General features: G+C 72.1%; 67 protein-coding genes (1 of these 67 only partly in view). 22 read left to right on the top strand and 45 right to left on the bottom strand.

From position 1 onward, the window contains the following. The 3 genes in view from ACFZAT_RS32720 to ACFZAT_RS32710 are tightly spaced (each overlapping or abutting the next) and all read left to right on the top strand, a layout consistent with a single transcriptional unit that may run on beyond the window. Positions 1-2,399, top strand: partial view of a Helicase associated domain protein gene (locus ACFZAT_RS32720; RefSeq protein ID WP_391269455.1) — the 3' portion only. It extends 127 nt beyond the left edge of the window; 2,399 of the gene's 2,526 nt are visible here — the last part of the coding sequence; its start codon lies beyond the left edge, outside the window; its stop codon occupies positions 2,397-2,399. Then, positions 2,399-2,698, top strand: a complete 300-nt coding sequence (locus tag ACFZAT_RS32715) for a hypothetical protein (protein ID WP_391269453.1) — start codon at positions 2,399-2,401, stop codon at positions 2,696-2,698. The genes ACFZAT_RS32720 and ACFZAT_RS32715 overlap by 1 nt, the downstream gene beginning before the upstream one ends. Further along, entirely contained in the window at positions 2,695-3,513 is an 819-nt protein-coding gene (locus tag ACFZAT_RS32710) for a hypothetical protein (RefSeq protein ID WP_391269451.1), read from the top strand. Before ACFZAT_RS32715 ends, ACFZAT_RS32710 begins: the two co-directional genes overlap by 4 nt. A gap of 127 nt (positions 3,514-3,640) precedes the next feature. Here ACFZAT_RS32710 and ACFZAT_RS32705 read toward each other — a convergent pair whose 3' ends face one another. Next, a complete protein-coding gene (locus ACFZAT_RS32705) occupies positions 3,641-5,275 on the bottom strand; it encodes a replication-relaxation family protein (protein ID WP_391269450.1) in 1,635 nt (544 codons plus the stop codon). Positions 5,276-5,961: 686 nt separating this feature from the next. Between ACFZAT_RS32705 and ACFZAT_RS32700 the strand changes: the two genes are divergently transcribed. Next, positions 5,962-6,405, top strand: a complete 444-nt coding sequence (locus ACFZAT_RS32700; RefSeq protein ID WP_391269448.1) for a hypothetical protein — start codon at positions 5,962-5,964, stop codon at positions 6,403-6,405. A gap of 353 nt (positions 6,406-6,758) precedes the next feature. Here ACFZAT_RS32700 and mobF read toward each other — a convergent pair whose 3' ends face one another. After that, the gene (gene mobF, locus ACFZAT_RS32695) at positions 6,759-8,708 is read right to left on the bottom strand and encodes a MobF family relaxase (RefSeq protein ID WP_391269446.1); all 1,950 of its coding nucleotides are present in this window, start codon (positions 8,706-8,708) and stop codon (positions 6,759-6,761) included. 293 nt (positions 8,709-9,001) lie between these two features. Between mobF and ACFZAT_RS32690 the strand changes: the two genes are divergently transcribed. The 3 genes from ACFZAT_RS32690 (at position 9,002) to ACFZAT_RS32680 (ending at position 11,114) form a co-directional block, all read left to right on the top strand. Then, positions 9,002-9,406, top strand: coding sequence for a hypothetical protein (locus ACFZAT_RS32690; RefSeq protein ID WP_391269444.1), 405 nt, complete (start codon positions 9,002-9,004; stop codon positions 9,404-9,406). Between the two features lie 170 nt (positions 9,407-9,576). Then, complete coding sequence (locus ACFZAT_RS32685) at positions 9,577-10,296, top strand: ParA family protein (RefSeq protein WP_391269441.1); 720 nt, start codon at positions 9,577-9,579, stop codon at positions 10,294-10,296. Continuing rightward, positions 10,296-11,114: a hypothetical protein gene (locus tag ACFZAT_RS32680; protein WP_391269438.1), complete on the top strand. Its 819-nt coding sequence runs from the start codon at positions 10,296-10,298 to the stop codon at positions 11,112-11,114. Before ACFZAT_RS32685 ends, ACFZAT_RS32680 begins: the two co-directional genes overlap by 1 nt. A 76-nt stretch (positions 11,115-11,190) precedes the next feature. On the opposite strand, the gene ACFZAT_RS32675 is transcribed toward ACFZAT_RS32680, so the two are convergent. From ACFZAT_RS32675 to ACFZAT_RS32535, 29 genes are all read right to left on the bottom strand, one after another. Further along, on the bottom strand, positions 11,191-11,559 hold the full coding sequence (locus ACFZAT_RS32675) for a hypothetical protein (protein WP_391269436.1): 369 nt from the start codon (positions 11,557-11,559) through the stop codon (positions 11,191-11,193). Further along, positions 11,556-11,963: a ParB N-terminal domain-containing protein gene (locus ACFZAT_RS32670; RefSeq protein ID WP_391269433.1), complete on the bottom strand. Its 408-nt coding sequence runs from the start codon at positions 11,961-11,963 to the stop codon at positions 11,556-11,558. The genes ACFZAT_RS32675 and ACFZAT_RS32670 overlap by 4 nt, the downstream gene beginning before the upstream one ends. Then, on the bottom strand, positions 11,960-12,556 hold the full coding sequence (locus tag ACFZAT_RS32665; RefSeq protein ID WP_391269431.1) for a hypothetical protein: 597 nt from the start codon (positions 12,554-12,556) through the stop codon (positions 11,960-11,962). Before ACFZAT_RS32665 ends, ACFZAT_RS32670 begins: the two co-directional genes overlap by 4 nt. A gap of 61 nt (positions 12,557-12,617) precedes the next feature. Continuing rightward, complete coding sequence (locus tag ACFZAT_RS32660) at positions 12,618-13,334, bottom strand: hypothetical protein (RefSeq protein ID WP_391269429.1); 717 nt, start codon at positions 13,332-13,334, stop codon at positions 12,618-12,620. Positions 13,335-13,344: 10 nt separating this feature from the next. Continuing rightward, positions 13,345-13,833, bottom strand: coding sequence for a hypothetical protein (locus tag ACFZAT_RS32655; RefSeq protein WP_391269427.1), 489 nt, complete (start codon positions 13,831-13,833; stop codon positions 13,345-13,347). A gap of 2 nt (positions 13,834-13,835) precedes the next feature. Beyond that, positions 13,836-14,681, bottom strand: coding sequence for a histone-like nucleoid-structuring protein Lsr2 (locus ACFZAT_RS32650; RefSeq protein WP_391269425.1), 846 nt, complete (start codon positions 14,679-14,681; stop codon positions 13,836-13,838). Beyond that, the gene (locus ACFZAT_RS32645) at positions 14,681-15,238 is read right to left on the bottom strand and encodes a WhiB family transcriptional regulator (protein WP_391269423.1); all 558 of its coding nucleotides are present in this window, start codon (positions 15,236-15,238) and stop codon (positions 14,681-14,683) included. The genes ACFZAT_RS32650 and ACFZAT_RS32645 overlap by 1 nt, the downstream gene beginning before the upstream one ends. After that, positions 15,235-15,693 (bottom strand): hypothetical protein, encoded by a 459-nt coding sequence (locus tag ACFZAT_RS32640; protein WP_391269421.1) that lies wholly within the window; start codon positions 15,691-15,693, stop codon positions 15,235-15,237. The genes ACFZAT_RS32645 and ACFZAT_RS32640 overlap by 4 nt, the downstream gene beginning before the upstream one ends. Beyond that, positions 15,690-16,370 (bottom strand): diguanylate cyclase, encoded by a 681-nt coding sequence (locus tag ACFZAT_RS32635; protein ID WP_391269418.1) that lies wholly within the window; start codon positions 16,368-16,370, stop codon positions 15,690-15,692. The genes ACFZAT_RS32640 and ACFZAT_RS32635 overlap by 4 nt, the downstream gene beginning before the upstream one ends. A 90-nt stretch (positions 16,371-16,460) precedes the next feature. Next, positions 16,461-16,757, bottom strand: coding sequence for a hypothetical protein (locus ACFZAT_RS32630; protein ID WP_391269416.1), 297 nt, complete (start codon positions 16,755-16,757; stop codon positions 16,461-16,463). Between the two features lie 103 nt (positions 16,758-16,860). Then, complete coding sequence (locus ACFZAT_RS32625) at positions 16,861-17,277, bottom strand: NUDIX domain-containing protein (RefSeq protein WP_391269415.1); 417 nt, start codon at positions 17,275-17,277, stop codon at positions 16,861-16,863. Between the two features lie 71 nt (positions 17,278-17,348). Further along, positions 17,349-18,146, bottom strand: coding sequence for a hypothetical protein (locus ACFZAT_RS32620; RefSeq protein WP_391269414.1), 798 nt, complete (start codon positions 18,144-18,146; stop codon positions 17,349-17,351). Positions 18,147-18,234: 88 nt separating this feature from the next. Then, positions 18,235-18,804, bottom strand: a complete 570-nt coding sequence (locus tag ACFZAT_RS32615) for a hypothetical protein (protein WP_391269412.1) — start codon at positions 18,802-18,804, stop codon at positions 18,235-18,237. A 94-nt stretch (positions 18,805-18,898) separates the two neighbouring features. Beyond that, entirely contained in the window at positions 18,899-19,597 is a 699-nt protein-coding gene (locus ACFZAT_RS32610; protein ID WP_391269410.1) for a hypothetical protein, read from the bottom strand. A gap of 95 nt (positions 19,598-19,692) precedes the next feature. After that, on the bottom strand, positions 19,693-20,073 hold the full coding sequence (locus ACFZAT_RS32605; RefSeq protein ID WP_391269408.1) for a hypothetical protein: 381 nt from the start codon (positions 20,071-20,073) through the stop codon (positions 19,693-19,695). Between the two features lie 107 nt (positions 20,074-20,180). Continuing rightward, positions 20,181-20,756, bottom strand: a complete 576-nt coding sequence (locus ACFZAT_RS32600; protein ID WP_391269407.1) for a hypothetical protein — start codon at positions 20,754-20,756, stop codon at positions 20,181-20,183. A 3-nt stretch (positions 20,757-20,759) separates the two neighbouring features. Further along, positions 20,760-20,891, bottom strand: coding sequence for a hypothetical protein (locus ACFZAT_RS32595; RefSeq protein ID WP_272924171.1), 132 nt, complete (start codon positions 20,889-20,891; stop codon positions 20,760-20,762). Further along, positions 20,888-21,358, bottom strand: a complete 471-nt coding sequence (locus ACFZAT_RS32590) for a Pycsar system effector family protein (RefSeq protein WP_161330359.1) — start codon at positions 21,356-21,358, stop codon at positions 20,888-20,890. Before ACFZAT_RS32590 ends, ACFZAT_RS32595 begins: the two co-directional genes overlap by 4 nt. An 88-nt stretch (positions 21,359-21,446) precedes the next feature. Continuing rightward, positions 21,447-22,052, bottom strand: coding sequence for a hypothetical protein (locus ACFZAT_RS32585; RefSeq protein ID WP_391269404.1), 606 nt, complete (start codon positions 22,050-22,052; stop codon positions 21,447-21,449). Further along, positions 22,049-22,282 carry a hypothetical protein gene (locus tag ACFZAT_RS32580; protein ID WP_391269402.1) on the bottom strand — a complete coding sequence of 78 codons (234 nt, stop codon included), beginning with the start codon at positions 22,280-22,282 and terminating at the stop codon, positions 22,049-22,051. Before ACFZAT_RS32580 ends, ACFZAT_RS32585 begins: the two co-directional genes overlap by 4 nt. Positions 22,283-22,409: 127 nt before the next feature. Beyond that, positions 22,410-22,847, bottom strand: a complete 438-nt coding sequence (locus ACFZAT_RS32575; RefSeq protein WP_391269399.1) for an RRQRL motif-containing zinc-binding protein — start codon at positions 22,845-22,847, stop codon at positions 22,410-22,412. Further along, the gene (locus ACFZAT_RS32570; RefSeq protein ID WP_391269396.1) at positions 22,834-23,331 is read right to left on the bottom strand and encodes a hypothetical protein; all 498 of its coding nucleotides are present in this window, start codon (positions 23,329-23,331) and stop codon (positions 22,834-22,836) included. The genes ACFZAT_RS32575 and ACFZAT_RS32570 overlap by 14 nt, the downstream gene beginning before the upstream one ends. Positions 23,332-23,472: 141 nt before the next feature. Then, positions 23,473-23,655 (bottom strand): hypothetical protein, encoded by a 183-nt coding sequence (locus tag ACFZAT_RS32565; RefSeq protein WP_391269389.1) that lies wholly within the window; start codon positions 23,653-23,655, stop codon positions 23,473-23,475. Continuing rightward, on the bottom strand, positions 23,652-25,160 hold the full coding sequence (locus ACFZAT_RS32560; protein ID WP_391269387.1) for a hypothetical protein: 1,509 nt from the start codon (positions 25,158-25,160) through the stop codon (positions 23,652-23,654). Before ACFZAT_RS32560 ends, ACFZAT_RS32565 begins: the two co-directional genes overlap by 4 nt. A 170-nt stretch (positions 25,161-25,330) precedes the next feature. After that, positions 25,331-27,475, bottom strand: a complete 2,145-nt coding sequence (locus ACFZAT_RS32555) for a hypothetical protein (RefSeq protein WP_391269386.1) — start codon at positions 27,473-27,475, stop codon at positions 25,331-25,333. Next, the gene (locus tag ACFZAT_RS32550) at positions 27,475-27,939 is read right to left on the bottom strand and encodes a hypothetical protein (protein ID WP_358832341.1); all 465 of its coding nucleotides are present in this window, start codon (positions 27,937-27,939) and stop codon (positions 27,475-27,477) included. Before ACFZAT_RS32550 ends, ACFZAT_RS32555 begins: the two co-directional genes overlap by 1 nt. A gap of 107 nt (positions 27,940-28,046) precedes the next feature. Next, positions 28,047-28,253, bottom strand: coding sequence for a hypothetical protein (locus tag ACFZAT_RS32545; protein WP_161266716.1), 207 nt, complete (start codon positions 28,251-28,253; stop codon positions 28,047-28,049). A gap of 253 nt (positions 28,254-28,506) precedes the next feature. After that, a complete protein-coding gene (locus tag ACFZAT_RS32540; protein WP_391269383.1) occupies positions 28,507-28,761 on the bottom strand; it encodes a WhiB family transcriptional regulator in 255 nt (84 codons plus the stop codon). A gap of 758 nt (positions 28,762-29,519) precedes the next feature. After that, complete coding sequence (locus ACFZAT_RS32535) at positions 29,520-29,900, bottom strand: hypothetical protein (protein ID WP_391269382.1); 381 nt, start codon at positions 29,898-29,900, stop codon at positions 29,520-29,522. 264 nt (positions 29,901-30,164) lie between these two features. Here ACFZAT_RS32535 and ACFZAT_RS32530 point away from each other — a divergent pair, with 264 nt between their 5' ends. The 3 genes from ACFZAT_RS32530 to ACFZAT_RS32520 all read left to right on the top strand — a co-directional run bounded on the left by ACFZAT_RS32530 (position 30,165) and on the right by ACFZAT_RS32520 (position 32,703). Then, positions 30,165-30,917, top strand: coding sequence for a GntR family transcriptional regulator (locus ACFZAT_RS32530; RefSeq protein ID WP_361388379.1), 753 nt, complete (start codon positions 30,165-30,167; stop codon positions 30,915-30,917). 182 nt (positions 30,918-31,099) lie between these two features. Then, a complete protein-coding gene (locus ACFZAT_RS32525) occupies positions 31,100-32,137 on the top strand; it encodes an AAA family ATPase (RefSeq protein ID WP_361388376.1) in 1,038 nt (345 codons plus the stop codon). Continuing rightward, positions 32,134-32,703, top strand: coding sequence for a guanylate kinase (locus ACFZAT_RS32520; RefSeq protein ID WP_391269379.1), 570 nt, complete (start codon positions 32,134-32,136; stop codon positions 32,701-32,703). Before ACFZAT_RS32525 ends, ACFZAT_RS32520 begins: the two co-directional genes overlap by 4 nt. A 7-nt stretch (positions 32,704-32,710) precedes the next feature. Here ACFZAT_RS32520 and ACFZAT_RS32515 read toward each other — a convergent pair whose 3' ends face one another. Beyond that, entirely contained in the window at positions 32,711-33,550 is an 840-nt protein-coding gene (locus ACFZAT_RS32515) for a DUF1932 domain-containing protein (protein WP_391269377.1), read from the bottom strand. 4 nt (positions 33,551-33,554) lie between these two features. Further along, on the bottom strand, positions 33,555-34,202 hold the full coding sequence (locus ACFZAT_RS32510) for an HAD family hydrolase (protein WP_391269375.1): 648 nt from the start codon (positions 34,200-34,202) through the stop codon (positions 33,555-33,557). Between the two features lie 111 nt (positions 34,203-34,313). Here ACFZAT_RS32510 and ACFZAT_RS32505 point away from each other — a divergent pair, with 111 nt between their 5' ends. The 5 genes from ACFZAT_RS32505 (at position 34,314) to ACFZAT_RS32485 (ending at position 39,469) form a co-directional block, all read left to right on the top strand. Then, entirely contained in the window at positions 34,314-34,622 is a 309-nt protein-coding gene (locus ACFZAT_RS32505; RefSeq protein ID WP_391269458.1) for a helix-turn-helix domain-containing protein, read from the top strand. 1,007 nt (positions 34,623-35,629) lie between these two features. Then, positions 35,630-37,069, top strand: a complete 1,440-nt coding sequence (locus tag ACFZAT_RS32500; RefSeq protein ID WP_391269372.1) for a winged helix-turn-helix domain-containing protein — start codon at positions 35,630-35,632, stop codon at positions 37,067-37,069. A gap of 9 nt (positions 37,070-37,078) precedes the next feature. After that, positions 37,079-37,951: a DciA family protein gene (locus tag ACFZAT_RS32495; RefSeq protein ID WP_391269371.1), complete on the top strand. Its 873-nt coding sequence runs from the start codon at positions 37,079-37,081 to the stop codon at positions 37,949-37,951. 59 nt (positions 37,952-38,010) lie between these two features. Then, positions 38,011-38,658 carry a hypothetical protein gene (locus tag ACFZAT_RS32490; RefSeq protein WP_391269369.1) on the top strand — a complete coding sequence of 216 codons (648 nt, stop codon included), beginning with the start codon at positions 38,011-38,013 and terminating at the stop codon, positions 38,656-38,658. Between the two features lie 70 nt (positions 38,659-38,728). After that, positions 38,729-39,469: a hypothetical protein gene (locus tag ACFZAT_RS32485; protein ID WP_391269368.1), complete on the top strand. Its 741-nt coding sequence runs from the start codon at positions 38,729-38,731 to the stop codon at positions 39,467-39,469. 11 nt (positions 39,470-39,480) lie between these two features. Here the strand turns inward: ACFZAT_RS32485 and ACFZAT_RS32480 are convergent, their stop codons facing one another. The 3 genes from ACFZAT_RS32480 to ACFZAT_RS32470 all read right to left on the bottom strand — a co-directional run bounded on the left by ACFZAT_RS32480 (position 39,481) and on the right by ACFZAT_RS32470 (position 41,509). Further along, positions 39,481-40,386: a DUF4231 domain-containing protein gene (locus ACFZAT_RS32480; RefSeq protein WP_362823076.1), complete on the bottom strand. Its 906-nt coding sequence runs from the start codon at positions 40,384-40,386 to the stop codon at positions 39,481-39,483. Between the two features lie 4 nt (positions 40,387-40,390). Continuing rightward, the gene (locus ACFZAT_RS32475; protein ID WP_362823163.1) at positions 40,391-40,951 is read right to left on the bottom strand and encodes a hypothetical protein; all 561 of its coding nucleotides are present in this window, start codon (positions 40,949-40,951) and stop codon (positions 40,391-40,393) included. Positions 40,952-41,068: 117 nt separating this feature from the next. Further along, the gene (locus ACFZAT_RS32470) at positions 41,069-41,509 is read right to left on the bottom strand and encodes a hypothetical protein (protein ID WP_391269365.1); all 441 of its coding nucleotides are present in this window, start codon (positions 41,507-41,509) and stop codon (positions 41,069-41,071) included. A 238-nt stretch (positions 41,510-41,747) separates the two neighbouring features. Here ACFZAT_RS32470 and tap point away from each other — a divergent pair, with 238 nt between their 5' ends. Together tap and tpg (ACFZAT_RS32460) are read left to right on the top strand one after the other, a co-directional pair. Then, the gene (tap, locus tag ACFZAT_RS32465) at positions 41,748-43,997 is read left to right on the top strand and encodes a telomere-associated protein Tap (RefSeq protein ID WP_391269363.1); all 2,250 of its coding nucleotides are present in this window, start codon (positions 41,748-41,750) and stop codon (positions 43,995-43,997) included. A 3-nt stretch (positions 43,998-44,000) separates the two neighbouring features. Continuing rightward, positions 44,001-44,558 (top strand): telomere-protecting terminal protein Tpg, encoded by a 558-nt coding sequence (tpg, locus tag ACFZAT_RS32460; protein ID WP_323379237.1) that lies wholly within the window; start codon positions 44,001-44,003, stop codon positions 44,556-44,558. A gap of 67 nt (positions 44,559-44,625) precedes the next feature. Here the strand turns inward: tpg (ACFZAT_RS32460) and ACFZAT_RS32455 are convergent, their stop codons facing one another. The 3 genes from ACFZAT_RS32455 to ACFZAT_RS32445 form a co-directional block, all read right to left on the bottom strand. Then, positions 44,626-45,120 (bottom strand): hypothetical protein, encoded by a 495-nt coding sequence (locus ACFZAT_RS32455; protein WP_391269359.1) that lies wholly within the window; start codon positions 45,118-45,120, stop codon positions 44,626-44,628. 71 nt (positions 45,121-45,191) lie between these two features. Then, complete coding sequence (locus ACFZAT_RS32450) at positions 45,192-45,677, bottom strand: hypothetical protein (protein WP_391269357.1); 486 nt, start codon at positions 45,675-45,677, stop codon at positions 45,192-45,194. Between the two features lie 92 nt (positions 45,678-45,769). Further along, entirely contained in the window at positions 45,770-46,294 is a 525-nt protein-coding gene (locus ACFZAT_RS32445; protein WP_391269355.1) for a DUF6233 domain-containing protein, read from the bottom strand. 89 nt (positions 46,295-46,383) lie between these two features. Here ACFZAT_RS32445 and tpg (ACFZAT_RS32440) point away from each other — a divergent pair, with 89 nt between their 5' ends. From tpg (ACFZAT_RS32440) to ACFZAT_RS32420, 5 genes are all read left to right on the top strand, one after another. Next, positions 46,384-46,986, top strand: coding sequence for a telomere-protecting terminal protein Tpg (gene tpg / locus ACFZAT_RS32440; RefSeq protein WP_391269354.1), 603 nt, complete (start codon positions 46,384-46,386; stop codon positions 46,984-46,986). Between the two features lie 102 nt (positions 46,987-47,088). Beyond that, positions 47,089-47,859, top strand: coding sequence for a hypothetical protein (locus ACFZAT_RS32435; RefSeq protein ID WP_391269353.1), 771 nt, complete (start codon positions 47,089-47,091; stop codon positions 47,857-47,859). After that, on the top strand, positions 47,856-48,122 hold the full coding sequence (locus ACFZAT_RS32430) for a hypothetical protein (RefSeq protein ID WP_391269351.1): 267 nt from the start codon (positions 47,856-47,858) through the stop codon (positions 48,120-48,122). Before ACFZAT_RS32435 ends, ACFZAT_RS32430 begins: the two co-directional genes overlap by 4 nt. Positions 48,123-48,479: 357 nt before the next feature. Next, positions 48,480-48,710 carry a hypothetical protein gene (locus ACFZAT_RS32425; protein WP_037664301.1) on the top strand — a complete coding sequence of 77 codons (231 nt, stop codon included), beginning with the start codon at positions 48,480-48,482 and terminating at the stop codon, positions 48,708-48,710. Then, entirely contained in the window at positions 48,700-48,957 is a 258-nt protein-coding gene (locus ACFZAT_RS32420; RefSeq protein WP_037664303.1) for a hypothetical protein, read from the top strand. The genes ACFZAT_RS32425 and ACFZAT_RS32420 overlap by 11 nt, the downstream gene beginning before the upstream one ends. Before the next feature lie 191 nt (positions 48,958-49,148). On the opposite strand, the gene ACFZAT_RS32415 is transcribed toward ACFZAT_RS32420, so the two are convergent. The 6 genes from ACFZAT_RS32415 to ACFZAT_RS32390 all read right to left on the bottom strand — a co-directional run bounded on the left by ACFZAT_RS32415 (position 49,149) and on the right by ACFZAT_RS32390 (position 52,259). Then, positions 49,149-49,535: a hypothetical protein gene (locus ACFZAT_RS32415; protein ID WP_391269348.1), complete on the bottom strand. Its 387-nt coding sequence runs from the start codon at positions 49,533-49,535 to the stop codon at positions 49,149-49,151. Positions 49,536-49,573: 38 nt separating this feature from the next. Next, positions 49,574-50,014 (bottom strand): ATPase, encoded by a 441-nt coding sequence (locus ACFZAT_RS32410; RefSeq protein ID WP_391269345.1) that lies wholly within the window; start codon positions 50,012-50,014, stop codon positions 49,574-49,576. Positions 50,015-50,060: 46 nt separating this feature from the next. Then, positions 50,061-50,411, bottom strand: a complete 351-nt coding sequence (locus ACFZAT_RS32405) for a hypothetical protein (protein ID WP_391269343.1) — start codon at positions 50,409-50,411, stop codon at positions 50,061-50,063. A gap of 115 nt (positions 50,412-50,526) precedes the next feature. Beyond that, entirely contained in the window at positions 50,527-51,009 is a 483-nt protein-coding gene (locus ACFZAT_RS32400) for a hypothetical protein (RefSeq protein WP_391269342.1), read from the bottom strand. 243 nt (positions 51,010-51,252) lie between these two features. Further along, a complete protein-coding gene (locus tag ACFZAT_RS32395; RefSeq protein ID WP_161268789.1) occupies positions 51,253-51,648 on the bottom strand; it encodes a hypothetical protein in 396 nt (131 codons plus the stop codon). Then, positions 51,642-52,259, bottom strand: a complete 618-nt coding sequence (locus tag ACFZAT_RS32390) for a replication/maintenance protein RepL (RefSeq protein ID WP_391269341.1) — start codon at positions 52,257-52,259, stop codon at positions 51,642-51,644. Before ACFZAT_RS32390 ends, ACFZAT_RS32395 begins: the two co-directional genes overlap by 7 nt. Positions 52,260-53,025 lie beyond the last annotated feature (766 nt).

The raw sequence follows: 53,025 nt of genomic DNA, 5'->3' as shown, positions 1-53,025 counted from the left end.
TCATGGCGACCGGGTCCGGGAAGACCCGGGTGGCGGTCCGCAGCGCGGAGGAGCTCCACGCGGGCCGTGTGCTGGTGCTCGTGCCCTCGCTGGACCTGCTCGCCCAGACCGAGGCCGCGTGGCGCGAGGGGGGCCGCCGGGGGCCGATGATCGGGGTGTCCTCGCTGCGGGGTGAGGAGGTGTCCTTCCCCAACACCACGGACGTGGACGAGCTGGTGGAGTGGACGCGGGGCCTGGAGAAGGTGACCGTGTACGCCACGTACGCGAGCCTCGGGCTGGGCACGCTGGAGCGGGCGCACGCCGGGGGCCTCGCAGCCTGGGACCTGATCGTGGTGGACGAGGCCCACCGCGTTTCGGGCCGGATCGGGAAGCCGTGGGCGGTCGTCCACGACAACCAGAAGATCCCGTCCCTGCGCCGCCTCTACATGACTGCCACGCCGCGGCTGTGGCAGCTCGGGGACGAGGACGAGGCCGGCGCCCCGGGCGAGCTGGTGGCGAGCATGGAAGATGACCCCGAGGGCCCCTTCGGCAGTCGCTGCTTCACCCTGACGCTCTCGGAGGCCATCGACCGGGGAATCTGTGCCCCCTACCAGGTCGTATGCGTGGACGTCACCGACACCGCCCTCCAGGCCGCGCAGCTCCTGGGCGCCGAAGGCCGCTCGGCAGAGGTCCGCGGGGCCCGGCTCGCCGCGCTCCAGACCGCGCTGGTGAAGGCGTCCGCCGAAGAGGGCTTCCGGCGCACGCTCGTCTTCCACCACGTCGTCAAGGAAGCCGAAGCGTTCGCGGCCGGCCTTCCGGACGTCGCCGCGCAGCTGCACGCCTCCGACCCCGCGCTGTACCCGAAGACGATCTGGGCGGACTGGCTGTGCGGCGACCACAAGCCGCTCCACCGCCGCCGGCTCCTCGGGGAGTTCGCGGCCGGGATCGCCACGGACGGCACCGTCGTGGAGAAGTGCTTCCTGTGCTCGGTGAAGGTCCTGGGCGAGGGCGTCGACACCAAGAACTGCGACTCCGTCTACTGGGCCGACGTCCGCGGCTCGATGCCCGACCTCGTCCAGGCCGTCGGCCGGGCGCTGCGGATGCAGCCGGGCGAGGGCAAGATGGCCAGCCTGGTCGTTCCGGTCCTGCTCGGGCCCGGGGAGACGGCCGACAACATGCTCACGAGCCGGGCGTTCGGCGGCCTCGCCAAGCTCTTGGAGGCGCTGCGAGCCCACGACGCCAGGATCGTGGAGACCCTCGCGGAGCAGCAGGCCCCGAGCCGCTACAAGCCCGTCAGCAAGGACACCAGCGCGAAGAGCACGGGCGGGAGCGGCGACGGCTCCGGAGGCGTCAGCGCCCCTGCCAAGGCCCTGCTGAAGTTCAGTACGCCCCGCGACCCGGCCGCCCTCGCCGCGTTCATCAACCTGCGCGTCCTCAACCCGGAACACGAGCACTGGCGGCGCGGCGTGGAAGCGGCCGTGATCTACGCCCGCGTGCACGGCGACCTGCGGGTGCCGTTCACGTTCCGCGTGCCCGCCGCCGTCGACGGCCAGGAGGCCGAAGGCGAGGGGTGGCCGGCCTCGCTCGCGGGCTTCCCGCTGGGGCAGTGGACCGCCGATGCGCGCCGGTTCTACGCCCGCGACGAGATGGACGAGGACCGCGTCGCCCAGCTGGAGAAGCTCGGCATGATCTGGTCGCACTTCGACGTCGCCTGGGAGGAGGGCCTCACGGCCGCGCGCGGGTGGGCTGCCGAGAACGGGCACCTCCTGGCGCCGCTGGACGCCACCTTCCAGGGCGCGGCGGTGGGCATCTGGCTCAAGAACGCGCGGGCCGCCGCCCGGAAGGCCGCGGAGAACGAGCGTCGGCGTGCCGAGGGGCTGCCGGTTCAGTCGTCGGCCGGGGCGCTGTCGACCGAGCGGCGCGAGCAGCTGGAGGAGATCGACGCCTCCTGGTGCCCGGCCTGGCCGGTGACCTGGCAGCGTGCCTTCCACCTGGTGCGGATGCACCTGGACGCGGGCGGGACGCTGCCCACCGAGGCGGGCGACGTCGTACGCCAGGGCGAGGACCTGGGGCGGTGGGTGCAGTCCGTGCGGTACGGGTGGGACCAGCTCACGACCGTGCAGCAGTGGATGTGCGAGCAGGTCCTCGGGATCGAGCCCGCGCCCGAAGAGGAGAAGCCGCAGCGGCCCCGTACGCAGGCCGACAAGTGGAACGCCCACCTCGGTGCCGCCCGGCAGTTCTTCGAGCGCGAGGGGCACCTCAAGGTGCCGCGCAAGCACGTGGAGACCGTGCTCTCCGAGGACGGCCAGGAGGACCAGTACCGGCTGGGGGCGTGGGTGAACAACCAGCGGAGTCGGGCCGCCGGGCTGTCGCCGGAGCGGGTGGAGCAGCTGTCCAAGGTCGGGATGCGGTGGTCCTGATGGTGGACGTCGTCGTCATCGCGGCCGCCGCGCTCGCGGCTGGCTATCTGCTCGGACGGCTGCGCCCGTGGCGGCGGGCGGGTGACTGGGCAGCCGATCAGGTCCGCCACGCCGGGGCGTGGGTCCGGGGCGGCGTCGTGCGGCAGGCCGTCGTCGTCCTGGTCCACGTCGTCTCCGCGCCGCTCACCAGCTGGCGCATCATGCGCACCCCCGCCGCCGACACCACGGTGCCGGTGCCCGTACGCGATCCGGACTGGGTCGCCCACCGCACCCGAGCAGACAAGGGAGGCACCCCGTGAGCACCGAGCAGCACGACGCCGACGCGTACGGCCAGGAGCTGGCCGCCATCGGCCACCACCAGCACGAGGCCACGGCGGCGCGGCTGACGGTCTTCCAGGCCCTGGCCGCCGTCGGGATCGGACACGAGCAGGCCGACGACATCGTGGCGAAGCTGGAGGCCGGGGCGGTGGCCGGCGCCCATACCTGGATCTCCGAGAGCAGTCCCCCGCACAAGTCGGAGCCGCGGTTCGAGGACGGCTGGTTCGCCGGGGTCCGCGACGTCGCCAGCTACCTGCTGCGCATCGCCGACACCACCGCCCACGCGGGGCGCGGGCGCGCCGCCTCCAGCGCCATGCTGCTCGCCCACGTCCAGCAGGCGGCCTCCCCCGCCCCGCAGGCGACGACGGCGGACGAACCCGTCCCGGCCCCGGTGCCGCCGCTGGAGGCGACGGACGTCCTGGCGGCGGCGGAACGCTTCCCGTGGGCGGTGGCCGCGCCGGGGACACGCCACTGGCCGGACGGGTCGGACTTCCTGGACGCCGCGCTGAGCGCGGTGGCCAACGACGAACGCGCGGGGTACATCGAGCGCCTGGAGGCGTTCGTGGAGGACCACCGCGCCCGCCTGGAGGAGCTGCTGCGCGCGTACGGGCCGGGCAGCAGGCCCGCCTCGCACGGCCGGTACGCGCTGGTCGGTCAGCCCGAGACCCTGGTCATCCTGGAGCGGATGGAGGCCGCGCCGTTCCTGCTGCGCGGTCGGTGGGAGGAGGAGCTGGAGACCGTCTTCCTGGACGACCTCGAGTTCGCGTGGGGGCCGCGCATCCGACTCAGCCGGTGAGCAGCCGGGAACGAGCAGCGGGGCCGGGCAGGGTGATCCTGTCCGGCCCCGCTGTCGTCGGGTCAGCCGAACCGGCAGCCGGGCGGCAGACCGGTACGTGTACCCGGCCGCCGGCGGCGTCCCCGGCTCAGCGGCGCAGGCGCGAGAGCCAGCCGGTGGCCTTCTGCTCGGGCACAGCCGGCTGCTGCTCCGGCTCCGGCTCGGGCGGCGTCAGGCCCCAGGCGTCGTACCCGTCGGTCTCGTGTCGCTGGTTGCAGGTCCCGCACAGCGTCGGGTGGGGGTCCTTCTCGCCCCAGCCGGTGATGCGGTCCGCCTCCTTCCACCGTTCGTCAGTGAAGGCCGCACCGCACTGAGAGCAGCGAGGGCGCTCGGTCCTCCACCGGAATTCGTGAGGGTCCACGTCCGTGTGCGGCTGCTCCTGGCGCCCCCGCGTCCCGGCCGCCGGACTGGCGGCGGCCGCGGTGGCCGTCTGCTTGCAGCCGTCGCACAGGCTCGGGTGGGAGTCCTTCGGGGTGCCCCAGTCCTTCGGCTGTACCGCGTCCCAGCGGGCGTCGGTGAACTTCGTCCCGCAGCCGGTGCACACGGGGCGACGGGCCTCGCGCTCAGCGGCCTGCTTCGCCGCCTGCTCCTGTGCTGCCCGCCGTCGGTCTGCCTGGTACGCCGCCGCCCGGGTCCTGGCCTCCTCTGCCTCACGGGCCTGGGCAGCCTCGAAGCGGGGGTTGCCGATCGCCTCCAGGAGCGGCTGCGGGTGAGCACGACCGAAGCGTGCGAACACGGCGCCGGACGGGCCGTGCTCGCGGAGGTTCTTCAACCCGACCGCGATGATCGGGATCTTCCGGTCGTAGAGATGGTGGCCGCCCCGCTGCCGCTCCCCCTGCCACAGGTGACGGGTCAGCTCTTGCAGGCGCGGGACGGTGCGGTTGGGGTTCCGCTCCCCGATGTGGTTGAACACCAGCAGCACCGGCGGGTGCGGCGCCTCCCCGTACGGAGCCTCGGGTGCGGTCCAGCGTGTGCGCCACATCGGGCGCTCCTTGCCGTCGGTGTCCTTCGCCTTCCGCTTGAAGAAGCGTGCGTACTTCTCCAGCTTCGCAGCGAGCTCCTCCGCGGTCTCGTGGCAGTTGTCGACCTCGATGAACAGCAGCGGCACCCCGTCCTGCGGGGCGGTGAGCACGAGGTCGGCCTGGGCGCCGCCCTTGCCGGGCGCGTTCCAGGTGCCGGTCGCCGGCAGCGGGACCTCGGTCCAGTACGAGGCGATGGTGCCGATGCCGTCCGGTCCGTCGACGGCGGCCTGGGCGGCGGCCTGGACGTGCGGCGGGTCGTCGGCGAGCTTGGCCATGTTCGGCTTCGGGCGCAGCATCGCGATCACGGTCTCGTTGACGGCCATCGGGTGAGAGGCCCCGCTGGAGCCCGCGCCGCGCGCGGTGGAGCCCATCTCCGTCACCGGGCGCCGCAGCTCGTAGGAGGCGGCCTCCAGGCCCTTGAGGGTCAGGTTGCGCAGGGAGTCGCCGGTCTCGGTGGAGCCGCCGTTCTCCGACAGGCCGTGCTTGCGCATGTCGGAGAGCGCGCCCGTGTGTGAGGCGGTGCGGGCCTGCTTCCGCTTCGACGGGGTCGCCTTGTCGGCGTGCCGGTGAGTCAGGTGCGGGGCGCCGATCCGCTGGATCTGATCAGCCGTGGCCACCTTCAGCGCTCCGAGCACGCGCAGCACGTCGCCGCGATAGCTGTTCGTCGACCCCGCCGGGTTGGTCTTCCGCTTCCCCGTCATCAGCCCTGCTCCCTCTCCCTCGTTGCTCGCGACCGGCCGCCGACCGACCGCCGCGGCTGCTGCCGCTGGCCGCGCCCGGCCTGGGAGGGCGTCCGGGCCCCCCGGAACCCGATGATCTCCTCCACTACAGACATATAGAGGAGATAAGAGGGTTGTGACGGCGCGTTTTTCGCGCCGATTATGCCTCTGACTAGGGGTTTTCCTTCGTGCGGGGGTGTCGGGCTCCAAAGGGGGTTCCCGAGGGGCCTTTGAAGTGGGCGCCCAGGGACCCCCCTTGGGCGTGACCGCCCCGGGCTGGCCTCCCCGTGTGAGCGGCCCATGCGGTCCCGCTGCCCGGTCCTCGGGTGGGTGGTCGTCATCGTCTTGTCTCCTTCGCGGCCCCGGCCAGGGTGGTCGGGGAGACGGACAGCGTGCGGCCGACCCCCTTGTCCGCGGTCTGACGGGGGGCGGTAGCGGACCCTGTCTAGGGGAAACGCGGCCGTGGCCGGGCGGCAGCAGAAGTCGACAAGGGGGCGTGGTCGGGGCGGTAGCAGAGGTCGACAAGGGGGTGCGGTCGGGTTCGTGGTCGGGCCGACCACCCTGGACGCAGCAGGGAGAAATCTCTGGTCTCTGTCCACAGGGTGATCGACCGAGGCTGCTGGGAGTCGTCGCGATCAGCGCGGCGCCACCCATCTGAGGAGACCTCCATGCCGTACCTGATCCCGCCCCGTACCCCGCTGACGCCCGAGCAGGTGGAGCGCGGCTTCGACTACCTCCTGGCGCTGCAGATGGGTGGCGGCGCCGCCGTCGCCGGACGGGCGGAAGCCGACCCGGAGCTCGCGGTCGTCCTGCTGCGGCTTGCCGAGGACATCGTCGGGCCCGCCACGGCCGTGGACGGGGAGGCAGAGCTGTCCGCGGACTCCTTCGCGCTGGACGAGGTCGGGTGCGCGCTGCTGTCCGCGCTGCGGGACTGGGCGCGCGACTCCCCCGTCACGGCGGCTCTGGGCATCGCCCGCAGCATCATCCGGTTCACGGTGAACGTCATCCCGGACCCCGAGCGCCCGGACACCGCCGACGCCCTGGAGGCGATGCGCGATGAGCACCTGGTGCTCGCGCACGCGATGCACTCCGCACCCGGTGCGCACCACTGACCGCACCACCGCACCGGGGCAGAGCGCACCGGTGCGGTGGGTGCGCGCCGATCCGGTGCGCCCTGATGCGGTGGTGCGCGCACCACGTCCATCCGGTGCGGTCCACTCGGTGGGCGGTGCGCGCACCGGTGCGGCCGGCGCGTGGAAGTGGTGCGCACCGGATGGACGGTGGTGCGGTGGAGTGGGTCCGGGTGGAGGCGATGGGGCGGTGCGTTTCTCCTTGACCTGAGCTGGTGTCAAGGGGAAACGCACCGGGTGGAGGCGCGGGCCCACTCCCGGCGATGGCGTCCACTCCCGCCCGGTGGAGCCCACTCGGTGGAGTGGACATCGGCGGTGCGCACCATCGGGTGCACTCAGTGGCCGGCCTCCCGGCCCCGGTGCGGTCCGGGCTCCTGCGGGCGGTGCGCCTGCTGGTCGTCCCGGCGCACCGGGCGCACCGGGCCGGTGCGCTCCGCGCGGGCGCGGGCGGCATCTCCCGCCTTGGCGAACACCTCCTGAAGGTGGCGCAGTCGGTCGCCCGTGATGTCGAGGGCTTCCACGTCCGTACGGGAATCCCGCAGGGCCCGCAGCGCCGCCATGTCGATCGCCTCGCCGGTCCCGGCCTCCGGCTCCTGGTCGTCGTGCTCGGGGTCGGCCGGCTCGGGCGCGAGCAGCTGCTCGGGCATCGCCGCCTGCTGGTGCGCGACGACGTCGTACGCCCGGCCCCGCACGGCGGTTGCTGTGGCGGTGCGCAGCTTCTCGCGGACCACCGCACCGGCGAGGACGGCGCGCTCGTACTGGAGCGGGACACGGGGGATCTCCCACTCCCCCGCGTCCTGGCCCGGGGGCCGGGGTGCAGCTGGCTCACCGGGATCGACCGGGGGTTGCCGGTCCGGATCGGGCACGGCGGGTGGGCGGCGGCGGGCGGGGAGGTCGGACAGGGCCCACCGGGCGGTGTAGAGGCGGTAGCCGGCCTCCAGGCCGCGGATCGTCTTCGGCTCGCTGATGTCCAGGCAGTGGGTGGAGATGGCGGCGGCCACGACCTGGTCGTCCAGGCCGGGGTCGCGGCGGCGGCCGCGCAGGACCAGGGCGAGGTGGCGGCGGGCTTCGGCGAGCAGGTGCCGGCGGTGGAAGCGGCCGCCGTCGTTCATCACGAACACGGTCGCGGCGACGTCGACGGCCGCGAGCGCGACGTCGACCACGGCGGCGACCCGAGCCTGGATGGCAGCGGCTGCGGCGCGGGCGTGCTCGAGGAGGGAGGTGATGACGTCGGCGGCGACCTTGGAGGTGAGGATCGCGCTCACCTTCCACCAGACGCGCAGCTGCGCGAGCGGCAGCGTCTTCTGCTTCGGCGGGCGGGTCTTGCGGGCGGCGATGGCGTTCATCTTGGCGCGGGCCCGCTCGGAGACCACGGGCAGGAACTTCAGCTCGCCGTCGTCGTCGACGGCGGTGACGTACTCGTGCTCCAGCTCGGTCAGGCAGGCGGCGATCTGGTCGCTGCGCCGGGAGGTCCAGCGGATCAGCTCGTGCGGCACCCCGGCGATCTCCATCACCGGCCGACGCCCCGGGGTGACGGTGCGCGGCTCGGTCGCCAGCCCCAGCGCCTCGCAGACCTCCGCGGCCACCAGCTCGTTGTAGAGCGCGGAGGCGGCCACGGTGTTCTCGTGCAGGGCCGTGGTGTGGATCGACCCCCACTTCCCGTCCAGGCGTTGCCCCTTCACCGACAGCAGAAGATGGTCATGCAACAAGGGCCGGCCAGAACGCGCCTCGTAGTGGCGGAAGCGCGCGGCGACCAGACCGCCGGGCGGCCGCACCCGGTAGATGCCGTCCTTGCCGTACCGGATCACCGCGACCTCGTCCTCGATCCACTCCAGCACCCGCTCGATCGCCCGCTCGTGCGCGGCCTCGATCACCAGACGGGTCTCCTCATCCCCGAACGCCCACAGGAGGTAGATCGTCGGCTGCGGCCGGAACACGAAGTCGACCCCGGTCACCGTCACCCGGCGTCCGAGAGCGCCGGCCTTGAACGCCTTCTTCGGGGAGTCGCCCGCGGCGAGCCGGTCGGCCTCGATCCGGTCCGCGTACGGGTGCCGGCCCCGCTCGCCGAACAGATTCCGCAGCTGCGCCTCGGTGACCTCCTCACCCGGCGCGAGTCCGAGCGCACCCAACCCGCGGCCCATCCAACGCCCGGCCGGGACCCCGGCTTGCTCCTGGGCGGCGCGCAGCGGCGTGCGGGCAGGGCGCCGGCCGTCACCGACGACGGTCTCCCGGAGGTAGTAGCGGTACATCTGACCGGCCCGAACGATCCTGATATCGACTGTCATGCAGACCACGCCACACGGCTCTGACCTGCAAGAAAAGGCCGATCAGCCCGGCTTCCCGCCAGGCGGGAGCAACGGCCCGACTTTCTTCTCGGGTGCCCGCCGGGCGGGAAGCGGCTCCGGGCCGGACGCGAATGTCATCGCTCTCCGGCAGCACGCACAGAACGACCCGAACGACACCAGCAAGCACCGCTGAGCATCACCACGCGCCAAGGACGAGCACCGCCAAGGAAGCACCGCCTACCCAGCCCCCGGCACCCGCCGGGGGCTTCGTCGTGCTGCCCGGAGGAGACACCGTGCCCACCTTCGAGACCTGCCCCCGCTTCACCGCCGACCTCCAGCACCTCACCCCCGCCCAGCGCCAGCGCTTCCGCCGCGTCGTGCTGGACGCCTTCGTCCCGGACCTGCGCACCGGCCGCCAGTTCCGCCCCGGCTTACGAATCAAGGGCGTGCGGTGCGCGCCGGGCGTCTACGAGCTCACCTGGGCGCCGGACGGGCGCGCGACGTGGTCGTACGGCCGGGTGGTGGTCGCCGGGCTCCCCCACGTGGTGTGGCACCGGATCGGGACGCACAGCATCCTGAACCGGCCCCTGGCCGAAGGCCGTCTTGCGGGCGCGGGTCGCCTGTTGGTTGGCGGCCGGGACACTTCCGAGCGTCCGGCCCCGGTACCTCTCCCCCGTGTGGTGCGTTCATCCCGTTGAGCGGGCGGGGCGGCTGCGCTGGATCTTTCCTGTCTGGCAAGCTGTGGCGCGTCCGAGTAGCCGCACTGGGCGGTGAAATCAACGGGCGACTGAGAGGCCATCGGATGACCACATCCACAGCCGTGCAACATGCCACCGAGACAGCAGCCCGGACTGGTCGGGCGGCGAAGGTGATCGTCGTCATTCAGCAGAAGGGCGGCGCGGGCAAGTCCACGATCGCGGTCAACACGGCGGCGTGCGCCGGCCGGTCGGCGGTGCTGTCGAACGCGGACGAGGACGCCGGTGCGCCCGTCGTTGCCGCTGGCATCGACGTCCAGGGGACCCTGGAGAAGTGGTGTGCGGGCGTGCGGGAGGCGTCACTGCCGTTCGACTACGTCGTCACCAAGAGCAAGACCGGCATCCTCCCCGGCATAGTGCAGGACCCTGACCGCCGCCGGGTCATCATCGACACCCCGGGCTTCCTGGACGTCGACCCGGACGCGGAGTGGGGCGCGGACCCCTTGGGCGACAGCCGTACGGCCGACGCCCTGCGCGAGGTCCTGGAGATGGCAGACCTGGCGATCGTGCCGATCACCCCGTCGAAAATCACCTGGGACGAGTGCGAGTTCACGATCGAGCGTGTTCTCAAGCCGCGCGGGATCCCTTTCCTGGTCGTGATCAACATGCACGACCCGGGCAAGGACCGCGAAGAGAAGCAGCTGAACAAGGTGAAGGTCTGGATCGACCAGCGGAACTACCCGCGCGTCTCCGACCCGATCCGCAGGTACACGATCCATGAGCACGCCTACGAGAACGGCACGCTCGTCACCGAGTACAAGATGAGCGGCACCGCGCTGAACGCCCGCGAGGACTTCATGCGCGTCGCCCTGACGATGGAGCAGATGCTCTGATGGGACGACAGATCAACATCAACGGCGCACCGCAGGGGCCGGGGAAGCCGGACACGGCGGTGGCGTTGGCGCGGTCGATCGACCAGCTGCCGACGAAGCAGCTCGCGGACACGCCTGTCCTCATCGCCCAGGAGCAGCAGCTGCTGGTGCGCTGCGAGGCGGCGCTGGAGAACCTGCGGGTCGCCTACTGGGCAGCGGGCAAGGCCCTCCAGGTCATCAGGGACGGTCGGCTCTACCGGGCGACCCACGACAACTTCGAGGACTACTGCCAGGAGCAGTGGGACATCAGCCGGCAGTACGCGAACCAGCTGATCCGGTCCTGGAAGATCGCAGAGAAGCTGTTCGAAATGGTCGGCGGGAAATCGAACGACTTGGAAAGAATTCTTTCCAAGAAGCTGGGCTTCGGGCAGGCGTGGGAGCTGGTCGCCCTGGCCGAAGAGCACAGCGTCGACGCGGCCGCCCTGCTGTACCTCGCCCTGATCCAGGTGAAGGGTATGGGCGTCACGGCGAACCTGGTGAAGGGCGCGGCGGGGAGCCTGCCCCCGTCGGCGGCCGGGAAGAAGAAGGCCACCGAGGAAGCCGTGCTCGGGTACCTGGCGAGCATTGAGGGCAAGACCGAGCTCCCGGCGGCCAGGGACCCGTACAAGGCGCTGACCCGGGCCACCAGGAAGCTGGACGCGGACACCCTCCAGGCCGCGATGGAGCGCAACCCCGAGGGCACCCGCACGATGGTGCGCGAGCTGATCGAGGCACTGTCGGCTTCAGTCGGCATAGAGGTGGAGATCAAGGCGCCCGCCGCGGAGTCGTCGGCGGCCTGACGGCTCCAGAAACACGAAAAGCGGCCCCCGCCGCTCGGACCGCGAAGGTCCGGACGGCGGGGGCCGCTTCGTGTGCTCAGGTGCGCAGGTCGATGTCGCCGGGGAGGTCGCGTCCGGCGAGGGCGTGGGTGAGGAGCCGGTAGGGCCCGGTCCACGCGCCGTGGATTCGTGCCGTGGCGCAGTGAAGGGTGCCGGTGAGGGCGGTCTCGGTGTCGGGGTGGATGAGGACCAGGGCGACGGGGTCGGTGTCGGCCGGCTGCTCGGGGAGCGGGCGCCCGCGTTCCAGGCCGCGCTCCCCGATGCGTACGGCGACGTCGCCGCGGCCGGTCCACGGGGTCGGCCGCTGGCGGGCGGTGAGCATGGCGGTGAACTCCGCGACGGCCTTCTGGTCGCCGGGGTGGATCGGTCCGCTGCCGTGTCCGCATCTGCGGAAGCGGGCGGTCATGAGCGGGCCTCCTGGTGGCACAGCCACTCCTGCCCGTCCGGTCCCAGTGCGTGGTGGGGGAAAGGCTCGTGCTCCACGGTCTGGACGTCCGGGTCCCAGAACCACCGGAAGGGGAAGGAGCGCACCCCGAGTTCGAGGGCGATGACGGCGCGGTGGTGCCCTTCGAAGACGAAGACGAGCCGGTCGGTTGCGCGGATGCCCAGTAGGAGCGGCTCCCGGATGCCGTCCTTGGGGATCGAGGCCCGCAGCTTCTCCAGCACCTGGCGGTCCCGGCCGTGCCGCTCGTGATACCGGCGAGCACCGGCCCACGTGGAGAACTCGGCAGGCCGGACCAGGCCCCGCCGGAGCGCCGCGGTGCGCATGCGTCCGGTCCAGGGCTTGCCGTCGACGACGCGGGCCGTCACGAGCGCACCGTCCGGCGGTACAGCCGGGCCCGGATCCGGTAGCGGAGCAAGGTGCGCTCCTCGCGCTCCTCGATGGCGTCGGCGAGCAGTTCCTCGAGCCCGGTCATCTGCTCTTCGGCGAACCACTGGGGCTGGTAGTCCTCGCCGTGGCAGACCGGGCACACGTGATCGTGTCCGGCGAACTCCAGCCACGACGCGCAGCCGACCTCCCTGCAGTCCGGCTGTGTGGGGTCCTCGCCGATGCCGGAGCAGTACGGGCAGCGGGTGAAGCGGTAGTCGACGGGCGCGCCCGCGTGGATGTCGGAGTGGAGCTGGGCGAGGCCGCGGACTCCGAGTTCGCGCAGCAGGGCGTCGGCGGCGAGGACCTGGCGGTCGATGCCGGTGTGGTGGTGGTCGGCGAGCATGGTGACGGCGGTGCACCAGGCGAGGGTGGAGCGGTCGACCGGGACCGGGTAGCTACTGGCCCACGGGTCGGCCGGGTCGGGGTCGGCGGGCGGCGGGGTCGGCGCGGTGAGCGGGATGCCGAGGGTGGTGAGCTGGGCGGTGACGTCGGCGGTGCGGCGGGTGAACTGGTCGAAGACGGTGGTGGGCATCGGCCCTCACATGGACGGGGCCGCCGGGACCGTGCTGGTCCGGCGGCCGGGCGGGTGGAGGTCAGCGGGAGGCCGGAGCGAGGGCGGCCTTGTGGCTGTCGCGGTGCTTGCTCTGCTCCGGCTCGGCGAGGACGCGCAGGCCGTGCGGCTCGCCGACCGTCCCGCAGGCGCTGCACACCACGGCGTAGTTGCGACGGCCGGCGCACCCGGCCTCCGGGTCGCGGGGCTTGCCGGAGGGGCTGACCGCGTGGGTGCATTCGGTGCCGTCGGGGTGGAGCGGGACGACCTTCACGCTGATGCGGGCCATGGGCTTCGTCTCCAGTTCGGCGTCGGGGAAGGGCAGCTGGTGGAGCGCGGCCGCCGGAGCGCGACCCCGGGTGGGGCGCGGCGGGGTGGGCGGCTCGGTGCGGGTGAGCGCGGTCTCGGGGAGGAGTCCGAGCTGTCCGGCGGCGGCCGCGCGGGCAGCGAGGGTGAGCGAGCGGGTGACCCGGTGGTGACCGTGGTCGATGCGCAGGTGGCAGAGCTGGCAGGCGGCGAGCAGGTTCTCGGATCGCACGTCTTCAGGGGTGTGGTTGAGGTGGGCGGTGGTGAGGCCGACCACGGACCCGGTGTCCGGGTGGATCTCCTCATGGACGGCGGGACAGCGGCCGCCGGGGTGCGTCAGGCCGCACTGGCCCGTGCACTCGCAGCGGCCGCCCGCCCGCTCGAACCGGATCCGCGCGCTGATCTGGGGCCAGTCGCGCGGGTAGCGGTGCAGGTTCTCGGGACGGATGGGCACGGCGGCTCCGCTACTCGCCGCCGGCGGCCTGGCGGTGCTCGAAGGCTTCGAGCAGCTCACCGATCCCGTTCGGCTCGGGCGCGGTGCCGACCCGGACCCCGGTCTCGGTGAAGACCTCCACCTCGGGGACGTCGGCGTCGAAGTAGCAGACGTACGGCCCGTACCGCTCGATGACGGCCGTGGCGACGGCGGCCGGGTCGGACAGCTCCGGCGCGGTCTCCAGCACGGCGAGCGTGGTGACGACCAGCCACATCGGCTCGTCCGGCGTGCGGGGCAGCCGGAGGTAGCCGGTGACGCGGAGCTTGTCGCCGGGGACCAGGTCGTGGATGACCGCGTGCGCCAGCGCCGGGTCGGCGACGGTGCACGGCAGGATCATCTCGTCCGTGCGCTCGTCCGTCGGGGAGACGGTGAGGCGGAACCGCGCCGTCTCCCCGTGCAGGTCGCCGGGCACGGTCTCCTCGTCCAGGAAGCCGTCCAGGGCTATCGCGTCGTCGGCCACGGTCAGCCGGCCTTCCGGACCGGCGCCCGGTGCGCGGCGTCGTACGCCTCCAGGACCCGCTTGGGCACCATCCCGGCGTCGGCGACCTGGTGGCCGTTCTCGCGCGCCCACGTCCGTACGGCGGCGAGCTCCTCCCGGGTGCGGCCGCTGCCCAGGCCCGAACGGATCGGGGTGGGCGCGGCGGCCGCCGTGGTGGTGCGGGTGCCGGCCTTGACGGTGCGCAGCTCCTCCTGCGCCTTCTCCAGTTCGGCCTTGGCCTTGGCGACCTTCTCCTCCGCCTCGCGCTGCGCGGCCTCCGAGTCGCGGCGCTCGGACAGCTCGGAGAGGTCGGCGGTGATGCGGGCGGCGCGGCTGCGGACCGAGGCGGTCGGGTGCGCGGCCGCCCAGTCGATCAGCTCCTGGAGCGCGTTGGAGACGGGCAGCGCGACGACCGGGACGTCGATGGCGGCCGGGCCGTCGGCGGCCTGGCGGGGCAGTCCGAGGACCTGGTCGGCGATGAGGTCGCTGAGCTCGGTCTCGCTCAGGCCGGTGGCCTCGCGGATCGTCTCCTCGGAGTCGCCGTTGTTGTGCATGGAGATCGCCATGGCCTCGAACGCGGACAGGGCCGGGGCGGCGGCGGGGGTGTTCGTCATGGTGGGTGCGTCTCCGGATTCCGGGATGAGGGGGAGCAGGGCGGTGAGGGTGTCGGTGTCGGTGGGCAGCCCGAGGACGTCCAGGAGCAACCCGAGGTCGTCCTTGTCGCGGGAACTGCGGGCGGTGACCCGTGCCGCGGCGGCGAGCTGCTGCGCCGGGTTCGGGTCCAGAGGCAGCGACTCGGCTTCGAGGGCCTCGGTCCAGTCGGTGAACATCACGCGGCCTTGCCGCTGGCGACCAGCGCCAGCACGCGCAGGTTCGACGCCGCGCGCTGGGGGGTGATCGGTTCCTTCCAGCGGTTGTACGGCGCGGGCCGGGTGGGGATGGACTCCAGCTCCAGGCGGGCGAGGGCGAGTTCGCGGGCGGTCGGCGGCACGGGGCGGGCCGCGCGGGCCCGCTCCCTGCGGAGCCGGTCCTGTTCGGCGACCACGCCGACCCAGTCCTCACCGAGCCGGGCCACGAGCTGCTTGCGCAGCTGCGTGCGGTCGCGCTTGGTGGTCGCCGCCCACACCCCGGTCTTCGTCAGGGCGGGGTTGGCCAGTGCCCACTTCAGGCAGTCCTTGACGATCGGGCAGCCGGAGCAGGCGTGCTTGGCCTTGGCGAGCGCCTTCTCGCGGGCGCGGGGGTCCTGGTCGGTGGGGATGTCCTCGATCTGGAACAGGGCCGGGCTCGTACGGCAGCGCAGGACCTGGTCGGTGTCGGGGAAGGGGATCCGGTCGTCGGCCGCGATGAACGTCGGCGGCTGCGGGACACCGGCGCGGGTGCCGCTCATGAGGTGCCCTCCGAAGCGAGGTGTGGGAGCTGGAGAATGACCTGGTCCACGAGGTCCTGCGGCGGGCGCCACGGCCCGAGCTGCCCGTGCAGCCACGGGATGGGCAGCGCGAGCTCCTGGACGTCGGCGAGGACCAGGTGGAACGCGTCGGCCTGCGCCCAGCGGGAGCACGGGGCGGTGCCGGCGGCGTCCTGGTGGCAGTCGGTGAGGCGGGCGACGCCGATGACGGCCCGGGTGGGCAGAGCGCGGCCGCGGATCGCGGTGGCGACCAGCGGGTCACGCATCGGGGCCCGCTCGGTGGCCTGCCCGGCGTGCAGCAGCACCAGGCCGCGCCAGGACCAGGGAGCCGGACGGTTCTCCACGTCCTTCCCGGCGAGGATGCAGCTGGTCCAGGGCTGGCGGATCGTGATGCCCCGGATCCAGGTGCCCGGGTCGACGGCGGTGGGCTCGCTCATGCCGCCCGCCCCAGGGTGTGGGTGCCCGGCCGTCCGGCGCGGCGCCCGTTGATGGACGGGACCGTGGTGTGCTGCGGTCCGGCGAGGACCGCACGGCCGGTGTGCTTGCCCGCGTACATCGCGGCGTCGGCGGCCCGCTGGAGCACGGACAGGTCCGTCGTACCGAGGACGTCGGGGGAGGCCGCGCCGACCGACGCGGCGACGTCGACCAGGACGCCGTCCTCGACCTCCACCGGCTGCGCGAGCAGCTGCACGAGCTGGGCGAGACGGAGCTCGCGGCGGGCCGGGCCGATCCGGACCGCGACGGCGAACTCGTCCCCTCCGAGCCTGCCGACCGCGCCGCGGCTGCCCGCCCAGGCGGTGAGCCGGGTCGCGGTAGCGGCCAGGACGCGGTCGCCGGCGGCGTGCCCGCCGGGCCCGTCGTTGATCTGCTTGAAGTGGTCCAGGTCCACCAGGACGACCAGGGCGGCGTTGCCGTACCGGTCGGTGATCTGCCGGGCCCGGGTGGTGAAGCCGTCGCGCCCGAGCAACCCGGTGAGCGGGTCCTTCCGGGCGGCGGCGAGCTTGCGGTGCAGGCTGACCGCGTGCACGGTCCAGCCGGTCAGCGGCACGGCGAGCGTGGTGATGAACAGGGCGCGATTTCCCGAAGGGGCCTGTACGCGCACGGTGGAGGCCATACTGGTCTCTCCCTCTCGTCTTGTACGGGATGGGTAGGCCCGGGGCGGCCGACTGGTTTTCCGGCCTTTGGCGGCCGTCCCGGGGCGGATTCAGAACGTGCGGCGCGTGCCGAACAGGCCGTGGGGGTCCACCCACGGAGCGGCCGTCGCCTTGTTCCAGTCGAGGTCCCAGTCGGGCCGCAGCCCCCGGGCACCCCAACCGCTGACGAACTCGTGCGGGATCTCCTGTCCGGCCTGGTGCAGCAGCCGCGCCTTGGCGTACGCGTCGTGCGCGGCTTCGCGGGCAGCGAGGGGGTCGTCGGCCAGGCCGACGAAGATGTGGATGCGCCGCCCTTGCTGGTCGTTCTGCTTGATCGGGACGTCAACCTCGAAGTAGCGAAGCGGCATGACGCCCATCTCCTTCCATCGCTGGTCGTGGCGGAACACCGCGACCGCCCCGGCTGGGAAGGCCGGGGCGGCACGGAGGAACGCCGCGTGCGCGGAGGAGGGGTCAGCGCTTCACGGCCTCCGCGAGGATCTCGGCGTGGTCGAACGCGAGGTCGGGGAGGTCGGCCAGGGGCCACCAGCGGGCGGCGGTGGCGTCGTCACCGGCCGTCGGTTCGACCAGCGCGGGCAGGGTGGCGGTGTAGGCGACGCTGACGTACCGGCCGCGCGGGTCACGGCCGACGGCGTCGAAGGCGCCGACCTGCCGGAGTTCGGCGGTCGGGACGGTGATGCCGGTCTCCTCCTCCAGCTCGCGCGCGGAGGCGTCCAGGCTGCTCTCGCCCTTGTCCACGTGTCCGCCGGGCAGCGCCCACCGGCTCTTGAACGGGTCCCAGCCCCGCTCGATCAGCAGGACGTGCCGGTCGGCGAAGAGGACCACGTCGGCGGTGTAGCGGATCGTCTCGTCGGTGGTGTCGGTGATCACCAGATGTCTCCTGGTCTCGCAGAGGGAGCAGGCCGCCCCGGTCGGGGCGGCCTGGAGGGTGTTGCGGGTGGTCAGGCCGGGACGGGGGCCGGGGTGTCGAGTCCGGCTCCGAGCAGCAGGCCGCGGATCGACTGCTCGTACTCGCCGTTGCGGATCCGGTCGAACATGAGCTGACCGGCGACCAGGCAGCGGGCCCGCAGCTGGATCAGCGTGACGGCGTGCGGGTCGGCGCCGGCGGCGGTCGCAGCCTCCCCGGCGGCGTTCCCGGCGAGCTCGTTGGCCGCCTGGAGGCCGGCCTCGCGGCGGGAGTATTCCGCCCTGCAGGACGCCCAGCCGGTGAGCGCCCGGGTGCGGTCCACCCGCTCCTCCCACGCCTTGTACGTACGGAGGGTGCGCTCGGGGTCGGCGGTCCACTCGGTGGCCCACTGCCCGGCGAGGTCGGGGATCTGCGCCAGCGTCGCCAGGACCTGCGCGCCGCGGTGCCCGAACGCCTTCCAGGCGTCGGTCTCCTCCACGACGCGGATCTGCTGGGACAGCAGCCAGTACGGGTAGAAGTGGCCGCCCCAGTTGCCGGTCTCCCCGAGCGGCTCCACGATCCAGAGCCGGATCGGCCAGCCGTCCTCGATGCGCTCCAGGATCTCGCCGGGGCGGGTGTACATGTGGAAGTAGCCGAAGGGCCGGTCGGTGTACCACTTGCGGCCGGGGGTGGGGTGGTCGATGACCTGGCCGATGTTGTCGGCGAGGTTGACGGTCGGGATCGTCTCGCCCTGGGCGCGGTGGTAGGCGGCGAGGTAGGTGTCGGTGGGCGGGACGGTGCCGTCGGGCCGGGTCGCCATGTAGTGGACGACGGGCCGGGCGCTGCGTGCCATGACTTCCTCCGTGTCGGTCAGGAAGGGTGGGCTGACGTGCCCCCGCACCGTCCCGGCCGGGGCCGGGGCGGCACGGCGGTGCGTCAGTTCACAGGCGGCGGGCGAGGTCCGTGGTGATGCGCTCGGCTTCGGCTCCGTCGGCGAGGATCTGCGCTTGGAGCTTGTTGGCCTGCCGCTTGCTGAGCGGGGCCACGTTCATCTCGTGGCGGACCCAGGCGACGCGGTTGTCGCGGGCGCCGGAGCGGATGAGCTGGTCGACCTCGACGAAGCCGCGCAGCAGGCTCAGCTTGAGCTGCTTGGGGTCGCGCATCTTCGGGGCGTTGATCAGCATCCACATCGCGCCCTTGGGAGCGATCACCGTGGCGACGCGGAAGTCCTTGGGCTTGCCGATGATGCTCTGCTGGACGCCGACGGACTTCCAGGTGTTCTCCGGGACGCCGGCGGCCTCGCCCTGCGCCTCGTTGGCGAGGGAGAGCAGCAGGCGCGGCTTGGTCAGGATGATCGTGACCGCGCCCAGCGGGCGGCGTCCGAAGTGGTCGTGGACCAGGTTGCGGACGGTCGGCGCGTACGAGGTGACGCGCTGTTCGGCGGTGCGGGAGACGAACGCGCCGTGGCGCAGGACGCTGAGCTGGGAGGGCCTGTTCCTGGTCGCGGGCATGGTCGATGCGGTCCTCTCGATGGGGGAACGGGGTGGGCTGATTGGCCACCGCACCGCCCCGGCCGCGCGGGGCCGGGGCGGAACGGGTAGCCCGTCAGGCTTCGAGGGCCTTGATGTGCTCATCGAGCACGGCGATCAGCGCCTTGTCCTCGTCTGCGTCCTCGGTGTCGGCGGTCGCCGGGCGGGCGGGAAGGCCGGCGGCGCGGGCGGCGAGGTGGTGTCGGATCTGCTCCATGCCGGTGATGGCCACCGGCTGCTCGCCGTCGCCGGTCAGCAGCGTGAAGTGGTGCTCGTGGCCGTACTTGCCGACCTCAGCGCGGTGGTGGAGCACCACGCCGGGGGCGAGGTAGAAGGACGCCTCGCCGTCCTCGTAGCCGCGCCACCGGTCCTCGTCCCGCAGGAAGTTGTCGCCCTGGTCGATGCGGAAGGCGGCACCGGCGGCGCGGTGCGCGGCGTCGGCCTCGGTGGCGGTGGCGACCTGGGCGAGGGCCTCGTCCAGGTTGTCGGCCGGGGCCGGGGCCGACGCCCGGGTGACGTTCAGCGGGTTGCGGGTCCGCATCAGCCGGCGCAGCGGGGCGAGGACGAGTTCGGCGACCCCGTCGATGGCGACGGCCCCGACGACGGCGACCGCCCCGGCGAACAGGATGCGGGTTCCGTCCGTCCAGCCGGTGGGGGCGAGCTGGTAGCCGAGGTAGGCACCGGCCGCGCCGCCGATCAGCGCGGACGCCATGCTGGCGCCTTCGATCATCGAGTTGGCGACGGTGGTGGCCGTCTGGCGCAGGGTTGCGGTCATGATGATGGAGCTCCTTCTTCTTCTCGATGCGCTCTGGGAGGGGGAGGGACTGCTCCGGGGCGGCCGGGCCCGACGCCTGCGGCCGCCCCGGGCGCTCAGCTGGCCGCGTGGAGCGCGGCGGTGGTGCGGACGGTGTCCGCGAGCAGCACGGTCATCTCGTGGCCGTGGTCGACGGCGTCCTCCAGGCGCTCGATGAGCTCGCCGGGCAGGCCGCGGTTGCGGGCGCCGGCCAGGACGCCCTCGAGGTAGAGGACGTCGGCGAGGACGCGGCCGCGGACGTCCAGGACGCCGGGCTGCACGGCGAGGATGTCGTCGTTCTTCGCGGTCGCCAGGGCCGCGTGGTCGGCGGCCTCGGTGTACGCGGTCTCGGTCTGCTCGGTGAGCAGCTCGTCGACGGCGGTGGTGTCGGCGTAGGCGCGGCGCCAGCCGAAGCGGGCGGCGGCGGCCTCCATGAGGGAGCGGCGGGCGAGGGACACGGTGACCTCCGGGGGAGGGCCGGTCGTCCGGTCTCGGCTGACCGGGCGGACACCGCCCGGCCCCGGCCGCCGACGTGCGGCGGGCGGGGACGCGCGGAGAGCGCCGGTCAGTTCTCCGGGAGGCGGCGTGCGTAGTAGGAGACGTAGTCGCTGTACTGGCTGCGCTCGATGCGCAGGATCTCCGGCTCGTCGACGACCAGCTGGTTGAGCACGTCCACGATCCAGTCGTTGGAGCGCTGGAGGGTGAGGCGGACCAGGTCCAGGTCGGACACCCACAGCTGCCTGTCCTCGTCCCGGCGGCGGGCGCCGCGCACCCAGGCGTGCAGCCGCTCGCGGACGGTGTCGTCGTCCGGGCGGGCGGGGATGTCGCGGGGCAGCGCCCGGCAGGTCGTGGCGTGCTCGTTGGCCACCGTCGCGGCGTCGGCGAGGCTGTAGCGCGTGCTGTAGGTGCGCTTCCCGTTCTCGCGGGTGGCGTAGTGGCAGCCGAGGCAGGCGACGGAGTAGTAGGTGCCGTGCGGGCCTTCGTCGGTGGTGTAGACGAGGACGACCGCGTGCGCCTGGTTGTAGTACCGCTGGGCGATGGTGACGCCCTCGGGCTTCCAGGTCTCGCCGATCTCGGGCCACGGCTCGGGGGCCGGCGCTTCGACGGGCTCGGGGCGGCGGGCGAACAGGGTGAGTGCCATGGGTTACTGCTCCTTCTGGTCGGCCTGGGCGTGGATGCGGGCGGCGGTGCGGCGGGCGGCGGCGATCACGAAGGGGATGGCGAGCGCGCCGGCGATGCTGGCGTAGCTGATGACGAAGCTGGCGGCGGTGCTCACACCAGCACCCCGATCGCGGCGGCGGTCAGCAGGGCGAGCGCGGCGAGGATGACGTCGACCGCGAGGGCCAGGCGCCGGAACTTGCGGACCGCGAGGGTCGACAGCGCCTTGATGCGGGCGGGGCGGTGGTCCTGGTCCATCGCCTCCTGGAGCTCGTTCTCCTCCAGGTGCGCCCACTGCGGGAAGGTGCCCGGGGCGGGGCGGCCGGGCACGGTCAGGCAGGGCCGGACGACCAGGAGGAGTAAGACCGCCGCGGCGGCGAGGGCGAGGACGGCCAGGGCGCCGACGGCCTTCGTGAAGACGGGCAGGTCCTTGTCGGCGACGCTGGCCAGACCCGCGAGGACCGCGCCGTCGAAGGCGAGCAGCAGGCTGGCCTTGCTGTCGGTGCGGGCGATCTCACCGGTGACGGTGGCGCAGGCGGCGTCCAGGTTCCGGTCGCCAGTGATGGTGAGGGGGGCGGTGGTCACGTGCGACTCCCATCCGGGCCGGGCTGTCCGGCTCCCCGTCACCACCCGGCCCGCGTGTGCGGGGCGGGTGGATCAGGCAGCCGTCAGATCAGCGAGCCGGATGGTTGTGGTTGTGGTTGTGCAGGTGGATCAGCGGGCGCAGGGACAGGCCGCGAAGGGCGAAGAGGCTGCCGATCGTCCAGGCCAGGACCGCAAGGGCGGCGGCGACGGGACGGCCGGCGGCGGGCGCGGCGTCCCACACCATGAACACCGAGCAGGCGCCGTGTGCCGTCCAGGTCAGCCGGGCGCCGACCGCGCCGGTGATCCAGGACAGGACCAGGGAGACGAGGCCGACGCCCTGCCAGATGACGAACGCGCTGGTCGCTGTCAGGGGCAGGCCGACCGTGTGCGCGCTCAGGTAGGCGTGGACGGGGTCGGCGACGGTGGCGGTCCACTGCGTGAACCACGCCCAGTCCTGGTGGTGGTACCAGTCGATGCCCTTGGGGATGCCCCACTTGAGGATGAGGACCAGGGCGACCAGGCCGACGACGCCGAAGGCGGCGATGGCGCCGGGCGGGATGTCGGCGGCGGCGTTGATCGGCTGGGGCCGGGGCGGGGCCGGCCGCCGGGGCGGGGGGACGCGCTGGCTGTCGGGGATGGTGTCCAGCGGAGGAACGGCGGGGTCGGGCTCGCGGGGCTTGTCGGGCTCACTCACCGGTGGTTCTCCTTCGATGTGGTCGACGGCGTCGCGGTCGGGGTGACGCTGTGGGCGGGGCGGTCGGGGCCGTGCTGGTCGTGATCGGCGGCACCGCTGCTTGCTCCGCACAGCTGCCAGCCGAGGAAGATCCCGACGACCAGCAGGACCTGGTGGCGGTGGGCTCTCCACCAGGTGGGCGGGGCGGGTTCGGTCAGAACGCCGATCACGGCGGGCGGCTTCTTCGCCATCACAGGTGGGCACTCCCAGGCACAGGGGACAGGTCATGTGCTCGGGGCCGGGCTGCCCGGCTCCCCGTCACCACCCGGCCCGCGGTTGCGCGGTACGGGTGGATCAGGCAGCCGTCAGGGGGAACGATCAGGCTGCGGCGGCCAGTTGACCGACGCTGCGTCGCATGTAGCTGCCGGGCGCGGCCGGGGTGCCGTCGTAGCACTCCAAGCAGGACCCGAGGGTGCGCAGAGGAAGGCAGTGGTAGTACCGGCGCGAGCACTTCGGGCAGGTCTGCCGGGCTGCCATCGCCTTGTCGAGCGCGACCTCCTTGGCGAAGGTCATCGGCCGTATCGGCTTGGCCTTCTTGATCTCGTACAGCCACGCCTTGCGCTTGCCGCCCCGGCATTCGATGACGGCGACCGGGTCCTGGCCGCCGGGCCGTAAGCGCCGCTCCCGCAGCTGCCGCCGGGTGGCGAGCCCTTTCGGGGCCTGCCTCCAGCGGTAGACGGGGAGGGCGCCGGTGGGGTCGGCGTAGATGTCGACGTCCCGGACGGCCGGCGGGGACGCAGGTTCAGCGGCGGCCACGGCCTCGGTTGTGTCCGCGGCCGGTGTGGACCTGGACCTTGGCGCGGCCGCGGGCGTTGACGTTGATCGAGCGGCCGCTGCCGGGGCCGGTGACGAGCATCTTCAGCAGGACGAAGCCGACCAGGGCGACGCCCGCGAGGATGGCGAGCGCCTTGGCGAGCTCGAGGATGGCGGCGGCCAGGAAGTAGACGCCGACCCCGGCGACTCCGACGATGAACGCGACCAGCGCGGCCTTCACCAGGAGCGGGGAGACGTAGGGCTGCGGGGCCGGGGCGGGCGGCGGCGTGTAGTACGCGACCGGCTGGCCGTTCGGGCCGGGCATCATGACGACGCCGTCCAGGCCGGCGGTCGGCGGGTAGACGACCGCGCCCTGGGGGAGCGGGACGACGTGCTGCCCGTACGCGGGGGCGGGCGGCTGCCCGTACTGGGGCGGCAGCGGCGTCGGGTAGTAGGTGGGCTGGGGCTGCTCGCCGTGAGACGGCATGATGGGGTCCTCTCCTCGATGGGGAGCCCGGACGGATCGCTGGCGTGTGAGGTCCGGGGGAGGCTTCGGCCTCTTCACCGGCCCCCGAGGTGCTGTCTTCATCTCGGGGGCCAGTGGAGCCGTCGAAGCTCGGGTGTGCGTTCAGTCGGTGAGCTGGCGCCACCGCGTGGGCAGCAGCTCGTCCCGGCGCAGCAGGATCGTGGGCGGGTGCCCGGGGCCGGCCTTGGGGAGCAGGGCGACCGGCTCGGTGCCCAGGTGGGTGAAGTCGAACTCGAAGTCCGTGTCCACGGTGTCCTCTTCCTCGTGCTCGGGCCGGTGGGTCATGCCGCACCGGCGTTGTCGCTGTCGTCGTCCTCGAAGACGTCCAGGGCGTCGGCGATGACCGACTCCTCGAATCCGTCCTCTTCCGCGAGGCGCTTCTTCGCGGCGCGGACGCGGTCTCCGACCCACGTCTCGCCCTTGCCGTACTGGTTTCCGAGGCGCTCCAGGTCCGGCGCGATGCCGGACAGCGAGCACTTCGCGATGTACCGCTCGGCTTCGTCACGCTGCTTCTCGCGCACTTCGCGAGGGATCCGGCCGCCGTTTTCCGAGGCGGTCAGGGCGGGCACCGCGCTGAGCGCGACCCCACTTTCCGAGGGACGGCCCGCAGAAATCGAGGCGCGGGCGCCTGCACTTTCCGAGGTTCCGCGAGCCTTGGCGGCGGCCCGCTCCAGGGCGCGCTGCCGCTTCAGCTTCTCGGCTTCCTCCAGGGCGCGGGCCTCAGCCTCAGCCCTGATCCGCTCAGCCTCAGCGGCGGCTTCGGCCTCCTTGCGCAGGGCCTCCGCCTGGGCTTCGGCTTCCCTGCGCAGCGCCTCTGCCTGCGCTTCCGCCTTGACGATCTCCGCCTGGCGGGCGGCCTCGCGGTCCCGTTCGGCCTGCTCCCGCTCCCACTCCTCACGGCGGCGGCGGTCCTCGATCTCGGCTTCGGTCTTGCGCCGCGACGCCTCGATTTCTGCGGACCGCTCGGTCAGCGCGAGCCGCTCGCGTTCCGCCTCGATTTCTGCACGGCGGGTACGGTCGGCCGCCTCGATTTCTGCGGCGCGCCGCTCGTTTTCGAGCCTCGCGATTTCCTCGCGTTCGCGCCGGGCGGCCTCGCGTTCTGCCGCCTCGCGCTTCGCGGCGGCCTCGCGTTCCGCCTCCGCGCGCTTCGCGGCGGCCTCGCGTTCGGCTTCCTCGCGGGCTCGCTTTTCGGCGGCCTCGCGTTCGGCGGCCTTCGCGGTCTCGAACTGGGCGATGACCGCGTTCAGTTCGCCGCGCCGCCGGGTCGCGTACTTGCGGTAGCCGGTGGCGGCTTCCGCGAGCAGGATCAGCAGCGCGGGGGCGACGGAGTGGAGCAGGATGCCGCCCGCGTCGGGCTTCTGCGGGATGAAGTGGAAGTGGCCGTCCGGGTAGAGCGACGTCCAGCAGTTCATCACCCAGGTGGAGAGGCCGGCGGTCCAGCGCAGCAGGAACGGCCAGCCGCCGGGCTTGTAGTCGCCGCCGTGTTCGGCGAGGACGCCGTCGACGTACAGGACGGTGATCAGGGCGAGGCTGGCCAGCGGGTCCAGCATCCAGGCGATGTACCAGGGGATCTGGTGGGAGATCCCGAACAGGGTCACATTCACACAAGTGAAGATCAAAGCGCCGCCCCCGAGGGTGAGCAGCGCCTTGGTGACCATGGCCAGGACCTCGTCCAGCTTGGCGATGGACTTCCGGGCCTTGGCGGCGTCCGCCTCGCTGACCGGAGGGGGCGGGGCGGGGGTCTTGGGCGGCCCGGCCTGCTTCGGCCGGGGCACGGTCGGGGCGCTCATTCTGGCTACCTTCCGTAGTGTGCGGGGGGAGTGTGCGGCGCACACTGCACAGGGTGCAAACCGGGATCAATCACCTGTGTGCGGGGCTGCACACTGGAAATTCCCTAGGGGGAGGGAGGGGCCGCACAGTGCGGTGTGCGCTGTGCGGCCCCTCCCGGGGTTTGTGACTGTCAGTTGCCGTTGTCGAGCGGGGAGCGGATCAGGTCGTACGATCCGTAGCCCTCCTCGGACTCGTCCTTGGCGATGACGCCGTCGTCCAGGAGCTGCTTCTTCAGGCGGTTCCACCAGTCGCGGGCGCCCTTCTTGTTGACCCGCATCCACAGGTCGTTGAGCTCCTTGGGCTCGAAGTTGTCTTTGCCTTCGCGCACCCAGGAATCCAGGCGCGCAAAGATGGCAGCCTTGGTGTCCTCGGGGGAGAGCTTCTCCTCGTCGGCCACCGCGCCGGGCAGCTGGAAGACCGGGGCGTCGTCGGCCGGCGCCTCGATCTCGGTCTCGACGCTGAGGTGGTCGTACGCGCCGGGCTCGGGGTCGGCCTCCAGGATCCGGCGCAGTTCCTCGTCCAAGTCCTCGGTCTCCTTCGCGAGCAGGTCCGGGTCGATCTCCACGTCCTCGTCCTCCTCGTACTCGTCGTCGGCGTCGTACTCGGAGGCCGGGTCCGCCGCCGGGGCGGCGGGGGCGGCCGGCTGCTGGGGGAAGGCGCCGGATCCGTCGACGTCGCCCTCCAGGAGCGGGGTGGTGTAGAAGGTGCGGTTCGTCCACAGCGCCCCGAACGCCTCAGCGGTCGTGGCGTCCATCGGCGTGCGCACGTTCATGCCCGCGGTGACGGCGGCCGCCAGGGTCGGGCGGTCGGCGTTGTAGGTGCGGGCGGTGACCGCCCAGCGGTCCTCCGCGATGCCCATCCCGGCCGCGTACAGGTAGCCGGGCTTCCTGTTCGCCCAGCCGGGGAAGGCGCCGGCGTCGATCGCCTCGGGCGGCAGGACGTACTGGGCCTCCGCGCCGTCGGACAGGCCGTAGGCCATACCGGCGGGGTGGTTGGAGCGCGCCGTGGTGTCCATCTGGTCGTGCGTGGCGCGCTGGATGGAGGAGAGGAACCAGCCGCCGGTGGAACGCAGGGTGCGCAGCACCTTGCCGTACGCCTCGCCGTCGGCGAAGTCGGCGGCCTCCTCACCGATGATCAGCAGGAAGTTCAGGCCGCAGCCCGGCTTCCACTTGGCCAGGCCCTTGGCCGCGAGGTACTCGCCGCGGGCCTTGATGACCGTGTGCATCTGCTTGAAGAACCGGCGGGCGTCCTTCTCGTTGGTGATCACCATGTCGGCGGCGTGCCGGACGTGCCCGTAGTCCTGCATGAACTTCGAGCAGTTGATGACGATGACGGACACCTCGGTGCGGGTGGCGGCCTCGGTCACGATGATCGAGTTGCCGACCGTCTTGCCCGCGCCGTTGACGCCCTGGGCGACGCAGTGCTCGACGTTCTCGCCGCCCTTGACCTCCTGCGGGTCGTTGAGGATGCCCGGCAGGTTGAGCTTGAGCGTCTCGCCGTCCTCGTACCGTCCGAGGTTGATCGGCAGGTCACCGAACCCGGCGCCGAACGCCGACGGACCGGGCCAGGCGAAGCCCTCCTTGAGGAGGTCGGCCACCTGGACCCGCATGGTGATCAGCGAGGCGTCGTCGTCGTCGACGGTGTGGGTGATGCGGCCCTGCCCGAGCTTGAGCGCGGAGGTCATGGCGGGGATACGGCGGGCGAACTCGTCCGCCGTAGCCCCGTCCTTCGCCTCGACCTGGGCGACGACCGTGCCCTTGCCGTTGGACTTGGGCTCCTTCAGCTCGTACTTGGCCAGGCCGATCTCGGATTCGAGCTTGGCCCACTTGCCGCCGGCCTTCTCGCCCGAGCCCTTCTTGTACAGCGCCGACCACAGGTGGTTGGCGATGCACAGGCCGGACCCGGCGAGCATCCAGGCGCCCATCGTGGCGCCGGACTCCAGGCCCACCACGGTGCCCAGGGTGACCCCGGCCGTGGTGGCGACCGCGTTGACCTGGTGCAGGTAGCGCACGTCCTTCTCGCGCTTGGCCTTGTGGTCCATGTGGTTGATGAACTTCGACAGGGCCGCCCCGGTGCCGGCCAGACCGAGCGCGGCGAGCGCCAGGGAGGCCGGGGTGGTGGCGAGCAGCACGTGGGCGGTCTCGGCGACGATGCAGCCGCCGATGTTGATGCCCCACGGCCCGCCGTAGGTGACCCATGCCTTCCTCGAGGACTCCTGCTCCTCTTCGGTACGGGTGTCGATCTTCTTCGCTCGGGAGGAGATACGGCGAGCCATCACGCTGCCCTTCCGGCCTCGCCCGGACGCCCGGCGGCGCCCTTGGGCTTGTCACCGATGGAGAATCCGGGCTTCTTCGAGCCCTTGCCCTCGCGCGCCTTCCGCTCAGCCTCGATCTCGGGCTGGATGAAGTGCTTGACGAAGGAGGCGTACATCTTCACGCCGCTCAGCCCGAGGACCTTCGCGGCGGACGCGCCGCCCTTGAGGTGGGCGGACACCAGCTTGGCGCGGATCTTGGACTGGGCACCGAAGGTCCACCACTTGCCCTTGTACTGGGCGAGGATGGCGCCGACCATGTCCGCGTCCATGCCGATCCGCATGTGGAGCTCCAGGCCGATCGCCCGAAGGATCCGGGCGTACTGGTAGAGGTCGCGGTCGCTCGTGAACTCGATCTTCTCCAGCTGCTTGATGAGCTCCGAGAGGTTCGAGCCGAGCTTCTCGCCGCTGTCGCTGCTGTCGCTCATGTCGGGGTGGGTTCCTTCCAGGTCGGGGGTCGTGCGGACGGGTCGGGGGCTGTCACCTCCCCGCGGGCCCGCACCTCGCGGTGCGGAGCCACGGGCAAGCGACAAGGTCACTTGCTGGCGGCCGCGCTGTCGTTGGCGTTGGAGATCGCGGCGCCGATGCCGGTGCCGATGCCGTCGATCGCGTTCGCGAGCGGCGACGTCGCCAGGGCGTAGCCGCAGACCAGCGCGGCGATCAGGACGCCCGCTCGCATGTCGGAGCGCCAGAACAGCCAGGTGGCGCCACCGGCGAGCAGGAAGAGGGGCAGTGCAATCACGAGGTCCTCCAAGGACGGGGAGTCGGGGAAGTGCTCTCCAGCCGCGAGGGCCGAGCCGAGCTGGGGAAGCGGGTGCTCCTTCGCTCTCCACCGCCACCGGACCGCGCGGGGCGGGCCGGTGGCGACTGGGCAACGCAGGAAGCGCAGCGGGGTCAGCGGGCCAGGAGGACCGCGGCGATGACGATGAACGGCCCGGCCATGCCGAGCAGGTAGAGGAACCGCATGTCGCCTTCTTCCAGGGGGAGTTGGGTGGTCAGGCAGCGGAGCGGGCCCGGTTGCGGGCGGCGCGGCGCTTCATCGCCCGCCGCTCGTCCTCGGACAGGCCGCCCCAGACGCCGTCGTCCTGGCCGGCCTCCAGCGCCCACTGGAGGCACTGCTCCATGACCGGGCAGCGGCGGCAGACCGCCTTGGCCTCCTCGATCTGCAGGAGCGCCGGGCCGGTGTTGCCGATCGGGAAGAACAGCTCGGGGTCTTCCTCGCGGCAGACCGCGTTGTGTCGCCAGTCCATCGCGGTCACTTCCCCTGCCGGACGCGGCGAAGGGCCTCTTCGATGATCGGGTCGGTGGTGTCGTCGTTCTGTGCGACGCTGAGGGAGTTCAACAGGGCCTCCATGCAGGTCCTGGACAGCCCCGGGGGTCCGATCCCTGGGGCTGTCGCCGTTGGTAGAGCCGGTGTCCACCGCGCTCTCCACCGCCCACCGAACGACCCGAAGGCCGGCGGTGGGCGACTGGGCAGCGCGAGGCTGCAAAACAGGGGGCGCGGCCTCTGCCGCCGCGCCTGCTCGCCTTGTGTGCTGAGAGGGAGAACGAGGTTCCCTCAGTCCCGACGCGGCTCCTCGCCTCGGCTGGGACCGGGTGCCGAGGGTCTGGGAGTGTGTCGCGTCGTTCTTTTACGTCGTGGGGATGTCGGCCCTCCACGCTTTCCGTCAGTAATGAGCGCCCGGTTGGTACTGCACCGGACCGCCCCCAGGAACTGAGCGCCTGACGGGTCATCGCGTGTGCCGACTGCCACCACCAGGGGTGATGACGCCGCACGACGGGTTTCCACTCACCTCCGGCTGGTGTGGTCACGGCCGGTACTGCGGTGGTGGATCACGCTGTGGAGTTCTCAAGGAACAGCCGCTGCCTTCCAGAGCCAGCCCAAGGGCTGGATGTCCGGGCGGATGCTGTCGGGAGTCGCTTCCGGCTCCCTCATCCGGCGCCGCCCTACGAGGCGGTTCCGGGTGGGGGAGCCGGGTCCGAAGACCCGGCGGGTGGTGCGGAGGGGTCAGGCCGCGATCGGCAGGGGCGCCGCGGCGGTCGGCGGCGTGATGCGCAGCTGCGCGGCGTAGGGGAGGAGCACGTCGACCAGGCGCTCGCGCACCAGCTCGGTGGCGGTCGGGTCGGTGGCGACGATGTCGCGGGCGGCGAGCATTCGGTTCTCGCGGGCCTCGATCGCGGCGACGGCGGCGGTGATGTCCAGGCCGTCCAGCCGCTCGTGGGGGAGGGCGCCGGCCTCGAACATCTCCAGCGGCATCCCGAAGGCGACGTCCAGGTCCAGGCCGCCGAAGTCGGGGAGCGGCACCTCCACCGCCTCCAGGAGCGCGAGCGTCTCAGCGTCGAAGTTCTCGGTGACGAGGCCGGCGGCGGGGCGGCTGGTGGTGTTCATGGGGTGGTGCTCCTCTCGGAGGTGCTGAGCTCGGGAGGCGTCCCGATGGCGTGTGGGCAGGGCGAAGCAGCACCTCTTCGGCGCCCCCGCCCCGACCTCGTTAGCGAGGTTCGGTGCGTCTTCAGTACACCGATCCTCGTTAGCGATGTCAAGGGGTACGTTAACGAGGTACGCTCTCCCGGCGGCTCTCTCACACACCGAGGCGCCCTTGCCGGTTCCTCGATAGCCAGCGGCCGTAGGATCGCTAACGAGGTAGGGAGACGTATGGCGAGTGACATGGGCGAACAGCGGCCCAAGTACCAACGGATTGCCGACGACCTGAAGGCGGCGATCGAGTCCGGCGAGTACGGCCCCGGCGATCGGCTGCCGGGGGAAAGCGCGCTTGCCGCCCGGTACGAGGTCGCTGTGCTTACCGCTCGCCAGGCGCTGAAGATCCTGCGGATCGAGGGCCTGGTGGAGACGAAGAAGGGTGCCGGCGCTCGGGTCATCGAGTTCCGCCCGATCCGACGTCACGGCATCCAGCGACTCGCACGCGAGCAGTGGGGCGCCGGCAAGTCCATCTGGTCGGCTGACGAGGAACGCCCCGTCACGATCGACGTCCGCGTGGACACCGTGGCTGCGCCCGCGCACGTCGCGCGGATGCTGGACGTGGACGAGAACGAACTCGTCTGCGCTCGGTCCCGGCGCTTCGTTCTTGCCGACCGGCCCGTCATGCTCGCGACCTCGTACCTGCCTCTTGACCTGGCTGAAGGCACGGCGATCATGCGCGTGGACACCGGCGAGGGCGGCACATACGCCCGACTCGCTGAGCTCGGGCACGCGCCGGCTCACTTCCGCGAAGAGATCCGGTGCCGGCTGCCCGTCGCTGAGGAGGCCGAAGGGCTGGCCATGCCCCTGGAGCGTCCCGTCATCAAGCTGTGCCGCACCGCCTTCGACGCTGAGCTCCAGGCCGTCGAAGTGAACGAGATGACCATGGACAGCGCGGCCTACGTGCTGGAGTACGCGTTCGATGCCTGAGCGGTCCAACTCGCCCATCCCGTGCCCCCTCATGACTGGTCGTCGTGTGGGGGCCATCACACTCGCGAGCGCCGCAACGCAACATCACAAAGCCTTGTCGAAGCTCGTGCACACCTGCGTTCACGGGTTTTCAACATCTACGTACACATGGGATTTGCGGGCCTAGCTCTAGGCTCACGGCCATGACGATCACGGAGGGGCACAGGGTGGGGAAGCACCGAGCGGGCTGGCGTCCGGACAAGCTGCGCGAGCAACGCGAAGCCCACGGACTGACCCTGGAGAAAGCCGGTGAGCGCCTCCGTCAGGTCGCTGAGCAGGCCAAACTCAAGGGCATCCCCGCCGCGAATCCGCAGACCCTCTGGCAGCACGAGCAGGGCGAGGTCTACCCCGGCCCGCACTACCGACGTGCTTACTGCCTTCTGTACCGGGCCACCGAGCCCGACCTAGGCTTCCGCACCGCCCTGCCAGGCGAGGAGACGTCCTTCAAGCTCACGCCGATGGACGACCGCCTCAACGGCTCGCACGTCCTGGCGGTGGAGCGAGCCATTCACCGCATCGCGCCGGGCTCCGGCGAAGCCGACCACTTCGACTTGCAGCAGCGGATCATCGACGCATGGAAGCGTCGGCACACGGGCGGCGATCCTCACCGTCCCGTACTCATCTTGGTCGGTGGCTTCGCGGGCAGCGGTAAGACCGAGCTGGCCCGCTTCTTCGTTCAGCTCACCGGCTGGCCGCTGCTCGACAAGGATCCGCTGACCCGCCCGCTGGTGGAGCGCCTGCTGGTCGCGCTAGGCGGTGATGCGAACGACCGGCACACCGAGCTCTACCGCGAGAAGGTCCGGCCCGTGGAGTACGACTGCCTGATGCAGTCGGCCATGGCCAACATCAAGTGCGGCATCTCCACGGTGCTGACCGCCCCGTTCATCGCCGAAATGACTGACTCGGACTGGATGCAGCGGCTGGCCAACCGTGCGGGCTCGATGGGTGTAGACGTCTTCCCGGTGTGGGTGCGATGCGACGAAGAGTCGATGCGCGAGTACATCGGGTTCCGCTCAGCGGCCCGCGACGCGTGGAAGCTCCAGCGGTGGGACGAGTACATGGCCACGATCGACCTCGACCTGCGCCCGGCGGTGCCGCACCTGGTCGTTGACAACCGGCTGGGGACCGCCGTGACGCTCGCGGACCAGGCGCGGCAGGCGATGGGGGCGATGTACGCATGACGGAGAGGCAGGGCGTGGTTCTCTACGGCCCGCCGGCGTCGGGCAAGGACACCGTCACCGTCGCGCTCAGCAACCTCGATTCCAAGTACGCCCAGTTCGCGCGGCTCAAGGTCGGGACCGGCAAGTCAGCCGGCTACCGGATGGGCACAGCGGAGCAGCTGCACGCGCTGGAGACCGCCGGCGACGTCGTCTACGCGAACAGTCGCTACGGCAACACGTACGTCATCGACGCGCCCGGGCTGGACGCGGCGTTCGAGGCCGGGGTGCCCGTAGTGCACCTCGGACAGGTCGACGGCGTCCGCGCGCTGGTCGACGGCTACTCGGCCGGCTGGTCGGTGGTGTTGCTGTGGTGCCCGCGCGAGGTGACCGAGCAGCGTTCGGCGGGGCGCGGCGACAGCGACACCGCGGCGCGCCTGGCGGCGTGGGACGCGACCCGCGAGGACCTGGCCGCGCACCCGGGCATGACCTGGGACCTGACCATCGACACCACGGAAGCGGCCCCGCAGGACGCGGCGCGGCTCATCGACCAGCTGCTGGCGCAGCGGGCGGGAGCGGCGACGGCATGAACGTCGGCTACGGGTGGGCAAGTCGGTCCAAGGCGTCGGTGAGCGTGAGCTCGCCGTCGTCCTTGACGTCGTCCCACCGTGCCAACGTGGACGCGGCCGCGCGCAGCATCTCGGGCGGAAGGCCGGCGGCCGCGAGCGCGTCGGCGGCCTCCTCCAGCTCCGGGCCCCAGCGCCAGGCGCGCGCCGCCGTCTTGGCCACGTACTCCGGTTCCGCGAGGTACGAGTCGGTGCGCCGGGAAGCGACCTCGATGAGCTCCTGGTCGACGCCGTGCTCGCGCGCCATGCCGACCGCGAGCGCCGTCAGGACCCGCGAGGTCTTCTGGAAGCTGGCGTACGCGAGTTTCAGCGCGGACGCCTTCCCGACCTCCGTGCCCAGCACCGTCGTCTGGACGGCGGTGCCCGCAAACAGTGCCTCAATGCGGGCGGTCCCGGCGACCGGTCCCGACAGGTACAGGATCGGTGTCTTGCCGCGCACCGGCGGCGAGCCGACGACGCCACCGTCCACGACGGTCGCGCCCGGTGCGAACAGCCCGGCGATCCGCTGGACGCGCTCCGGGTTGATCGCGTTCGCCTCCACGAACACCCCGACGAAGCGATGCCCAGCGACGTCGCGGGCCAGGTCCTCGGCTACGGTCGGCGGACAGAGGCTGATGACGATGTCGCTGCGGTCCAGCAGCTCGGCCAGTGTCTTCACGGGCGTCAGCCCGGCCTCGGCGGCGCGCTCCGCGGACGCGACGCTGCGGCCGGCCTCGCACCACAGGACCGCGGCCGCGTTGGTCGCGGCGCAGGCCGCGACGGCGGCGCCCATGCTGCCGGGGTGGAGGATGCCAACGGTCGGCTGGTCCACGGTGCTACTCCGTCTCGTTGAGCAGGATGGTGATGGCGTCGGTGACGTCGTCGACGACGTGGTGCGCGGCGGGAAGTCCGTCGGGCCAGGGCCGGCCGCGCAGCCAGATGGTGCGCAGGCCGGCCTGGTAGCCGCCGCCGATGTCTCCGGCCGGGTTGTCGCCGACCATCCAGCCGCCGTCCGCGAGGCTTACCCCGCACCGGGACGCCGCGAGCTCAAAGAGCTTCAGGTCCGGCTTGCGGATCTCCAGGTCGCCCGAGACGGCGACGCCGTCGACCAGGCGAGCGAGACCGGTCCCAGCGAGTTTGGCGCGTTGGATGTCGCCGGCCCCGTTGGTGATGACGCCGATCGTCCAGGCCGCCTCGCGCAGGCGAGCCAGGCCCTCAAGGACCTCGGGGCGGCAGGTGACGGCGGTCGACATGAGGTCGACGTACTCCTGCCACAGGTCCGCGGCCGATGCCTCCAGGCCGAAGGCGTCCCGCAGCCGGGCGAAGTCACCAGCGGTCGCGCGGTCGGCCAGCTCGATGCGCAGCCACCGCTCGGCATCGAGGGGAAGCGCGCGGGAGCGGGACAGGCCGGACACGGCATCGCTGAGCGCCGACTGCCGGTCGGCCAGCGTGCCGTCCAGGTCGAAGAACACGGTGCGGGCCACGGGCACGGACCCTACCGGGTGCCGAAGAGGCAGTTCGTACTGATCGCTTACCCCATGCGGAGATCAGATCGTGTATCTTTCGTAGTTACAACGATCATGGAAGGCGTGGCTATGTCCGACTCGGACCGCTCGCAGCGGGTGGACGCTCTGCTGAACGGCCTGCCCGAGGCTCTGCCGTCTCCGCATGTGCGCGCGCAGCTGCGCCTGGCGGCCGGCCTCACTCAGCAGGACGTCGCGGACGCCGTGGGCGTGAAGAGGGTCGCGGTCACGCGCTGGGAGCTGGGTCAGACCAATCCCCGGCGCCCGCACCGCGAGAACTACCTGCGCCTCCTCAAGGGCCTCGCTGAGCGCTTCCCCGAGGCCGCGAAAGCGGATGAGGGCACGCCGACGCCAGCCTCGGATTCAAGGGGGTCGGGGTGACGTAGCCGCCACCGGCCGCGCGGCCACCTTGCGGACGGACAATCCGCTTCGGCCAGCGCGGCCCTTCGCACCGACTGGGCGTGACACCTCAGTTCGGCTGCTCAGTCCCGGTTGACGCCGGTCCTGAGCTTCGGCTCTTCGAGCCAGTTCCTATGCACTACCCCGCCTTCGACAAGCGGGTCGGCCCCTTCGACAAGGGCCACCAGCAGCACCCCGACCGTTGACGCGGTCGGCGCCCTACCCGCAAGACCCGGCCGTTTGACGACGGTCAAGTCCTGCACCTCAGCAACACCCGGCCGCTGATAACGGCCACGTCCCGCTGAGCCGCGGGGCCCCGTGAGGGGTCCTGCGGTTCACCAAGATCCAGAGGAGAGGAGAAATCTCCCCCCACCTGATCCAGGCCCGCCCGCTTCTCACGAAGGGGGCGGTCCCTGACACATCCGCAAGGAGGTCGGTCCAGCCCCGAGGGGCTCTAGTCCGTCCAGCTATATGGAGAGCAGGTCGTTTCTCATAGTGCCCGAAGTGGTGTCCCCCTGTCAGCTTGACCCTGTCCGTTTCACCCCGGTTCAGGCGCGGCGGTCGTCCCGTGTGACGGGATCGGCGTACGGTTCATCCCCCCTTTTCCAGTTCGTACAGGAAGAGGGTCTTCCAGTAGGAAGCTACAAGCGCGGGGCTTTCGGAGCGGTCTCGCCGGGTCCGATCGCGGCACCCGTCGCCCGGCTCATGCACCCGCCCGCGGACGTCGTCCGCAACTCCGTCGACGGGAGCGTCCTCGAGGGCGGTGTCCCGTGTGGCGGGACGCGATCTGAAGTTGTTGCCCGCCGTGCGGGAGCGCGGGGGGTGATCCGGGCTGAGCGGGCTCTGTCCACAGGCCGCCTCGCGCATGCTCGGCGGATGGATCACGAAGCACGCGTTTTGCCTGCTGAGGGGGGTGTCCGCTTTGGCGTGTACACCAGCCTGATGACGACACAGGCGATCTCCACCGCCCTGGACGGGGCGGTGGGCCGATGAGCGGCACGGCGGCAGCGGTCGCCGCGCTGATTCCTGCCCCGCGTCCGTCGGTCGACGGCGACGCGGTCTCCGTGATGCCCGCGCTGTACGTGCCGGAGGCGTCCCAGTGGCTGTCGACGTCGACGGGCCGGATCGCGCTGGACGGCTACTCGTGGATGCAGGCGGTCCACTGGGTCGCCGGGTCCGGGCTGTACGAGCCGCGCCGCTACCGGTCGCACGGGCCGCGCTCGTTCGGGCCGACGACGGTGCGCGTCGCCCAGGAGCTCGCGGAACTGTTCCCGTGCCGTCCGGGGATCGAGTACCTGGTGCGGCGCACCGGGCTGTCGGAGCGGTCGGTGGAGTACCACCTGGGGATGCTGCGGGAGGCCGGGCTGCTCGCGTACATCGTGCGGGGCACCCGGATCCGCGGTGCGGCCGCGCAGGCGTCGGAGTTCGCGCGGATGGTGCCGGTGGAGTTCGACACGGCGCTGGGCGTCCGTACGGCCGGTGAGGGCACCGGGCGGCGGATGACGGGGATCGCGGAGGCCGGCCGGGAGCTGATGGCGGCGCTGGCCAAGAAGGCGGCCCGCAAGGTCCGCAAGCGGCGGGCGAAGTCGTCCTCGAAGGCCCCGGTGAAGGGTGCCCGGAAGGGTGCTGACCAGGGTGTTGTGACGGCTGTTTCGGATGAGGTCCGTTGCACCCCAATGGGGGGTAGTTCCCGCAGTGCTTCTTCTGCGGGAACTACCTACTTGCCCTCTGAGAGCAAGCTCGCAAGCGGGCAGAGCGATTCCCCCACCCCGAAGAAGGTCAAGCGCGGCCGCCGGAAGCTCAACAGCGTCGGGCGCCGTTTCCAGCTGGCCTCGGAGCTGATCCGCCAGGTGCCGTGGATGGGCCGCGCTGCGGTGCCCCGGATCGCCTGGATCCTCAAGGAGGTCTCGGACGCGGGCTGGACGGCCGACCAGGTGATCGCGTTCCTGGACTGCGGCGACGCCCCGGGCATCGTCCACCGCCCGTCGGGGTTCCTCGCCGGGCGGCTGAAGGGCGCGGTCGCGCTGTGGCCGACCAAGGAGGGCCGGGAGCGGGCCGTCCAGGCGTACCGGGACTCCCGGCGCGCGGAGAAGGCCCGCCACCAGGAGTGGGAAGGCGCCTGGCAGGCCCCGCGCAGCATGGCAGTCCGGCGCATGGTCGCTGAGGCATTCGCCCCGCAGGCGCAGCCGTCCGACCAGTACGAGCCGCTGCCCGAGCTGGGCGGCGTGGAGGACCTGAGCGAGCAGGACCGGGCGGAGATGCGGGCCACGGCGCGGGGCGAGTACATGGCGGGCGACACCACGCTCGTCATGAGCATCTACGACGGCCTCGGCCCGGCCGCCGCCGTGCACATCTTCGGCGCTGACCTGGTGCAGCGCGTACGCAAGCTGGCGAGCGGCAGCTCCCTGATGACCGTCGGACGCCGGTAGGAGGCCGTGATGACCGAGACCCGGAACACCACCAGCAGCAGCGAGCAGCCGGCCCCGGAGCTGTCTGGCGTCGACCTGGCCCGGGTCGCGCTGCACCAGGCGCGCGAGGCCGCCAAGGCCCGCGGCGAGGGCGGCACCCGCAAGGCGAAGCGCCGGACCGGGACGCCGGTACGGCGCGACGGCCGGGAGCCGACCGGGTTCGCCGCCGTGCTCCAGGGCCTGATGGCCGACCGGGCCTGGGACGTCCCGGCCGCCGGCGGAAGCATCCTGGACCAGTGGCCGGACATCGCGGCTGGCCTCTCCCCGAAGCTGGCCGCGCACGCCCAGGCGGTCGCCTTCCACGCGGAGACCGGCCAGCTGGACCTGCGCCCGGACTCGTCCGCGTACGCCACGCAGCTGCGGCTGATCAGCTCCCGGATCGTCGCCGCGGCGAACGACGCGGTCGGCACCCAGGCGGTCCGCACCGTCCGCGTCCTGCCCGTGGGCGCCCCGGCCCCGGCACCTCGGGAGCAGATCACCGCCCCGGCGGCGCCGGCCGCGCCCGAGGCCCCGGTGAAGACCCGCGACATGGCCACGCCCGGCTTCCACCGCGCGCTCGCCGCGCACCAGGCCGTCGCCCCCGTACAGCGGGTCGACCCGGGCATCACCGAGGCGGTCGAACGGCAGAACCGGGCCATGCGCGAACTCAGCCGCCGCGCGTTCCCCGAGAGCGTCCCCGCCCCGGACGACGCGCCGACCCCGATCGAGCAGACCCGCGCGCAGCGGCGCCGCCAGGCCGCGGCGACCGAGGCTGCTGCGCTGCGCCGGGCCCGTGCCGAACGCGCTGGAGCAACCGTCCTCTCAGCACCTCGCCCCCGGCCGGCCGCCGGTGAGGTGGCATGAGCCGGCCCCGTGACGGCGCGGGCACCGCTACCGTGAGCAGCGACTTCCTGGGAGGGACCGTGACTTCGCTTCCGCAGTTCACCGAGCTGGACCGGCTGACCTCCGAGGAGGTGGAGGCCCTGCGCGATCTGTTCTGCGCGTGCGCGGACCTGCGGCACGAGCTCCGGAGCGCCGACGCCCTCGGGCACCGCGTCTACCAGTCGCTGAACAACACCGAGCGGTACTCCGAGGGGCAGCGGTTCACCCGGCACGCCGGGGCGCTCCTGGAGCTTGAGCAGGTCACCGTCGACTACCAGATCGCCGTGGAGAACCTGGCGTGGCGGCACGTCAGCGCCTGCGTGGTGCTCGCGACCGCGCTGCTGGACCGGCTCGCCTCCAACGCGCCCGGCCTGTCGGCACAGGACCTGGAGCAGCTGACTGACGAGCCGTGGATGAGCACCCTGTGCGCTGCGCTCTCGCTGCCCGGAGAGCGGCTGTTGCCCGGGTGCAGCGGTGGTCCGCTCGACTACTTCGAGCAGGACCGGAAGAAGGTCCTCGCCCACGCGGAATCCCTCGGAGGGCGCGCCGTCGCGGAGGGCGGCCTGGACTTCCCGCTGAGCGAGGCGAAGACCGGCGGGGCGTTCGGGGACATGGAGCCGTGGTTCGCCTGGGTCGACTACCTGGTCGGCCAGGAGATCAGCCATCGCGGCCAGAGCGCCGCATCCTGACCAACCCTGGCGGAAGCATGGGCAGTTCGCGCCCTGCCGCGCGGCCGGGGCGGTGGCTACGCTGCCGGGTATGTCGAAGCGCGACCACCAGCAGTTAGGCCCCAAGGGGCAGTCGTACGTCGCCGCCCCGCAGCTCCCCTCCTACGACCGGCCGCCGGCCTCCGAGGTCACCATCGTGCGCCGCGACGGCACCCAGGAGACCCGGCCCGCCCTCGCCCCGCGGCTGTCCCGGGGCTCGTACGACCTCGCCCGCCCCAACGCCCAGGAGACGGGGAAGCTGGCGAAGAAGTGCGCCAGCTGCGACGGGGAGTTCAAGGAAGGGCAGCGCAAGGAGCGCCGGTACGACGCATGGCGGCACAGGCCCGGCGAGTGCGCCCCGCAAGCGGTGCGGCCGGTCCAGCCCCGTCCGACGGGGCGGAAGGTCCCCCTGCACGAGAAGGTCGCCCGCCGGTTCTGGATCCGCCGCCCCTGCCCGGTCTGCGATGCGAAGGCCGGTCAGGACTGCACCGACCCGGGCGAGGCCGGCGGCGCGGCGGTCCGGCGCGAGCACGGTCATGACGAGCGGATCGAGCCGATCGTGAAGGAACGCGAGGTGGCCACGAAGGCCAAGAAGGCCCGCCGCGCGGAAGACCACCGCACCCAGCGCGGGACCTCGAGCCTGGTCCCTGCCTACAAGCTGCTGAACATCTCCTGCCCGGTGTGCCATGCCAAGCCGGATGCCGAATGCGCGCTGCCCACCGGATCCCACCGGGTGAGGCGGGACATCCTCTCCAGTCGGCTCAGCGGCAACGGCGGCCGCCGGCGCCGGTAGCCGTCGCCCGGTCAGGCGGCGGGCGGCTGGCTGGACGGGGCGGCCTGGTCGGCGGGCTGGTCCAGCTGCTGCTGGCGGCGGCGCTGCTCGTTGCGGTGGTCTTCGACGCGCTGGGTGAACAGCTTCAGCGCCTCGTCCTCCTGGTCGGGCCCGTACGGCGCGTACGGGCCGATGCCGAGGGTGACGGCGTTGGCCTCCTGCTCGATGGCGTCGGCGGTCTGCTGGAGGAAGTAGCTGCGCTCGCGGAACTTGTAGTAGCCGGTGAACATCGCGGCCACCGTGATGGCGAAGCTGATGGCGGTCAGGGTGACGCTCTGCCAGGTCAGCTCCTTGCCGGTGTCCAGGGCCGCGATCGTCGTCGTGGACGCGGAGCCGATCATGATGAGGGACTGCAGGCTGTTGTGGATCCGCCGGTACTTCCGGCTGTCGACCTGGTACTTCTCGATCGCGGTGGCGACTTCCTCGCGGTAGAGGTTGCGCCGGTCGTGCAGGTCGGGGCGCCGGTCGGCCTTCTGCTGCCACAGCGACTCCTGCGCGGAGACGAGCTGCGCCTCCAGGCGCTGGAGGGTGGGCAGGCCCCGCCCGGCGAAGTGGACGCCGACCAGCGCCAGCAGGGACATCAGGAGCAGGCTTCCGCAGATCAGGTCACCCAGGACGAACCGCGCCGGGTCGCCCGTGGTCCACGCGGCGATGCCGGTGCCGAGGACGGCGGTGAGTAAGGACAGCCAGCTGACGGCCGCCCCGGCGCGCCAGATGCGGTCCAGGCGCCGGCGTCGGGCGAGCTTCTCCTGGGCGTCGATGACGAGGTTGGTGGTCACCACGTAGATCCGTTCGTCGGCGTCCCGCTTGCGGGCGAGGACCAGGTCGTTCGCGTCGCCGATCCGGCGGGGCGCGTCGTCGTCGAAGTCGCGGGCCATGCGGTCAGCGGGCGAAGGCTTCGGTCAGGCTGATGCGGTAGCCGTCCTCTTCCATCAGCACGACGGTGACGCCGAACGGGTCGGGGTGGTCCAGCTCGATGGGGGTGAAGGAGAAGTTCACCGCGGCCTGGATGGGCGGGACCAGTTCGCCGCCGGGCTGCGGCGCGGGGGCCGGCCTCCAGTCGGGGGCGACCGCCGCCCAGCCCTCGGGGCTGCGCGACAGGAGCTGCTCGGTGTAGGGGAACTGGTGCAGCACGTGCCCGTCGCGGGTGGCGAGCACCATGTTCAGGCACGGCGCCGGGCCGACGATCGGTAGCTCGCAGGCGGTGGCGACGTCGTGCGTCTCCCAGGCGAGGACGACCTCGTCCGCGCCGGCCGCCGCGGCGATGTTCGCGAGTTCGGCGATCCCGGTGAGCGCGTCCTGGCCGACCTTGAGCGGGCGGACCCAGACCAGCCCGACCAGCTCGCCGCGCACCAGCGGCATCATCAGCGGGCGGGGCACGACCCCTTCGCCCAGCGAGGCGGTGTACGTCTCCTTCGCGACGCCGACCAGTCCGTTCCACATCCGTGCTTCCACGGGAGCCCCCTGCCGTCCGGTGATCCGATCACCGCACCCTGCCACGGTGGCTGAGGCCGTGTCAGCGGGATGATCAGCCAGCGTGCGACGGGGACGGAGCCGGATTCAGGCGGTGGCCGGCTGCGGGGCGCCGGGGTGGCTGACCCGGCCGTCGAACTCGTCCAGGGCCTCGCCCAGGCGGGCGGCGACCTCGGGCAGGGTGTGCTTGTCCCCGGCGAGCCAGCGCAGGTACGGCTCCGCTCCCTGGAGCAGCCCGGAGCGCGGGTAGAGGTTCACCAGGGCACGGTGGGTGCCGCGGTCCAGGTGATGGCTCCAGGAGTCGACGTCGACCTGGTCCTCGGGCGCGGCGATGTGCCCGGCGACGAAGCCGCCCTGGACGGTGGTGCAGCAGTTCCAGCCGCGGTCGATGACGCACCGCTCGCAGGCGAGGGTGCCGACCATGTCCGGGTACCGGCGCTGCCACTCGCCATCGAGGGCGACGACGTCCCCCTGGAGCGGGATGTTCTTGGCGCACAGGCAGCACCTGATGCGGAACGCGACGGGCACGGTGGAGCTCCCAATCACCTCATTGGGCCGGACGCGCCCAGCCTGGCAGTCGGCCCCGGTTCTGCGCCGTCGCCATGCCGCGACCGGCGCCCCAGAACTGGCGAGCCTGAAACGCGCGGCTGCAACGCCGCCCGCGTTTCACCTCTGACCTGCGAGAACAGCCGTTGCGCCGCTTACCCGCCCGCGTGTTTCACTCCCACCCATAGCGCGATTCATGCGCGATTGAGTGCGCGAATCAATGCGCGATCGGGTATGCTGTCTATTGGAGGTGACCTCTGTGTCCACTGAGAACGAGCTGTTCAGCGCTGTCGATGCGCTGCTGGAGCAAGTCGCGCAGGACGACCTGCCGGTCCCCGCGGAGCGCAAGCGTCTGCGGGAGGCGGCGGGCCTGAGCCAGGCGCAGATCGCCACGGCGCTGGACGCCCGCCGGGAGGCGGTGGGGAACTGGGAGACCGGCAAGACCGAGCCGCGGCCGCCGAAGCGCGCCGCGTACGCACGGCTGCTGGAGGGCCTCGCCGCCCGCTTCCCCGCCCCGGCCGCTGACGCGCCCGCCGCGCCCCCGGCGCCGGTGGTCCCGGAGGCGTTCACCGGCCCCGCGCCCGTTCCCGCCCCGGCGGCCGAAGCGCCGGCGGCACCGGCCCCGGCTGCTGCCGTACGCCCGGCGCCCGTCACGAAGCCCGCCGCGACATCGCGGCGCCCGGGTGCGAAGAAGGCGGCACCGAAGAAGACCACGGCGACGGCGGCCGCCGTCGACCCGCGCTTCGAGAACGGGCCGCTCGCGGTCATCGACGCTGACGCCGACGGGCAGGTGTCGGCGTACTGCATCGGCGGCCTGGTCCTGGACGTGCCCGCCAAGAGCATCCCGGCCCTCGTCGACTGGACGCTGACCGAGGCCCGCCTCGGGCAGGCCCGACTGCACCGCAACGGGCGCGACGCCGACCCGATCCTCGTCCTCACCGCGTCCGCGCTGGAGCGCTACGGCCTGCCCGCCGCCCTGTCGGAGGAGGAGCGGCACGCGGGCCGCCTCCCGGCCGGCCACAAGGTGGTCAAGCAGATCGAGCGCGCGGGCCTGCAGATGACCCAGCGCGGCTTCGGCCCGTGGGCCCGCCTCTACCGCGACCCCGAAGGCTCCCGGCGGCGCTGCGTCCAGCTGTGCGTCCTGCCCTGGAACGCCCTGGACACCAGGGAGTGGGGCCGCAAGGACGAGCCGGAGTTGCTGCTGACGATGCACCCGGCCGACCTGGTCCAGTACCTCGGGCTGTACGCGGCCCGGGTGATGACGCCGCGCGGATCCACGGCGACGACCGGCCTGGAGCTCATGACCGCGCTGCGCCCGCCGACCCGCGCGGAGAAGAACCCGGCGACCGGCGAGTTCGAGCGGGCGTACAACGAGGACGCGCTCACCCAGCTCTACCCGATGGTGCCGTGCGAGGTCCCCGACGAACACCCGATCCTCAAGGGCCAGTTCGCCCGGCACCACATGCGCACTCCGGCAGAGATGCTGATGGAGGAGCCCTACGACTGGTGCCGGCCGCTGACCGATGAGGAGTGCGCCAACCCGTACCTGGTCGTCGTCGACCTCAACATGTCCTTCGCCGCGGCCGCGAACGGCCTCGCGGTCGGGCTGAACGGGCCGACCCACCTGGAGAACAACCCGGCCTTCGACCCGGCGCTGCCCGGCTCCTGGCTGGTCGACCTCTCCCACGTCGACCTGTCCCGCGTACGGGTCAACGGCCGCACGGTCGACGGCTCCCGGCTGCCGAGCCCGTTCACGCCGAAGGGCGACCGGCCCGAGGGCCCGGCCTGGTACGCCACGCCGACCGTCGCCTACGCGGTGGAGCTCGGGTTCGACGTCGCGCCGATCGAGGCGTACGTGCGCACGCAGAACGGCCGCTACCTGGACTCCTGGTACAAGCGGCTGCGCGACGCGTACGTCGACACGATGGCCGATATGGGCGTCACCACCGACCTCCAGGGCCAGGAGTTCCTCGAGGCGATGGCCCGGCGCAAGGAGACCGACCCGACGATGGCGCTGCTGGAGACCGCCATCAAGGCGACCGCGAAGGGAGCGATCGGCAAGCTGCGCCAGCGCTCGCGGGGCCAGGTGCCGTACTACGAGCCGTACCCGGCGCTGGAGCGGGTGAACTGGCGCCCGGACATCCGGGCCGCCGTGCTCGCCAACCAGCGCACCGGCCTGCACCGCAAGCTGATGAAGACGGCGGCCGCCGCCGACCTGTACCCGGTCGCGATCGGCACCGACGCCATCGTCTACCCCTCGCCGGGTCCGTCGCCGCTGGACGTCCTGCCGCACACGCCCGAGGGCAAGCCCGCGCCGGGAACGTTCCGGCTCGGGGTCTCGCCCGGGATGGTGAAGCACCAGGGCACGCAGACCGTTCTGTGGGCAGAGCAGCAGTTCGAGGAACGCGGCGGCGTCTTCAACATCTCCAACCTCATCAAGACCGACCAGAGCGCCGGAGAAGGGGAGTAGGCCGTGGTGGACTCGCTCGGGGACAGCCTGGACCGCGCGCTGGAGGGGGCGTTCACCCGCCGCATCCCGCAGAGCGCCCAGGCGCAGATGAAGTACCTGGTCAAGCAGCTCAAGGGCACCAAGGCCGCCGCCCAGGCGCTCGGGATCTCCCAGCGCACCGTGGAGCGGTACGTCTCGGGCAAGCTCAAGCGGCCCCGCCAAGACCTGCGCGGCCGCCTGGAGCGCGAGGTCAAGAAGCGGTGGCAGCCGCAGATCCGGGCGAAGGCGCGGAAGCAGGCGGCGTCCACGGGCGGGCTGGTCGTCTCCACCCGGGCCCGCTTCGGCTTCGAGGCCGCCGGCGGTACGACCGACGACGCGCGCATCCGGGACATCACCCAGGCCCTGCCGCCCGAGTACGCCGACAAGCTGTTCACCGCACGGGAGCAGGGCAAGACCGAGGACCAGCTCAGGCAGATCGCGGCCGACGGTCTGGCCCGGATGTACTTCCGGGCGAACAACAGCCGGGCGCACGGCCTGGGCGTGGAGTTCACCGACGTGGAGCGGCTCGACATCGAGCTGTGATCACCCACCCACGGCAGGGGCCCCGAACCGCGCGAGTTCGGGGCCCCTCCCATATGCCGCCGCCGAGTCAGCCGGCGGCGGCCTTCTCGTCGGCGAGCTTCTTCTTGGCCTGCTGGTAGTCCTCGTACGTCACGGCGTTCAGCGCCTCGATCCGGGCGAGAGTCTCCACCGTGTCGTCCTGCTTCATCGCGGTGTCCATGAACTTCAGCAGCAGCTCCACCATCGCCTGGCTCTTCCAGTGCCGCAGTTCCGCCTCGTTCAGGAGCTCCGGGCCGCTGGTCATCATCATGTCGACCAGCCGCTCCCGGGCCCTCCACTCCCTGCGCCGCCGCCACCAGCCACCGCCCGGCCGGTTCAGCTCCCGCAGCTTGCGGATCTGCTCCACCATGGCCCTGATCTGCGTCTCCTGCTCGGGCGTCCACGCCTTCCCCGAGCTGTCGGCAAGCGCCTGGACGGCCTCCTGGGCGGCCTCGCTGCCGTCGCCCGCCCCGTCGCCGCACAGCTGCTCCACGGCCCTCCTGAGCGACGTTTCCGCCGCCGTTGCGTCGTCGTCTTCGGACACGCTCTCCCCTTCTCCTCGCGGAACGCGCAGCATGCCCGCCGCGCGGCGCCCCGGGCAATCCGACGGCGGGCCTACTGGGGGTCCGGGTCCGCCTCGCCGGGCGCGGCCGCCGTACGACGGGAGCGCCGCCGGATGACGTCGGGCAGCTCGCGGGAGGCGGCGGCCGGGATGAAGAACAGCCCCGTCATGCCGAGCCCGGTCACGACGGCGCTCAGCAGGCCCACCGACACCGACGGGTCGTCGACCGAGGCCACCCCGCAGAACACGGAGAAGGCGGCGACGAACACCAGCGAAGCGACGATCCACCGCTCCCGCAGCGCCGACCGGGTGCCGGCCACCACGCTCAGCCACCAGGTCCAGCCCGCCATCACGCAGAACAGCACGGCCGCCGGCGGCAGCAGCACCGGCGGCGCCCACCGCGCGACGTCCCCGCGGGGCAGCTCCTGCCCGGTCAGGTAGCCGACCTCGACCAGCCACACCAGGTACACCGGCACCTCGATCGCGATGACCACCCACATCAAGACCCGTAGCTCCCGTAACGCGCGGCGCTCGCCCATCCCTTGGCCCTCCCCCTCGATCATCAAGTCCAGGGGAACGTAGCGGCCCGGCGCTGGAACCCACCAGGGCGCGTCACCCGCACGGGTGGAGATCAGCCGCCCTCGATGTGGTCGAAGCCGCGCAGCACGGGGTCCAGCTCCTGCGCTGCGCCGCACAGGGAGCACAGTCGGGTACCGGGCTGCTCCGCGACGTCCAGCGCCCGCTCCAGGGGCAGCAGCGGTGTGCCCTGCGGGGCCTCTTCGCAGTCGACGGCGTGCAGCACGGCGCGGCCGGGCCCGCGGCCGCTGGCCTTCTGCAGCACCCAGCCCGAGCGCCGGCGGGGTCCCAACACCTGGCGCACCGTCGACGGCGGGGGCAGGCGCTCGGTGGGCACGATGTCGTAGGAGACGCCGTCGACCGGCCGGACGTGCTCGGGGGCCCGCACCCACACCCGGTACTCCGCGGCCTGGACGTCGCCGTCCTCGGTGTTGCGGTACGCGGGCAGGCCCACCTGGTACAGCCAGCCGCGCGTCGTCTCGCGCCGGGCCCACAGCCGGGCGGTGACCTCCTGGCCGTCCGGCAGGACTACCAGCACCGGCACAGGAGCGGCAGGGCTGTCCGAGGGCGTCGTCGTCATGCCGTCCACGGTAGGCAGGCCCGGTCGCGACCCGGCGGTCCGCCGGGCGTCGGCCTCTGTCCACAGGGCTGCGGCGGTGAGCTACCCCCGTGACCGAAGAAGAGAAGGCAGAGAAGGCAGCGCAGGCGGCCAAGACGCGCGCCAAGTTCATGGAGGGCCTCGCCCGCGTGGAGCGCACCCTGTTCACCCGGCCCGCGCCGAAATCCGCGCGAGCCCAGATGAAATTCCTTCGCAAGCGGGAGAAGGGCTCCACCAAGAGCCTGGCGGAGCGCCTGGGCGTCTCCCGCAAGACGGTGCAGCGCTACCTCTCGGGGGCCTCCACCAAGCCGAACAAGCGCCTTCAGGAGGCATTGATCCAAGAGACCGAGTCGGAGTGGCAACCGCAGGTCAAAGCACGTGTGAGGCAGCACGCGAGTACCTCGGGAGGGCTCGTCATCAGCTTCCGGGCCACCCTCGGCTTCACCGCGAACGGGTCCTCGGACGACGACCGCGTGCGGGATCTCAGCATCGCCGTGTCGCCCTCCCACGCGGCCCTCATCCTCGCCGCGCAGGAGGAGGGTGCGACGGACTCAGCTCTGCATGATGCCGTCGCTGAGGCCATAGCAGACGCCTATTTCCGTCAAGGTGGTGGAGGGCGAGCGAGTCTGAAGGTGAACTTCACGGACGTCCAGCGGCTAGACATAGCGTTTTAGCAGCGCGGAATCCGAGCGTGCTGTAGACCTGTGTGACCGGTCCGTCCAAGCGCTTTTCCGGGCAGGCCATCATTTCCGTATCCGAGGTGAAAGCGAGTCCTGATGAACACGTCCGACGGGTGGCGGCCGCGCCGTGTCCCCGAGGCCCGCGGCCGCGCCGGCGCCCCGCGCACGCCGATCGACTACGCGAAGATCGGCCGGTCCTCGGTACGCCGCCGCGCGCGGGGCATGACGCACAACGAGGCGGCGAAGGCGCTCGAAGGAGCCGAGCTCGATGCGCACCTGGACCGCCGCGACGAAGCCGCGGCCGACGACGGCGGCCGCCGCGCTGCAGAGCTCGCGGAGTGGCAGCGCATCGTGCAGCTGCTCGCCGCGACCGGCGGCCCGTACGACCCGGACGCCGACGTCGTCGTCCAGGAGGAGCTCGCCGAAGACCGCCGCCGCGAGGAAGCCGAGCAGCAGCGCCGCCAGGAGCAGCAGCAGCTCGCCGACCGGGCGGACGAACTGCTCGCCCTGGCCGGGGCCGGCCGACTCGACCGGACCGTGGCGAGCCGGCCGGGCGACGAAGCTGCCCGCGCCCTCCTGGACGACTACGACGACCGCGTGCCGGCGGTCGACGACTGGTTCGCCCGCGCCCTCGCCGACCGCGCTGGCCACTACGCCGACCCGGCCGCCCGCGCGGCCGCCGTCGGCTCCCTGCCCGCCTCGGTGTGCGCCCGCGCCGCGCTGCTCGCCGCTCTCGCCCGCACCGGTGCCCCGGTCGACGGCGGCCTCGAGTTCGTCGGGCGTCTCGCCCACGCCGACCCGGACGCCACGACCGCGCTCGCCGCGTGGCTGGAGACCGCGGCCGCGGTGAAGGGCGGCACGGCGTGAGCGCGGCGGACGAGGTGGTGGCCACCTGGAGCGAGCACAGCGAGATCGGCCACCACTACGAGGACCTGCTCGCCGACGGCTCGGTCATCGCCTGGACCGAGCCGCCCTTCGGCGAGACGCTCTACCCCGGCGACGACGACCCCGACTACAACCCGATCTGCCACTGCCCGCTGACCCCGCGCCAGTTCTGCCTGGAGTGCGCCGGCTGCGCCGCCTGCGGGCAGTGCACCGGCCCGCACGTCTGGCCCCCGCTCCAGACCTGACAACCAGTTGTCACGCTCACCGAGAGTGATAGTCGGTTGTCACGCCGCCCTGTCACGCCCCCTGTCACGTTGCCGGAAGGCCGCGTGACAGCCCACGCTCGAAAGCCGATCAATTCGGACATACAGGCGTGGATACGGCCCGGAAACCCCTCTCCGGGCCGTATCCGCGTGACAGGCGCGACAGCGTGACACCCCACCGGCCCGTGATCACGTTCCGTGTGGGGCGGCATCGAGCCGGAAGTGCCGGCCCCGCGCCCTGCAGAGCCCTCCCGGTCCGGTTCGTCCGTACCGGGGTCCGGTGCCCCGCCCCGGCGATACCGTGGTGACACACGCCAGACAGAAGCCCAGGAGCCCCGGATGAGCCAGCAGCCGGCCCCCGCGCCCGCCCGCCAGCCCCTCGATGAGCACGCCGCCGAATCGGTCCTCGCGTACGCGGCCGCGGAGCGCGCCAAGACGGACGTCCTCGCCTCGGTCCTGGAGGACATCGCCGCCAACGGCTACCCCGCCCCCGAGTCCGGCGTCCCGTGGGAGACCGCCCGCGACGCCCACCTCGCCCGCCTCGCGGACGAGCAGCCCCGTGTCGCCTGAGCACGGGGCGCGCCGCTCCCAGGTCGTCATGGTGGAGCCCGCGCTCACCCAGCTCGCCAAGCTCACCGCGCACGAGACCCACCGCCTGGACCGCGCGATCGTCGCCATCAGCGTCAACCCGGAGCTCGGCACCGAGGTGCCCGGCACCCTGCTGCGCGACTACGCGGACGAGGTCGACGGCGTCCGGGTGATCTACTACGTCACCGCCCTGCGGACCATCACGATCGTCGCGTACGTCGAAGCCTGAGCAGCACGTGCAGCAGCGCCCCGGACCATGACGGTCCGGGGCGCTGCTGTGTCTGCTGCACGGCGGTCGGCGGGTGCTGCACGGCGAGGCTGGCGGCCGGGCGGCACATGGGTGCTGCTCGTGCAGCAGGCCGGGTGCTGCACGAGCAGCGGGGCCGTGCTGCTCCCGGCCGCTCGCCTGCTGCGCGGCGGTCAGTCGCCGTGGGTGGCCCACCGCTCCATCTCGCTCGGCTGCTTCTTCAGCAGGGTGTCGCGGCGGGACTGCGCGGTGGCCCGGGTGACGCTCATGGAGTTCGCCAGGTCGCCGTACGAGCCGCCCCCGGCGGCGTGCTGACGTACGGCGGCGTCCCGGATGCCTTCCAGCCGGTTCATCAGCCCGTTGGACATCAGCACGGTGGTCGCGAGGTCCTCGGTGCTCGCCCCGCCGGCGCGCAGCTGCGCGAGGCCGTGCAGGACGGCACCGAGCCGCATGGCCATCTGCCCGACGTCGTCGCCCAGCGCTCGGGCGTCGGCGGCGGACAGCGGGATGGTGAGGTCGGGGACGGGGTCGGGGTCGGTGTGTTCGGGCTCGGTGGTCACCGGGCTCTCCTCCTGGTGGTGCGGGGCGGGGTGGGTGTTCAGCGGTGCACGACGTCCTTGGCGAGGTCGCGGTGGTGGACGTCGACGGCCAAGCCGCGCTCCTTGTACCGGTCGGCCAGATCGGCGACCCGGTACGCGGCGGCGGTCTCGGTGTCGCCGGACAGGATGGCGGCGAGCGCGTCGGCCACCGTCGCAGAACGATGACGGCCGCCGGCGCACCCGAGCCCGATCGTCAGCGGCTCGTCCTGGCGGGGCCCGGCGAGGTAGGCGTCCACGGTGGCGGCGATGGCGTGCACGAGCGCCAGGACGCCGTCGGTGGCCATCACCGCCTCGCGCACGAGGGCATCCCGGGCGGTGAGGTAGCGCAGCTCCGGGCGCAGGTGGGGGTCGCGGAACTGGTGGCGCAGGTCGTAGCAGGCGCGGGCGTCCGGCTGCGGGCCGTGCAGGTAACCGAACGAGGTGATGGCCACGGCGGGCATCGGGGGTCCTCTCAGAGGCAGTGACGGGTGGGGGTGCGGGCGAGGGTCAGAGCCACTGGAAGGCGCGCCGGACGTCGCCCGCGGCCCCGGCGAGGTTGTCGGCGTGGAGCCGCACGTCGAAGTCGTACGGGTCGTCGGCCGCGTCCATCACGCGCTCGGAGGCGGCGTCGAAGACCCCGGCGAACGCCTCGTGGACACCGGCGGCCTTGAGGGCCTGGACGATGTCGTCGTGGTCGGCGCCGCCGCGCCGGACGGCGTCGGCGAGCAGGTTGAGCGCGGCGGCCGCGGCCGGGGCGAGCACGGCCAGGTCCTCGCCGCCGGCGGTGGTGGTGGCGGTCCGTTCGACCCCCGTCTCGATGTGGCTGATCCGGGCGAGGGCCTTCGGCTGCTGCTCCATGAGGACTCCGATCGGGTGCGCGGTGGGTGGGGGAGGGTGGCGGTGGTGAGGGGGAGTGCGTGCCGGAGAGCGATGACATTCGGGGCCGGCGCCCGGCGGCACGGCGGTGGAGGGGTCAGGCGTGCTGGGCGAGGTAGCGGGCGGCGGTGTCCACGAACTGGTCGTGGGCGACCATCGCGGCCTCCCGCGCGGCGGTGAGCTCCTCGGTGCTGCCGAAGTGGTCCCGGATCGCGTACGTCAGCGTGATCATGTGGTCGGCGGCGGTGCGCACGGCCGGGTCCGTGATCAGCACGCGCATCGCGACCAGCGGCCGGGTGACCTGGGAGCGGGTCTGGTGGCTCTCCCGGCGCAGCGACTGGATCAGTTCGGCCTCGGCGCCCTTGAGGAGGGCGTCGCCGCGCATCCACATCGTGCGGCGGTGGTCGCTGGCGGCGCAGGCCAGCGCGGTGACGGCCTCCAGGCGGTCCCGCCGGATCGTCTCGCCGTGGTTCACGCGGACGGACCGTTCGGCGGCCCGCTCCTGGAAGCGGCCGCTGATGAACGAGCCGAGCAGCGTGCCGACGACGGCGATGGCGGCGGTGACGAGGGCGAGTAACACGGCGGGTCCTCCCGTAGGTGTATGAACTTCAATACACTGTATGGAAGTTCATACACCTGGGGAAGGGGGCCGCTCATGATTCTTTTCCCCGGCCCCTGACCTGCGCGTTTCCCGCTCGCGGGAACCGTGCGTCCGGATCCGACACTCGCTGCCCGCACACGAAAGCGGCGCCGCGCCCCTGGAGGAGGGGTGCGGCGCCGCTGATGTCGTGTCACCCGGCCGGCCGGGCGGCCGGGCGGCCGGTTAAGCGCTGCGCCGTGCGGGCACGGCGGACAGATGGCGCTGCGGGGCGGGAGGAGCTGGGGCGGCCAGAGCGCCGGCCTTGATGGCCTCGGTCGCCTCGCGCAGCGCATCCTCCATCTCCTCCTGGGAGGCGTACCCGGCGAAGTACGGGTGGATGAAGTAGCTGCGGTAGCGGCCCTCGGGCCGCAGGACGACGTTCCGCTCGACCAGGTGGCTCATCGCGATCGACGTGCGGTTCTTGCTGAGTCCCACGCGCGCCCGCAGTTCGGCCTGTGAGGCGTTCACTTCACCGCCGGGGCGCTGGACCTCGGTCATCGCGCTCAGCAGGTCGTAGTCGGCCTTGGAGAGCTCCAGGCGGTGCAGCTGGGCGTACCCGAGGTGAGCTTGGATCAGCATGCCTGCTCCTCCACGTCGTTGTCGCCGAACGCCAGCTGCCGCGTGCGCGGGGCCGGCGCGGCCGGGGCCGTGAACTCCGGGAAGCTCTCGCTCGCCGCCTTCTCCAGCGCGACTACATCTTCCCGCATCTCCGGGAAGTGCTTCCGGAGCGCGGCCCTGGCGTCCTGGCGCAGCTGCTCCAGGGCCTCCTGCTGGAGGTCGCCGTTGCCCTTGAAGCAGATCAGCGGGTTGACCACGATCAGCGAGTTGGCGCGGCGCTGGAGCATGTGCCAGTTCTCCAGGCTGCCCAGCGCCCGGGTGACGTTCGCGCGCTCGACTCCGAGGTGCTTGGCGACCTTGATGTGCGTGATCTTCAGGCGGCCCTCAACCTGGCGGCCCATGCAGAACAGCAGGACCGCCGACTGCACGGGCGACATCCCGTACCGGGCGATCAGCACGGCCAGGACGTCGGCGAGGAACGCGTTGCTGACCATGCTGTAGCCGCTGCGCCCCCACGCGTCATGCGGTGCCCGGTACGTGTACTCGACGTTCGCGGACCGCACGGGCCGGCCGGGCTTCGGCGGCTTGCGGTCCAGCGCCTGGGCGAAGCTGTCCGCCAGCGGCGACGTCACGGGCTCACCGCGGTCCGTCGACCGCTGGCCCCTGTTGGTGGAGCGACTCGCGTCCCCGGGCACCCTGGCTCCTGCTGCTCGATCTCCTGTGGTGCGCAGGACCCTAGCCGAGATTGTCCCCGCACAGAGGGACCTTTGTCCCTGTCGGCGTGGCCCCTTGGTGTCGACGCCGACACACCGCCTTCCATGCGCAGAGGACCGAATGGGGGCCTGACCAGGGCGAACAGTTTTTGTCCCTCTTTCCGGGGCCAAATCAGGGGCGGCTGTGTCGGAGGAGGCACAAAACCGCAGGTCAATGTGTCAGGGCTAACACATCGCCTCTCGCAAAACCCCAGGTCAGCGCACCTTTCCGCGCGGTGCCCTTTTATCAGTAAGACGCGCACGCGCGCGCGAGGACCACCACGACCCACCCGGCGCTCACCGGTCCGCCCGCTGCCGACGGCTCCAGTCACCCATACCCCGCCGTACGCATCTCCCATCGCCACCCGCACTCGAACGCCACCCGGTCCATTTCCGCTAATCATCAGCGAGCGCACCCAATCGAATATCCCGCCGTTTATGCTGCGCCATTATGGGGCCACCATTCGCCATTCGCGCGCCTTTCCTCATTACTCACACGCTTAACGTAGTCGGTAATGAGTCACCCCTTTTTTTGCTGGTCAAGGGTGGTCGGGAGCCATTCCAGTCTTAAGCTAGCTGCTATCTTTGAAGCACGCGGCCGGATCGCTCACCCCCACCCGCCCGGACCTCCGTTCGCCCCCTCACT

It is taken from the genome of Streptomyces sp. NPDC008163 (genome assembly GCF_042956885.1).
Lineage (GTDB): Bacteria > Actinomycetota > Actinomycetes > Streptomycetales > Streptomycetaceae > Streptomyces > Streptomyces drozdowiczii_A.
This window is presented reverse-complemented; position numbering and strand designations above follow the sequence as displayed.

What these genes read in the sequence shown, in the direction of transcription:
- ACFZAT_RS32555 (WP_391269386.1), bottom strand. Translation starts at nt 27,475, where the DNA reads ATGGCTCGCCGTATCTCCTCCCGAGCGAAGAAGATCGACACCCGTACC.
- ACFZAT_RS32475 (WP_362823163.1), bottom strand. Translation starts at nt 40,951, where the DNA reads ATGTGGAACGGACTGGTCGGCGTCGCGAAGGAGACGTACACCGCCTCG.
- ACFZAT_RS32525 (WP_361388376.1), top strand. Translation starts at nt 31,100, where the DNA reads ATGACGATCACGGAGGGGCACAGGGTGGGGAAGCACCGAGCGGGCTGG.
- ACFZAT_RS32540 (WP_391269383.1), bottom strand. Translation starts at nt 28,761, where the DNA reads ATGGACTGGCGACACAACGCGGTCTGCCGCGAGGAAGACCCCGAGCTG.
- ACFZAT_RS32700 (WP_391269448.1), top strand. Translation starts at nt 5,962, where the DNA reads ATGCCGTACCTGATCCCGCCCCGTACCCCGCTGACGCCCGAGCAGGTG.
- ACFZAT_RS32410 (WP_391269345.1), bottom strand. Translation starts at nt 50,014, where the DNA reads ATGCCCGCCGTGGCCATCACCTCGTTCGGTTACCTGCACGGCCCGCAG.
- ACFZAT_RS32675 (WP_391269436.1), bottom strand. Translation starts at nt 11,559, where the DNA reads ATGACCGCCCGCTTCCGCAGATGCGGACACGGCAGCGGACCGATCCAC.
- ACFZAT_RS32550 (WP_358832341.1), bottom strand. Translation starts at nt 27,939, where the DNA reads ATGAGCGACAGCAGCGACAGCGGCGAGAAGCTCGGCTCGAACCTCTCG.
- ACFZAT_RS32645 (WP_391269423.1), bottom strand. Translation starts at nt 15,238, where the DNA reads ATGAGCGGCACCCGCGCCGGTGTCCCGCAGCCGCCGACGTTCATCGCG.
- ACFZAT_RS32680 (WP_391269438.1), top strand. Translation starts at nt 10,296, where the DNA reads ATGGGACGACAGATCAACATCAACGGCGCACCGCAGGGGCCGGGGAAG.
- ACFZAT_RS32580 (WP_391269402.1), bottom strand. Translation starts at nt 22,282, where the DNA reads ATGGCGAAGAAGCCGCCCGCCGTGATCGGCGTTCTGACCGAACCCGCC.
- ACFZAT_RS32435 (WP_391269353.1), top strand. Translation starts at nt 47,089, where the DNA reads ATGAACACGTCCGACGGGTGGCGGCCGCGCCGTGTCCCCGAGGCCCGC.
- ACFZAT_RS32600 (WP_391269407.1), bottom strand. Translation starts at nt 20,756, where the DNA reads ATGGCACTCACCCTGTTCGCCCGCCGCCCCGAGCCCGTCGAAGCGCCG.
- ACFZAT_RS32565 (WP_391269389.1), bottom strand. Translation starts at nt 23,655, where the DNA reads ATGACCCACCGGCCCGAGCACGAGGAAGAGGACACCGTGGACACGGAC.
- ACFZAT_RS32610 (WP_391269410.1), bottom strand. Translation starts at nt 19,597, where the DNA reads ATGACCGCAACCCTGCGCCAGACGGCCACCACCGTCGCCAACTCGATG.
- ACFZAT_RS32495 (WP_391269371.1), top strand. Translation starts at nt 37,079, where the DNA reads ATGACCGAGACCCGGAACACCACCAGCAGCAGCGAGCAGCCGGCCCCG.
- ACFZAT_RS32535 (WP_391269382.1), bottom strand. Translation starts at nt 29,900, where the DNA reads ATGAACACCACCAGCCGCCCCGCCGCCGGCCTCGTCACCGAGAACTTC.
- ACFZAT_RS32640 (WP_391269421.1), bottom strand. Translation starts at nt 15,693, where the DNA reads ATGAGCGAGCCCACCGCCGTCGACCCGGGCACCTGGATCCGGGGCATC.
- ACFZAT_RS32445 (WP_391269355.1), bottom strand. Translation starts at nt 46,294, where the DNA reads ATGACGACGACGCCCTCGGACAGCCCTGCCGCTCCTGTGCCGGTGCTG.
- ACFZAT_RS32715 (WP_391269453.1), top strand. Translation starts at nt 2,399, where the DNA reads ATGGTGGACGTCGTCGTCATCGCGGCCGCCGCGCTCGCGGCTGGCTAT.
- ACFZAT_RS32560 (WP_391269387.1), bottom strand. Translation starts at nt 25,160, where the DNA reads ATGAGCGCCCCGACCGTGCCCCGGCCGAAGCAGGCCGGGCCGCCCAAG.
- ACFZAT_RS32665 (WP_391269431.1), bottom strand. Translation starts at nt 12,556, where the DNA reads ATGCCCACCACCGTCTTCGACCAGTTCACCCGCCGCACCGCCGACGTC.
- ACFZAT_RS32505 (WP_391269458.1), top strand. Translation starts at nt 34,314, where the DNA reads ATGTCCGACTCGGACCGCTCGCAGCGGGTGGACGCTCTGCTGAACGGC.
- ACFZAT_RS32520 (WP_391269379.1), top strand. Translation starts at nt 32,134, where the DNA reads ATGACGGAGAGGCAGGGCGTGGTTCTCTACGGCCCGCCGGCGTCGGGC.
- ACFZAT_RS32480 (WP_362823076.1), bottom strand. Translation starts at nt 40,386, where the DNA reads ATGGCCCGCGACTTCGACGACGACGCGCCCCGCCGGATCGGCGACGCG.
- mobF (WP_391269446.1), bottom strand. Translation starts at nt 8,708, where the DNA reads ATGACAGTCGATATCAGGATCGTTCGGGCCGGTCAGATGTACCGCTAC.
- ACFZAT_RS32620 (WP_391269414.1), bottom strand. Translation starts at nt 18,146, where the DNA reads ATGGCACGCAGCGCCCGGCCCGTCGTCCACTACATGGCGACCCGGCCC.
- ACFZAT_RS32630 (WP_391269416.1), bottom strand. Translation starts at nt 16,757, where the DNA reads ATGCCGCTTCGCTACTTCGAGGTTGACGTCCCGATCAAGCAGAACGAC.
- ACFZAT_RS32485 (WP_391269368.1), top strand. Translation starts at nt 38,729, where the DNA reads ATGTCGAAGCGCGACCACCAGCAGTTAGGCCCCAAGGGGCAGTCGTAC.
- ACFZAT_RS32530 (WP_361388379.1), top strand. Translation starts at nt 30,165, where the DNA reads ATGGCGAGTGACATGGGCGAACAGCGGCCCAAGTACCAACGGATTGCC.
- ACFZAT_RS32570 (WP_391269396.1), bottom strand. Translation starts at nt 23,331, where the DNA reads ATGCCGTCTCACGGCGAGCAGCCCCAGCCCACCTACTACCCGACGCCG.
- ACFZAT_RS32705 (WP_391269450.1), bottom strand. Translation starts at nt 5,275, where the DNA reads ATGACGGGGAAGCGGAAGACCAACCCGGCGGGGTCGACGAACAGCTAT.
- ACFZAT_RS32405 (WP_391269343.1), bottom strand. Translation starts at nt 50,411, where the DNA reads ATGGAGCAGCAGCCGAAGGCCCTCGCCCGGATCAGCCACATCGAGACG.
- ACFZAT_RS32650 (WP_391269425.1), bottom strand. Translation starts at nt 14,681, where the DNA reads ATGTTCACCGACTGGACCGAGGCCCTCGAAGCCGAGTCGCTGCCTCTG.
- tap (WP_391269363.1), top strand. Translation starts at nt 41,748, where the DNA reads ATGCGCGATCGGGTATGCTGTCTATTGGAGGTGACCTCTGTGTCCACT.
- ACFZAT_RS32450 (WP_391269357.1), bottom strand. Translation starts at nt 45,677, where the DNA reads ATGGGCGAGCGCCGCGCGTTACGGGAGCTACGGGTCTTGATGTGGGTG.
- ACFZAT_RS32425 (WP_037664301.1), top strand. Translation starts at nt 48,480, where the DNA reads ATGAGCCAGCAGCCGGCCCCCGCGCCCGCCCGCCAGCCCCTCGATGAG.
- ACFZAT_RS32635 (WP_391269418.1), bottom strand. Translation starts at nt 16,370, where the DNA reads ATGGCCTCCACCGTGCGCGTACAGGCCCCTTCGGGAAATCGCGCCCTG.
- ACFZAT_RS32395 (WP_161268789.1), bottom strand. Translation starts at nt 51,648, where the DNA reads ATGCTGATCCAAGCTCACCTCGGGTACGCCCAGCTGCACCGCCTGGAG.
- ACFZAT_RS32500 (WP_391269372.1), top strand. Translation starts at nt 35,630, where the DNA reads ATGAGCGGCACGGCGGCAGCGGTCGCCGCGCTGATTCCTGCCCCGCGT.
- ACFZAT_RS32615 (WP_391269412.1), bottom strand. Translation starts at nt 18,804, where the DNA reads ATGCCCGCGACCAGGAACAGGCCCTCCCAGCTCAGCGTCCTGCGCCAC.